At 28.8% G+C, this 57,671-nt stretch carries 60 protein-coding genes, 1 tRNA gene, 1 pseudogene and 1 riboswitch (1 of these 63 running past the window's edge); of the genes and pseudogenes, 46 read left to right on the forward strand and 16 right to left on the reverse strand.

Going from position 1 to position 57,671, the window contains the following annotated elements; genetic code table 11:
* The first annotated feature begins 33 nt into the window (after positions 1-33).
* The 3 genes from COL3_RS03285 (at position 34) to COL3_RS29205 (ending at position 2,237) form a co-directional block, all read left to right on the forward strand.
* The gene (locus COL3_RS03285; protein WP_008419394.1) at positions 34-243 is read left to right on the forward strand and encodes an alpha/beta-type small acid-soluble spore protein; all 210 of its coding nucleotides are present in this window, start codon (positions 34-36) and stop codon (positions 241-243) included.
* 285 nt (positions 244-528) lie between these two features.
* Complete coding sequence (locus tag COL3_RS29195; RefSeq protein ID WP_008419391.1) at positions 529-1,209, forward strand: MCP four helix bundle domain-containing protein; 681 nt, start codon at positions 529-531, stop codon at positions 1,207-1,209.
* 53 nt (positions 1,210-1,262) lie between these two features.
* A complete protein-coding gene (locus tag COL3_RS29205; protein WP_008419389.1) occupies positions 1,263-2,237 on the forward strand; it encodes a methyl-accepting chemotaxis protein in 975 nt (324 codons plus the stop codon).
* A gap of 248 nt (positions 2,238-2,485) precedes the next feature.
* On the opposite strand, the gene COL3_RS03295 is transcribed toward COL3_RS29205, so the two are convergent.
* From COL3_RS03295 to COL3_RS03310, 4 genes are all read right to left on the reverse strand, one after another.
* Positions 2,486-3,757: a cation:dicarboxylase symporter family transporter gene (locus COL3_RS03295; RefSeq protein ID WP_008419388.1), complete on the reverse strand. Its 1,272-nt coding sequence runs from the start codon at positions 3,755-3,757 to the stop codon at positions 2,486-2,488.
* A 363-nt stretch (positions 3,758-4,120) separates the two neighbouring features.
* Positions 4,121-5,728 (reverse strand): sulfite reductase subunit beta, encoded by a 1,608-nt coding sequence (locus COL3_RS03300; protein ID WP_008419386.1) that lies wholly within the window; start codon positions 5,726-5,728, stop codon positions 4,121-4,123.
* 17 nt (positions 5,729-5,745) lie between these two features.
* Entirely contained in the window at positions 5,746-6,291 is a 546-nt protein-coding gene (locus COL3_RS03305; protein ID WP_008419384.1) for a flavin reductase family protein, read from the reverse strand.
* Between the two features lie 95 nt (positions 6,292-6,386).
* Positions 6,387-7,586: an aminotransferase class I/II-fold pyridoxal phosphate-dependent enzyme gene (locus COL3_RS03310; protein ID WP_008419382.1), complete on the reverse strand. Its 1,200-nt coding sequence runs from the start codon at positions 7,584-7,586 to the stop codon at positions 6,387-6,389.
* Positions 7,587-7,816: 230 nt separating this feature from the next.
* On the opposite strand from COL3_RS03310, the gene COL3_RS03315 reads away from it, so the two are divergent.
* From COL3_RS03315 to COL3_RS29105, 5 genes are all read left to right on the forward strand, one after another.
* Positions 7,817-8,713 (forward strand): LysR family transcriptional regulator, encoded by an 897-nt coding sequence (locus tag COL3_RS03315; RefSeq protein WP_008419380.1) that lies wholly within the window; start codon positions 7,817-7,819, stop codon positions 8,711-8,713.
* 236 nt (positions 8,714-8,949) lie between these two features.
* Positions 8,950-9,690: an MBL fold metallo-hydrolase gene (locus tag COL3_RS03320; protein ID WP_008419377.1), complete on the forward strand. Its 741-nt coding sequence runs from the start codon at positions 8,950-8,952 to the stop codon at positions 9,688-9,690.
* 165 nt (positions 9,691-9,855) lie between these two features.
* The gene (locus COL3_RS29100) at positions 9,856-10,749 is read left to right on the forward strand and encodes an RICIN domain-containing protein (protein WP_008419374.1); all 894 of its coding nucleotides are present in this window, start codon (positions 9,856-9,858) and stop codon (positions 10,747-10,749) included.
* Positions 10,750-10,959: 210 nt separating this feature from the next.
* Positions 10,960-11,355 (forward strand): BlaI/MecI/CopY family transcriptional regulator, encoded by a 396-nt coding sequence (locus COL3_RS03330; RefSeq protein WP_008419372.1) that lies wholly within the window; start codon positions 10,960-10,962, stop codon positions 11,353-11,355.
* Positions 11,356-11,405: 50 nt separating this feature from the next.
* On the forward strand, positions 11,406-13,025 hold the full coding sequence (locus COL3_RS29105; protein ID WP_008419370.1) for a M56 family metallopeptidase: 1,620 nt from the start codon (positions 11,406-11,408) through the stop codon (positions 13,023-13,025).
* A gap of 426 nt (positions 13,026-13,451) precedes the next feature.
* On the opposite strand, the gene COL3_RS03340 is transcribed toward COL3_RS29105, so the two are convergent.
* Positions 13,452-14,528 carry a galactose ABC transporter substrate-binding protein gene (locus tag COL3_RS03340; RefSeq protein ID WP_008419368.1) on the reverse strand — a complete coding sequence of 359 codons (1,077 nt, stop codon included), beginning with the start codon at positions 14,526-14,528 and terminating at the stop codon, positions 13,452-13,454.
* A gap of 225 nt (positions 14,529-14,753) precedes the next feature.
* Here COL3_RS03340 and COL3_RS03345 point away from each other — a divergent pair, with 225 nt between their 5' ends.
* A complete protein-coding gene (locus COL3_RS03345) occupies positions 14,754-14,963 on the forward strand; it encodes a hypothetical protein (RefSeq protein WP_008419366.1) in 210 nt (69 codons plus the stop codon).
* Positions 14,964-15,081: 118 nt separating this feature from the next.
* Here COL3_RS03345 and COL3_RS03350 read toward each other — a convergent pair whose 3' ends face one another.
* Entirely contained in the window at positions 15,082-16,158 is a 1,077-nt protein-coding gene (locus tag COL3_RS03350; RefSeq protein WP_008419363.1) for a galactose ABC transporter substrate-binding protein, read from the reverse strand.
* A gap of 325 nt (positions 16,159-16,483) precedes the next feature.
* Between COL3_RS03350 and COL3_RS03355 the strand changes: the two genes are divergently transcribed.
* Positions 16,484-18,463 (forward strand): PAS domain-containing sensor histidine kinase, encoded by a 1,980-nt coding sequence (locus COL3_RS03355; RefSeq protein ID WP_008419361.1) that lies wholly within the window; start codon positions 16,484-16,486, stop codon positions 18,461-18,463.
* A gap of 359 nt (positions 18,464-18,822) precedes the next feature.
* Entirely contained in the window at positions 18,823-19,371 is a 549-nt protein-coding gene (locus COL3_RS03360) for an RNA 2'-phosphotransferase (RefSeq protein WP_008419360.1), read from the forward strand.
* A gap of 138 nt (positions 19,372-19,509) precedes the next feature.
* Here the strand turns inward: COL3_RS03360 and COL3_RS03365 are convergent, their stop codons facing one another.
* The 3 genes from COL3_RS03365 to COL3_RS28545 all read right to left on the reverse strand — a co-directional run bounded on the left by COL3_RS03365 (position 19,510) and on the right by COL3_RS28545 (position 21,751).
* The gene (locus COL3_RS03365) at positions 19,510-20,544 is read right to left on the reverse strand and encodes a ketopantoate reductase family protein (protein WP_008419358.1); all 1,035 of its coding nucleotides are present in this window, start codon (positions 20,542-20,544) and stop codon (positions 19,510-19,512) included.
* A 15-nt stretch (positions 20,545-20,559) separates the two neighbouring features.
* Positions 20,560-21,309: an acetoacetate decarboxylase gene (locus tag COL3_RS03370; protein WP_207655434.1), complete on the reverse strand. Its 750-nt coding sequence runs from the start codon at positions 21,307-21,309 to the stop codon at positions 20,560-20,562.
* A gap of 292 nt (positions 21,310-21,601) precedes the next feature.
* On the reverse strand, positions 21,602-21,751 hold the full coding sequence (locus tag COL3_RS28545; RefSeq protein ID WP_008419354.1) for a hypothetical protein: 150 nt from the start codon (positions 21,749-21,751) through the stop codon (positions 21,602-21,604).
* 260 nt (positions 21,752-22,011) lie between these two features.
* Between COL3_RS28545 and COL3_RS03375 the strand changes: the two genes are divergently transcribed.
* Positions 22,012-22,830, forward strand: coding sequence for a sporulation protein (locus COL3_RS03375; protein ID WP_008419353.1), 819 nt, complete (start codon positions 22,012-22,014; stop codon positions 22,828-22,830).
* Positions 22,831-22,935: 105 nt separating this feature from the next.
* Here COL3_RS03375 and COL3_RS03380 read toward each other — a convergent pair whose 3' ends face one another.
* Positions 22,936-23,097: an IS3 family transposase gene (locus tag COL3_RS03380; protein ID WP_347474366.1), complete on the reverse strand. Its 162-nt coding sequence runs from the start codon at positions 23,095-23,097 to the stop codon at positions 22,936-22,938.
* A 77-nt stretch (positions 23,098-23,174) separates the two neighbouring features.
* Positions 23,175-23,417, reverse strand: a complete 243-nt coding sequence (locus COL3_RS03385; protein WP_008419352.1) for a hypothetical protein — start codon at positions 23,415-23,417, stop codon at positions 23,175-23,177.
* A gap of 989 nt (positions 23,418-24,406) precedes the next feature.
* Between COL3_RS03385 and COL3_RS03390 the strand changes: the two genes are divergently transcribed.
* The 6 genes from COL3_RS03390 to COL3_RS03420 all read left to right on the forward strand — a co-directional run bounded on the left by COL3_RS03390 (position 24,407) and on the right by COL3_RS03420 (position 29,498).
* Entirely contained in the window at positions 24,407-25,243 is an 837-nt protein-coding gene (locus COL3_RS03390; protein ID WP_008419351.1) for a hypothetical protein, read from the forward strand.
* 13 nt (positions 25,244-25,256) lie between these two features.
* Positions 25,257-25,436 (forward strand): hypothetical protein, encoded by a 180-nt coding sequence (locus COL3_RS03395; RefSeq protein ID WP_008419350.1) that lies wholly within the window; start codon positions 25,257-25,259, stop codon positions 25,434-25,436.
* A 1,374-nt stretch (positions 25,437-26,810) separates the two neighbouring features.
* Positions 26,811-26,996, forward strand: a complete 186-nt coding sequence (locus tag COL3_RS03405) for a hypothetical protein (RefSeq protein WP_035282381.1) — start codon at positions 26,811-26,813, stop codon at positions 26,994-26,996.
* Between the two features lie 19 nt (positions 26,997-27,015).
* A complete protein-coding gene (locus tag COL3_RS03410; RefSeq protein WP_008419349.1) occupies positions 27,016-27,714 on the forward strand; it encodes a hypothetical protein in 699 nt (232 codons plus the stop codon).
* A 292-nt stretch (positions 27,715-28,006) separates the two neighbouring features.
* The gene (locus COL3_RS03415; RefSeq protein WP_008419347.1) at positions 28,007-28,687 is read left to right on the forward strand and encodes a hypothetical protein; all 681 of its coding nucleotides are present in this window, start codon (positions 28,007-28,009) and stop codon (positions 28,685-28,687) included.
* 316 nt (positions 28,688-29,003) lie between these two features.
* Positions 29,004-29,498: a hypothetical protein gene (locus COL3_RS03420; RefSeq protein WP_008419344.1), complete on the forward strand. Its 495-nt coding sequence runs from the start codon at positions 29,004-29,006 to the stop codon at positions 29,496-29,498.
* 656 nt (positions 29,499-30,154) lie between these two features.
* Here the strand turns inward: COL3_RS03420 and COL3_RS03425 are convergent.
* Positions 30,155-30,478 (reverse strand): transposase, encoded by a 324-nt coding sequence (locus COL3_RS03425; RefSeq protein ID WP_347474367.1) that lies wholly within the window; start codon positions 30,476-30,478, stop codon positions 30,155-30,157.
* Between the two features lie 345 nt (positions 30,479-30,823).
* Here COL3_RS03425 and COL3_RS03430 point away from each other — a divergent pair, with 345 nt between their 5' ends.
* From COL3_RS03430 to COL3_RS03490, 12 genes and pseudogenes are all read left to right on the forward strand, one after another.
* On the forward strand, positions 30,824-31,294 hold the full coding sequence (locus tag COL3_RS03430) for a hypothetical protein (protein ID WP_008419340.1): 471 nt from the start codon (positions 30,824-30,826) through the stop codon (positions 31,292-31,294).
* 149 nt (positions 31,295-31,443) lie between these two features.
* Entirely contained in the window at positions 31,444-32,406 is a 963-nt protein-coding gene (locus COL3_RS03435; RefSeq protein WP_008419338.1) for a hypothetical protein, read from the forward strand.
* Between the two features lie 160 nt (positions 32,407-32,566).
* Complete coding sequence (locus tag COL3_RS03440) at positions 32,567-33,013, forward strand: DUF3916 domain-containing protein (protein WP_008419336.1); 447 nt, start codon at positions 32,567-32,569, stop codon at positions 33,011-33,013.
* Between the two features lie 113 nt (positions 33,014-33,126).
* Positions 33,127-33,807, forward strand: a complete 681-nt coding sequence (locus COL3_RS29690; RefSeq protein WP_008419334.1) for an inorganic pyrophosphatase — start codon at positions 33,127-33,129, stop codon at positions 33,805-33,807.
* Positions 33,808-33,861: 54 nt separating this feature from the next.
* On the forward strand, positions 33,862-35,217 hold the full coding sequence (locus COL3_RS03455; protein WP_008419332.1) for an SMI1/KNR4 family protein: 1,356 nt from the start codon (positions 33,862-33,864) through the stop codon (positions 35,215-35,217).
* A 90-nt stretch (positions 35,218-35,307) separates the two neighbouring features.
* Entirely contained in the window at positions 35,308-35,979 is a 672-nt protein-coding gene (locus COL3_RS03460) for a hypothetical protein (protein ID WP_008419331.1), read from the forward strand.
* Between the two features lie 64 nt (positions 35,980-36,043).
* Complete coding sequence (locus COL3_RS03465; protein WP_008419329.1) at positions 36,044-36,514, forward strand: hypothetical protein; 471 nt, start codon at positions 36,044-36,046, stop codon at positions 36,512-36,514.
* Between the two features lie 77 nt (positions 36,515-36,591).
* Positions 36,592-36,786: a hypothetical protein gene (locus COL3_RS29210; RefSeq protein ID WP_008419328.1), complete on the forward strand. Its 195-nt coding sequence runs from the start codon at positions 36,592-36,594 to the stop codon at positions 36,784-36,786.
* A gap of 508 nt (positions 36,787-37,294) precedes the next feature.
* Positions 37,295-37,759, forward strand: a complete 465-nt coding sequence (locus tag COL3_RS03475; RefSeq protein ID WP_008419327.1) for a hypothetical protein — start codon at positions 37,295-37,297, stop codon at positions 37,757-37,759.
* 98 nt (positions 37,760-37,857) lie between these two features.
* Positions 37,858-38,355 (forward strand): annotated as a pseudogene (locus tag COL3_RS03480) (CbrC family protein); the annotation flags it as partial.
* 70 nt (positions 38,356-38,425) lie between these two features.
* The gene (locus COL3_RS03485) at positions 38,426-38,758 is read left to right on the forward strand and encodes a hypothetical protein (protein WP_008419325.1); all 333 of its coding nucleotides are present in this window, start codon (positions 38,426-38,428) and stop codon (positions 38,756-38,758) included.
* A 142-nt stretch (positions 38,759-38,900) separates the two neighbouring features.
* Positions 38,901-39,440 (forward strand): hypothetical protein, encoded by a 540-nt coding sequence (locus tag COL3_RS03490; RefSeq protein WP_008419324.1) that lies wholly within the window; start codon positions 38,901-38,903, stop codon positions 39,438-39,440.
* Between the two features lie 787 nt (positions 39,441-40,227).
* Here the strand turns inward: COL3_RS03490 and COL3_RS03495 are convergent.
* From COL3_RS03495 to COL3_RS03505, 3 genes are all read right to left on the reverse strand, one after another.
* Positions 40,228-40,302 (reverse strand) — tRNA-Glu (locus COL3_RS03495).
* Positions 40,303-40,763: 461 nt separating this feature from the next.
* A complete protein-coding gene (locus tag COL3_RS03500) occupies positions 40,764-41,117 on the reverse strand; it encodes a hypothetical protein (protein WP_008419322.1) in 354 nt (117 codons plus the stop codon).
* Positions 41,118-41,249: 132 nt separating this feature from the next.
* Positions 41,250-41,582, reverse strand: a complete 333-nt coding sequence (locus COL3_RS03505; protein ID WP_008419320.1) for a hypothetical protein — start codon at positions 41,580-41,582, stop codon at positions 41,250-41,252.
* A gap of 250 nt (positions 41,583-41,832) precedes the next feature.
* Between COL3_RS03505 and COL3_RS03510 the strand changes: the two genes are divergently transcribed.
* The 15 genes from COL3_RS03510 to COL3_RS03580 all read left to right on the forward strand — a co-directional run bounded on the left by COL3_RS03510 (position 41,833) and on the right by COL3_RS03580 (position 55,616).
* Positions 41,833-43,227 (forward strand): FAD-dependent protein, encoded by a 1,395-nt coding sequence (locus tag COL3_RS03510; RefSeq protein ID WP_008419317.1) that lies wholly within the window; start codon positions 41,833-41,835, stop codon positions 43,225-43,227.
* A gap of 454 nt (positions 43,228-43,681) precedes the next feature.
* Positions 43,682-43,933 carry a phage holin family protein gene (locus tag COL3_RS03515; protein ID WP_008419314.1) on the forward strand — a complete coding sequence of 84 codons (252 nt, stop codon included), beginning with the start codon at positions 43,682-43,684 and terminating at the stop codon, positions 43,931-43,933.
* Between the two features lie 59 nt (positions 43,934-43,992).
* A riboswitch (cobalamin riboswitch) is annotated at positions 43,993-44,247 on the forward strand.
* A gap of 140 nt (positions 44,248-44,387) precedes the next feature.
* Positions 44,388-45,212: a sirohydrochlorin cobaltochelatase gene (locus COL3_RS03520; protein WP_008419311.1), complete on the forward strand. Its 825-nt coding sequence runs from the start codon at positions 44,388-44,390 to the stop codon at positions 45,210-45,212.
* Positions 45,213-45,300: 88 nt separating this feature from the next.
* Positions 45,301-46,629 carry a cobyrinate a,c-diamide synthase gene (locus COL3_RS03525; protein ID WP_008419309.1) on the forward strand — a complete coding sequence of 443 codons (1,329 nt, stop codon included), beginning with the start codon at positions 45,301-45,303 and terminating at the stop codon, positions 46,627-46,629.
* Between the two features lie 27 nt (positions 46,630-46,656).
* Positions 46,657-47,280 carry a precorrin-8X methylmutase gene (locus COL3_RS03530; protein ID WP_008419307.1) on the forward strand — a complete coding sequence of 208 codons (624 nt, stop codon included), beginning with the start codon at positions 46,657-46,659 and terminating at the stop codon, positions 47,278-47,280.
* Positions 47,281-47,294: 14 nt separating this feature from the next.
* Positions 47,295-47,702 carry a YkvA family protein gene (locus COL3_RS03535; protein WP_008419306.1) on the forward strand — a complete coding sequence of 136 codons (408 nt, stop codon included), beginning with the start codon at positions 47,295-47,297 and terminating at the stop codon, positions 47,700-47,702.
* Between the two features lie 131 nt (positions 47,703-47,833).
* Positions 47,834-48,952, forward strand: a complete 1,119-nt coding sequence (gene cbiD / locus COL3_RS03540; RefSeq protein ID WP_035282389.1) for a cobalt-precorrin-5B (C(1))-methyltransferase CbiD — start codon at positions 47,834-47,836, stop codon at positions 48,950-48,952.
* Positions 48,953-49,564 carry a precorrin-6y C5,15-methyltransferase (decarboxylating) subunit CbiE gene (cbiE, locus tag COL3_RS03545; RefSeq protein WP_008419304.1) on the forward strand — a complete coding sequence of 204 codons (612 nt, stop codon included), beginning with the start codon at positions 48,953-48,955 and terminating at the stop codon, positions 49,562-49,564.
* Between the two features lie 20 nt (positions 49,565-49,584).
* Entirely contained in the window at positions 49,585-50,157 is a 573-nt protein-coding gene (gene cbiT / locus COL3_RS03550; RefSeq protein ID WP_008419303.1) for a precorrin-6Y C5,15-methyltransferase (decarboxylating) subunit CbiT, read from the forward strand.
* Between the two features lie 116 nt (positions 50,158-50,273).
* Complete coding sequence (locus tag COL3_RS03555) at positions 50,274-50,939, forward strand: cobalt-factor II C(20)-methyltransferase (RefSeq protein WP_008419302.1); 666 nt, start codon at positions 50,274-50,276, stop codon at positions 50,937-50,939.
* Between the two features lie 113 nt (positions 50,940-51,052).
* Positions 51,053-51,787 carry a hypothetical protein gene (locus tag COL3_RS03560; RefSeq protein WP_008419301.1) on the forward strand — a complete coding sequence of 245 codons (735 nt, stop codon included), beginning with the start codon at positions 51,053-51,055 and terminating at the stop codon, positions 51,785-51,787.
* A 35-nt stretch (positions 51,788-51,822) separates the two neighbouring features.
* Positions 51,823-52,581 (forward strand): precorrin-4 C(11)-methyltransferase, encoded by a 759-nt coding sequence (gene cobM, locus COL3_RS03565; protein ID WP_008419300.1) that lies wholly within the window; start codon positions 51,823-51,825, stop codon positions 52,579-52,581.
* Complete coding sequence (gene cbiG, locus COL3_RS03570) at positions 52,581-53,633, forward strand: cobalt-precorrin 5A hydrolase (protein ID WP_008419298.1); 1,053 nt, start codon at positions 52,581-52,583, stop codon at positions 53,631-53,633. The genes cobM and cbiG overlap by 1 nt, the downstream gene beginning before the upstream one ends.
* 118 nt (positions 53,634-53,751) lie before the next feature.
* Positions 53,752-54,384 (forward strand): hypothetical protein, encoded by a 633-nt coding sequence (locus tag COL3_RS03575; protein WP_008419296.1) that lies wholly within the window; start codon positions 53,752-53,754, stop codon positions 54,382-54,384.
* A 227-nt stretch (positions 54,385-54,611) separates the two neighbouring features.
* Positions 54,612-55,616, forward strand: a complete 1,005-nt coding sequence (locus COL3_RS03580; protein WP_008419294.1) for a LacI family DNA-binding transcriptional regulator — start codon at positions 54,612-54,614, stop codon at positions 55,614-55,616.
* Positions 55,617-56,110: 494 nt separating this feature from the next.
* Here the strand turns inward: COL3_RS03580 and treR are convergent, their stop codons facing one another.
* Complete coding sequence (treR, locus tag COL3_RS03585) at positions 56,111-56,836, reverse strand: trehalose operon repressor (protein WP_008419293.1); 726 nt, start codon at positions 56,834-56,836, stop codon at positions 56,111-56,113.
* Positions 56,837-57,367: 531 nt separating this feature from the next.
* On the opposite strand from treR, the gene treP reads away from it, so the two are divergent.
* On the forward strand, positions 57,368-57,671 hold the 5' portion of the coding sequence (gene treP, locus COL3_RS03590; RefSeq protein WP_008419292.1) for a PTS system trehalose-specific EIIBC component. The gene runs 1,112 nt beyond the window's last position; 304 of the gene's 1,416 nt are visible here — the first part of the coding sequence; the start codon lies at positions 57,368-57,370; its stop codon lies beyond the right edge, outside the window.

A 57,671-nucleotide genomic window follows, 5' to 3' on the forward strand; every position in this document is an offset into this window, starting at 1 on the left:
CAAAATTAAATTAATTAAGGGAGGTAGATATATATGTCATCAAACAATAGTGGAAGTAACAGAACATTAATACCAGAAGCAAAACAAGGATTAAATAGATTAAAAACTGAAGTTGCTTCAGAAATAGGATTACAAAACTATGAAACTCAAGATAAAGGAAACCTTTCTTCAAGACAAAATGGAAGCGTTGGCGGCTTTATGGTAAAGCATATGATAGAAAGCTATGAACAAGGCTTGAAATAATTTTTGAGTTTTTAAGATAGCAAATTAGTTCTCCGAAATGCCATGAATGATCCCTTTACGGTTAAAAAGCTAACAGAACAAGTATAAATTATTATATTTGTTCTGTTAGTTTTTAATTTTAAAATTTATTTTTTGTTAAATTATTATTTCAATATTTCTTATTAGAAAAATAATATTTAAAAACTATGATATTTTAACATTTTTTTGATAAAATATTACTTGAAAGAATATAAATTATTATAAGTGTCGTTAAAAAATATAAATTTGTAAAGGGGATTTTGACAAATGATGAGAAATTTATCTATAAAAACAAAATTGTTAACTGGTTTTATAAGTATTGTTTTATTAATTGGAGTAACTGGATTTTTTGGAAAATTTGGTCTCTCTAATACTGAAAATAGTGTAGAACAGCTATATTCTGATAATTTTAAAAGTATTGATGAAATACATTCAATCAAAGAAAATTTTTTGAGTGAAATTAAAATTGTTAATGATACTGTTTTGGGACAAGATAGTTCTAAAACGGAAACATCGTTTCAAAAAATTGATACAATTAGAACTAAAAATTCTGCAATCATTGAGGCTTTTAGTAGCAGCAATATGTCTGATGATGAAAAGAAGGCGTATGATGATTTTAATTCTCTTTTAAAAGATAAATACTCTAGCGAAAAAGATAATCTTTTTGAGTTGATTAAAGAAGGGAATTATGTAGAAGCAAAAAGAAAATTATCCGAGATCAATCAAACTACAGATAATATGTCCAAAGACCTTGATGATCTGATTGAAATAAACCAAAAACAAGCAGAAGAGGCTTATAATAGTGCTGTAGGAAATTACAAAATAACAATTAATATAATGCATACTATTTTAATACTAGGTATTATTTTATCAATTATTATTGGAACTGCGTTATCAACATATATAATAAGAACTATAAAAAAGGATTATTATTTGCTGAAGCTTTAGGAAATGGCGATTTAACATATTCAATAAAAAGCAAAAATAATGATGAATTAGGAATGCTTATTAAAGCATTAGATAGTGCGAAAGAAAGAATGAAATTATTGATTGAAAATATTGTAATTGAGACTAAAGTTGTAACAACATCTAGTGAAGAACTATCTGCCACATTAGAAGAATTGTCAAGTAATTTTCAAAACATAGATAGAAATACAAATGGAATAGTCCAAAATATACAAGGTGTTAATTCGTTTACTGAAGAATTAGCTTCAACTATGGAGGAAGTTAACTCAGGAATAACTCAATTAGCTTCGAATTCAACTGAAAGCAGTCAACAGTCCATTGAGATAAAAGAAAGGGCTACTGATGTAAAAGAAAATGGTTTAAATTCAAAGCAAATCGCAGACAAGTTGTATGAAGAAAAGCAAAATAACATACTTAATGCTATAGAACAAGGAAAGGTAGTTAGCGAAATCGGTATGATTGCTCAATCTATCGCATCAATAGCGGAGCAGACAAATTTACTTGCCCTAAATGCCAATATTGAAGCTGCAAGAGCACGAGAACAAGGAAAAGGTTTTGCTGTTGTTGCAAATGAAGTAAGAATACTAGCTGAACAATCAGCAGGTTACGTGGCTAATATCCAAAATGTAATTTCGAGTGTTCAAGCTGCTTTTGACAATTTATCAGGCAATTCAAAGGATATATTATATTTTATTAATAATAATGTTAAAAAAGATTATGACTTGTTAATTGAAACAGGAAAGAAATACGAAAGTGATGCAGTTTATATTAGTGATTTATCACAAAATATTGCATCAATGTCTCAAGAATTAAATGCGTCAACAGAGGAGATTTCTGCAGTTGTACAAACCATTGCAGAAAATATGAGAGAGACTAAGAATAATTCTGAAGAAATTCAGATAGGAATAGAGGAAACAAATAAGGCAATAGAACAGGTAGCTAGAGTAGCACAAGATCAAGCAACAACTGCAGAAAAGTTGACTCAATTAGTTTTGAATTTTAAAGTATAGATTGATTTCTTATAAAAAAGGCAGTGATCGAAGTTATCACAAGTTAATTTTGTAAATTATTTTTGTTCATATATCGTCAATAATTGGAGGGGGAAAATAAAATATTAGAGATAGTATTATGGTGGGGGCAATAAAATACTATCTCTTTTTTTGTTTTATAATTATGTCATTATTGTAATTCTATATATTCAACAAATAAAATATACAATTAAATTGAGAAATTTAAAGACCGATTTTTGCTTAAAATATTATGCGGCTTTTTTTATTGATTCTAAATATTCTTTACCTTTTAATGAATTATATTTTCCTTCCCACTTTGATACAACAACAACTGCTAATGAATTACCTAATACATTTACAGCAGTTCTAGCCATGTCAAGAATACGGTCTATTCCTGCTATAAAAGCTAAGCCCTCAGCTGGGATTCCAACTGATCCAAGAGTAGCTAGGAGAACTACAAAAGATACTCCAGGCACACCAGCTATACCTTTTGAAGTAAGCATTAGTACAAGCATTAAATTGATTTGAGCTGGTATTGATAAATTAATGCCATATAATTGTGCTATAAATATAGCAGCAATAGCTTGGTAAAGGGTAGAACCATCTAAATTAAATGAATAACCTGTTGGTACTACAAAAGTTGCAATAGCTTTGGGACATCCGAATTTCTCCATCTTCTCCATGATTTTAGGTAGAACTGTCTCAGAACTTGCAGTACTATAAGCAAGTATAAGTTCATCCTTTAAAATTTTAATGATTGAAAAAATGCTTGTTCCGACGAATTTTGCAATTAATCCAAATACTAATAGTATAAATAAAATCATTGAACCGTAAGTTGTAATTATTAATTTACCTAACGGAATTAAAGATGAAAGTCCGAATTTAGAAACTGTTACACCAATCAAAGCAAAGACCCCGAAAGGAGCTGTCTTCATTATTTGATTTGTTACCCAGAACATTGCATCAGCTGTGCCTTGAGCAAACTGTAGGACAATTCTTCCTTTTTCTCCGATTGCAGAAACTCCTAAACCAAACATAACTGAAAAGAAAATAACTGCAAGCATATCTCCATTTGCAAGGGCAGTAAAAATATTAGTAGGGACAATATTTACAAATGTATCTGCAAAGCTATGATGAGACACATTTTCTGCTGTGCTTACATAATTATCAATGCTAGATTTAGCAAGCTCATGCATATTTATTCCCGTACCTGGATGCACAACGTTAGCTATAAAAAGTCCTATTACAATAGCTATAGTAGTTACTATCTCAAAATAAAGGAGAGTTTTTCCTCCAAGTTTTCCGACCTGCTTAATATCTCCTGCGCCAGCAATACCAACTACAAGAGATGAAAAAACAATTGGAACCACAATCATTTTAATTAATCGGATAAAAATGTCTCCAATAGGCTTTAAATATGCCTCAACAGCTGGATTACCATAAAACAATCCACCTACTATAATTCCAAGTATAAGCCCAACAAGAATTTGCAATGCCAGGCCAAATTTAATTTTCTTCATATTTGTCCTCCTTTTAAATTTTAAAATTTTAATGAAATAAATAAAAAACTAAGATTGAAAATGACGCGATATTTACATCAAATTGCAAAATTAGACAAAACCATAACAACATTTTGAATTATAACATAATTAATGAATTTTGTCTCTACAAAAAATTCATTTTCAAAATTTACAAGGAATATTTCGCTAAAGTTAAGTTAATTAAAAACCTTGAAGTTCAATTAATTAAAAAAAGGAAGGTGATTATTGAAATTGGATGGAATTGAAGAATTTTTAATATGCCATGTGGCTGTTTAAAAACCGCAATTTGATTGGAATAAAAGCAAAAAGAGTTGTCTTATTAAAAAGGCAACTCTTTGAAGTTTATAGTGTTTGTTTTGTTAAGATATTTTTAGATATTATATCGGTTCCTACTCGATTAATAAATTTATTGAAAGTTTCATTTTCTAGTCTATTTGCCTTAAAGAAGAGTATTATTTTTTCAAGGATTATATGAATATCGGCAGCTTTAATACGGCAGTTAAGATTTTTAGCGAATTCTCCGTTATTGTTTAATGTGCCGCCAAGCCAAATAGTAAAGGCTTCATCACAGCTATTTTTAGTTTTTATAAGTGCGCCTTGAAGGCTAATATCAGCTATATGCTTTTGACCACAAGAGTTAGGGCAGCCAGTAAAATGAATACGAAGTGGAGTATCTAGTTGTATTTTTGAATCTAGATATTCAATTACTTTCTTAGCACGTTCTTTTGTTTCAACAATAGCTAAATTACAAAATTCCTTACCTGTGCAAGAAACAGTATAACCTAAAAATGTACTTGGGTTTGGCGATAAATGCTTAAATACATCTTTTTTTAATAGGGAAGGCAGATCTTCTTCATTTATACCTGTAATAATTAAATTCTGTGATAAGGTAGTTCTAATTTTACTATCCCCATACTTTTCTGAAATATCAGCAAGTTCAAAAAGTTCATCAGCATATATTTCACCTAGTGGTAAATTAATTCCAATATAACTTTTCCCAGTTTGCTTTTGAGAATGTACCCCAAAGTAATAAGAAGCATTCCAAGAAGTTAGTTTATTTTCACCTTTATCGGGCATATCTCCAATTAACTCTAATAATTTATTTTTAAATTTTTCTATACCCCAATCTGCCACTAAGAATTTTAGTCGAGCATGAGTACGTTTTTCTCTGTAGCCGTAATCTCTAAAAATGGTGCATACACCTACTGCAACTTTAAGGACTTCTTGTGGTTTTACGAAAAGATCAAGTTCTTGTGCCAAATGAGGATTGGCTGAAAGTCCTCCTCCAACCCATACATGAAATCCAACTACCTCTTTTCCGTCAATATTTTTTATTGCTGGTGTAAAGGCAAGATCATTAATTTGTGCATGAGCTGCATTGTGTACGCTGGCAGATATTGATATTTTAAATTTTCTAGGCAAATTAGAAAAATCTTTATTTAGCAAGAAGAAATTATTAACTTGTTCTATTATTTCACTTGTATCAATAAGTTCATCTTTATCAATTCCAGCAAGAGGATTCCCAACTATTGTCCTAGGGCAATCTCCGCAAGCTTCAAAGGAACATAAACCACAAGCTTTTAATTTTTCAAAAATTACTGGTAAATCTTTAACTTGAACCCAGTGGAATTGCACTGCACCCCTTGTAGTTACATTCGCAACTCCGCGGCCATAATCTTTAGCAATGTTTGATAAAACTTTTGCTTGTTCAGAGCTCATAATTCCTGAATTAATACGTACCCTCATCATAAAATATCCTTCTTTTGGCTTTTGCTCATAAACCCCAGCCCATTTAAATCTATTCATATCTTCAGAAGTTATTGAATCATAACCTTCTTTAGAATAATTGTCTATTATAGTTTGTATAACATCTAAACCATCTTTTTGCAGCTTAATATGTTCTACATCATTTAATTTTTGATCCTTAGACCAAATTGCTTCATAAGACATTTAATGACCTCCTTATCTTATAGTTCATTTTTCATATATCTGTAGCCTTTGTTTATGCCATCTCCGAAATATAGGAGATTATCAAATTTTGAAAAGTTTAATCTATCATCAATATCTAAATATTCCCTTGAAATAAGTCTGCCTTTTATAGTGCCTAGAATATTAGTGATGCCTTTGTAATTATCTCTTTCAATAATATCAGTTAAAGTACATTCTATGGCAATAGGACATTCTTCAATAATAGGTGCATTTATAATTTCAGATTTAATTGGCGTTAAGTTAGTATCATTGAATTTCTTGGTTTCGAAACCTGATTTAGTGCCACAAAAATTAATTTCTTTCCTAAGTGAACTATCAGGAATATTAATAACAAAATCTTTAACTTCTTTAATTTGATTAATTGCATATCCCTTGCTGCTAAAGCCAAGTACCACCATATCCTTAAGGGTATAAGAAGAGGAAAGAGTAGTAACATTTGGAACTCCATTTTTATCATAAAAACTTATAAGAATTACAGGAAATCCGTAATACATTTTTTCGTAGTTAACACTTATTTTATCCATTTTATTATCCTCCTGAAAAATATATTTTCTAAGTAAATTATTATACTCAACTATTTAACTTTATAATATAAAAGCTTTTAATGCCGTGATATAAATCACTTAGCTATTAAATCAAGAGCTTGTCTTAAATCATCAATTATATCTATAACATCTTCAAGACCAACTGCTAATCTTACAAGACCATCACTAATTCCTGCAGATAATCTTTCCTCCTTTGAACATACAGAATGACTCATAGAAGCTGGATGTTGTATTAAGGTTTCTGCATCGCCTAAGCTTACGGCTAATTTGCAAAGTTTTAAACTATTCATTAAGGTTCTTCCGCCTTCTATTCCACTTGTCAGTTCGAAAGCAATAATAGCTCCAGGTAAACTCATTTGTTTTTGAGCTAGGTCATATTGCTTAAAGCTTTTAAGTCCCGGATAATATACTTTTTCTACCGCTTCATGTTCTTCTAAAAATTGTGCAACAGTCATAGCATTTTCGCAATGTTTTTCCATTCTAAGTGGAAGAGTTTTTAAACCTCTTATTACTAAATAGGAATCAAAAGGGCTTAAAATAGCCCCCGTTAATTTCTGAACACCAAGCTTAGCTTCTTTTATAAAGTCTCCTGAACCAAGTATAAAGCCAGCGACTACATCACCATGACCATTAAGAAATTTTGTACCAGAATGTAAAACAACATCTGCGCCAAGTTCTAGCGGTCTTTGAATATAAGGTGTGCAAAAGGTATTATCCACCATAACAATGCAGTTTTTATTTGTATGAGCAATTTTAGCTATAGCTGTTATATCATTAAGCTTCAGGGTTGGGTTAGCTGGCGTTTCAATATAAACAACTTTTGTATTTGGTTTCATAGCTTTAAGTACGTTTACCGGATCAGACATATCTACAAAATCAGTTTCAACACCATATTTTTTTAGTCCGTTATTTAAAAATGCAGAGGTATCGCCATAAATTGTAGAAGATGATATTACATGATCCCCACTTTTTAAGGCTGTCCATAATGCAGTAGATATTGCTCCAATGCCAGAAGCAGTTGAAATGCAACTTTCTGCCACCTCAAGAATAGCAAGCTTTTCTTCTAGAACTTCATTTGTTGGATTCCCAAATCGAGTGTATCTATAGCCAGCTTCATCACCAGAAAATATTCGTCCACCTTGCTCTGCACAGTCAAAAATGAAGGTGGATGATTGATAAATTGGTGTAGCAGCAGACCCTACGTCATTCTTCCTGTTTCCGCCATGTATTGCTTTTGTTGAAAAGCCTAAATCTTTAAAATTACTTTTATCCAATTTCGATTCACTCCTTATTTTAATTCTGCTGTATATTAAAAATTCAAAGACATGGATTCATGCCTTACCTATCAGTACTAGGGTTAGATAAATGAAATGATTATAATCAAAATATAAGTTATTACTTGAATTTTTATTGAGTTTATATTAGCATAAGATAATATATTAGTAAAATTGAATTAATTGAAAAACAAGTTCAATTATTTTGAAGTTAAAAAGTGAGGTAAAATATGGAGTTTAGACAGCTAATAACATTTTCGAAAATCACACAATTAAAAAGCTTCTTAAAGGCGGCAGAAGAGCTTGGCTATGCACAATCTACAATTACTACTCAAATCCAACTTTTGGAAAAAGAACTTGGAGTAAAATTATTCGAGCGAATTGGGCGAAATATGGAACTAACATCTAAAGGAATAATTTTTCTTGAATATGTAGAAAAAATAATAAATCTTGCTAGTGAAGCTAAGGAAGCAGTTGTTGATAGAGATGTCCCTAAAGGAATACTGAAAATTGGTGTTGTTGAATCACTTTGTACAATTAAGCTTCCAGAATTGCTTAGATATTATCATATGAAGTATCCAGAGGTGGAAGTAATAATCAAAGTTGGTACATGCTCTGACTTACATAATATGCTGAAGAATAACACAGTTGATTTAATATTCATATTAGGTGAATTAGTTAATGATCCAGATTTAATTTCATGCAGCTGTTACAAAGAAGAAATGGCACTTTTAGCATCTCCATTAAATAAACTTAAAGATGAAAGAAAGCTTGAATTAAAGGATATTGTTAATGAAGCTTTAATTCTTACAGAGAAAGGATGCAGTTATAGAGGCGTTTTTGAAGAAATGTTCCGCAAAGAAAATTTACAGTTCCACTTAGCTTTGGAAATAGGAAGTATAGAAACTATTAAAACTTTTGTTTTAAATAATCTTGGGATTACGTTACTACCTATTATGACTGTAGAGAAGGAATTAAATGAGGGGAAATTAGTGAAATTAGATTTAATTGATTATAATTTTAATATGTCGACACAGGTTTTATATCATAGGAATAAGTGGTTAACATCTGCGATGAATGCATTTATAGAAGAAATTAATTTCTTAGATATATTATCTAAAAATTAGATTAGATTGAGACAAATAATATCAAAAAAGCGTAGATCAGTTTAAATAGATCTACGCTTAAATTAACATTTATATTGATTATTGTATAAGTATGCTTTATAATAAATTGATTGATAATACAGTATTATAACATAAAATAAAATTGATGTCAATATATATTGCGAAAAACTGATGAAATTATTTTGCAATATATAGACTACAATTTACTATTCTAATTTTAAGGGGGAAAATAATAAATGAGAATTGAAAATGGAATTTATATGCTAGAAGTGCCGGCTAATATAATGGAAATGGAGATGGTTATTAATCTAACATTGATTTTGGATGAGGATTCACTAGTTTTAATTGATACTGGATTTCCTGGTCAATTACATCAAATTCGTGAAGTATGCGAGAAAGAAGGAATACCCTTTAGCAAATTGAACACAGTAATTTTAACTCATCAGGATATTGATCACATTGGAGGTATTTCAGATATATTGAAAGAGATGCCTGGCAGGGTTAAGGTTCTTGCTCATGAGGAAGAAAAAGCATATATTAATGGTGAGAAGAAGCCTGTTAAACTTTCTAGACTAGAAGATGAATTAGATCATTTGCCTGCCAATATGAAAATAATATACGAAAAACTAAAAGCAGGCTTTGAGAAAAGCAGAGTAAATGTAAATAAAACTTTGATTGATTTGGAGGAACTACCGTATTGCGGAGGAATTACTGTTGTTCACACACCCGGTCATACTCCAGGACATATTTCTTTGTACCTTGAGAAGTGGAAGATACTAATTGCTGGAGATATTCTTTGTGTCAAAGAAGGTTTGCTTGTAAAAGCAGATCAAAATATTAATTTTGATAATGAATTAAATAAAGAGTCTTTGAAGAAGTTAATGAATTATGATATTGAAACAGTAATTTGTTATCATGGAGGTGTCTATAAGGGGAAAGTAAATGAGCGTATAGCAGAATTGGCAATGGATATATGAAAAGTACAGTATGTTACATTTTCAATATAAATTCATTATAATCTAAATTTAAAAAAATTAACAATTAAATCCAAGTTATATATTGACATTTTAAATCTACAGATGTAAACTTAAACCATGGTTTACAACTGTAGATTTACTTTTATAATGAAAGGGAGAATTAAAATGAAAACTATGTTTATTAAAAAGGTGATAGCGGCAGCATTAACAACTATAACATTATTAGGAGTTTTACCAATGGCAGCTAGTGCTGCAACTAAAACAGGCTGGATACTAAAGAATCAAGACTGGTATTATGTTATAGCAAATGGTTCATATCAAACAGGATGGATGAAAGATAGTAATGGAGTATGGTATTATTTTGATAGTGATGGTGTGATGCAAAAAGATACAACTATAACTACAAATGGTCATAAGTATAAGTTAGGGTCAGACGGTGCCTGGGATGGTACAACTGAAACAAATGATACTAAAGGAGTTTGGCAAAAAAGTTCTGATGGGAGATGGTATTTTTATCAATCAGGAGTTATGTTAAAAAATACTACTGTAATTACAAATGGTATAGAATATAGATTAGGTTCAGATGGTGCGTGGATTCAAAATTATACAAATTCGGCTAAGGGAATAGAGTCAGGAGCGACTTACAAGTTAATAAATGTTGGTAGTGGAAAAGCTCTTGATGTATATTCAGCTGGAGAAAACAATTACGATAATGTTGATATTTATGATGATAATAATTCAGCAGCTCAAAAATGGACTATTTATCAATATCCTGATGGAACTTTCAAATTAATCAATCCTAATAGTATGAAAGCTTTAGATGTATATGCAGCTGAAAAAGATGACTATTCGAATGTTGATATTTATACTGACAATGGAACCAGTGCACAAAAATGGTATATCATTGCTAATTATGATGGTACTTATAAGTTAATTAATGTAGGCAGCGGAAAGGCTTTAGATGTATATGCAGCTGGAAGTGCTAATTATACTAATGTTGATGTTTATACTGATAATGGAACGAATGCACAAAAGTGGAGCTTAATTCGTATAGGTTAAGAAATAATAACTGCAGTTTGCTCGAATGAGTCAACTAACAGCTTATTATAATTATAAGAAATAGTAGCTACTTAATTCACAATATCATTGTGAAATAGTTACTATTTTTTCCGTATTCTAACTAGGCTGAGGATTGACAAGAAAAGATTAGTGGAATAAACTTGAAATGATATTTACAAATGTAAACAACAATCGAGAGGAGAGGATGTCATGAAGGAACTTCCTAAGATTTCTGAGGCAGAATGGGAGGTAATGAAACTTCTATGGAAGACAAATTCGTTAACTTCGGAAAAAATAATAGCTTCATTATCAGAATATAACGATTGGTCAGATCAGACTATAAAAACTTTTATTACAAGGCTTATAAAAAAAGGAGCTATAGGTTATGAAAAGACAGGAAGAATTTATAATTATTATCCGCTAGTCTCAGAAGATGAATGCGTTAAATCAGAAAATGAATTTTTTCTTAAAAAAGTATATAATGGTGCTTTAAACATACTTTTTACTAAATTTTTAGAAGAAGAAAATTTATCAATAGGTGAAATTGAGGAATTGGAGAATATACTTAAAGATAAGAAGGAAAAGAAATTACCTGATTACAAATAAATATTGTTTTTTAGTTTAGAAAATTTTATGCCATTAGGAGAATATGGGTTATGGAACTTATAGAGAGAATTTTTTTGGGCTTTTTTCAGTCTTCTTTAACAGCAAGCGCTATCATACTGATAGTGATTTTGATTTTAAAAATATTAAATAAGCGTCTTAGCATGAGAGTTAAAAATGCAATATGGATTTTGGTATTAATAAAACTCCTAATACCTGTTATTCCTGAAACAAATATAAGCTTATTTAATATGTTATACGAAAAGTATGGAAGTGTCGTGCAAGAACAGAATGAGGCAACTGATTTGACTAAAACAACTAAAGAATCTCAAGTAAATGAACAAAAGTCTAGTACCATTACCAATAAGAGTGATAATTATAACGAAAATGAGATGAGTTTAAGTAATAAGCTGGCAGACAATAATAACAAGGAAATAATTTCAGTTGTTTTCAAATTTATTTCTTATATATGGGTAACGGGATTGGTGTTTTTAAGTTTCATATTACTTAGGTTTTGTCTTAAGGTAAATAGAAAAACTAAAGATATAAATGAATATATACATCCTGGAATATTAACTTTACTTAATGAGTGTAAAAATAAGCTTAAGATAAAATCAAGAATTCCATTATATGTGCATGATGAATTTAAAAGTCCGTGCATCATGGGGATTGTAAAACCTAAGATTTATATACCCAAGTATGTATTAAGTATAGAAGATAATAGGAAGCTTTCTCATGTATTTTTACATGAATTAGTGCATTATAAAAGGAAACATTTAATTTATAATTATCTTGGTATAATTGCATTGTTAATACATTGGTTTAATCCATTTGTATGGATTGCAATTAGACAAATGAGATTATACAGGGAATATGATTGTGATGCTTATGTCCTTGAAATTCTTAAGGAAGATGAAAATACAGATTATGGTATGACACTACTCACTCTTTCAAGAATGCTTTTGAATAAGGGGAGTTATTCTCAAGTGCCAGTCTTTTTTGAAACTAATAATCAAATAAAAAATAGAATTTGGATGATCAAAGCATTTAAAAAAGGTTCTTATAAAATGACAGGAAAAACAATAATAGGATTCATAATAGCTGCAATTATAATACTTACTAATAATATTGCAGTGAAAGCTTTAAATCCAGAAAATATAATTAAAACTACGGCTAATAGCGCAGAAAAATTGAGTGCTATTAATCCTAGTGAAGCCCAAAATACTAATGGATTATCATCAGGAGAAACTTATAAGCTAATTAATGTTGGTAGTGGAAAAGCTCTAGATGTATATTCTGCTGAAACAAAGGATTATGCTAATGTAGATATTTATGAAGACAATGGAACAGGAGCTCAAGAGTGGAATATTTATCAAAATTCTGATGGGACATATAAGTTAATTAATACTAATAGTATGAAGGCTCTGGATGTATACGCAGCCAAAACAGATGATTATACTAATGTTGATATCTTTAGTGATAATGGAACCGATGCGCAGAAGTGGAATATTATTGGAGAAGGTGATGGCGTATATAAATTAATTAATATTGGTAGTCAAAAAGCCCTTGATGTATATTCAGCTGGAACAGATAATTTTTCTAATGTTGATATTTTTAGTGATAATGAAACAAATGCTCAAAAATGGGAATTGATTCGTGTTGAAAAAAACTAAATATGTAAATCTAAAATAATAATATTAATATAACTAACAAAAATAAGAGATAGTATTTAAAGAATAGTGATAAAATACTATCTCTTATTCATTGAAATATTATGTCATCATTGTAATTCTATACATACTATTGGTAAAATGTACAATGAAATTATAAAAAATATCATTATTATAATTAATAAATTATTTTTAATAAAATTAGGTTTCAAATTAACACCTCAGACCTTTTATTTAGTATATTTGACATAAATATGAAATAATATACTAAATTTATATCCTAATTTCGGAGAGAAGTTATGAATTTTTTATTACTTTTGTAATACGAGAAATGGCTAAAGGGTAAAGCGAAAAAACTGCTACTTAGGTGGCAAATAAAGCATATTATAAAATTTCGTAATAAACTGAACAAAAACATGTATATGCTGATTAATAAATATCTGCTACTGCAGTAAAACCGGTGTTTGAAAGTGTCCCACGATAAGGAATTCTAACTATAAATCCTGTTTTATCAAATTTATAAGGTGTGTCCTCTAGAGGAGGTTTATTGTTAACTAGATTCAGGCCTATGGTATAAAGTGCTATAGCTGTGTCGTTAGGGTCTTCAACAACAGTACCAGCCATAATCCCTTTTTTTATTAAATCTTGTGCAACTTGTATCCCGTCTATTCCAAAAACGGGAATATAGTTTGAAGTATCTCCTTTGTTATAACCAAATTTCTGCAATGCTTCAATAGCACCTATTGCCATTGCATCATTATTTGCAATTATTACTTCTATTCCATTATCATATTTATAAAACATTGTTTCAATAGCATTCTTAGCTAACTCTTGATTCCAGTTAGAAATTTGTAATGCAAGTTGTTGAGTCTTTATCCCTGCGTTCTCAATTGTTGAAATAGAAGAGTGTGTTCGCTCAATTGCACCTATATTATCAAGCTCACCTTGTAGCATTATATACTGCATTATGTTATCTCTATTTTTATCTATAGTTGTTTTGTGTTTATTCCATTCTTCGGCAATAAGCTTTCCTTGTAAAGTGCCAGCTTCCCTAGGGTAGGTTGTTATAATGGCAAATTTCTGATATTCCTTCATTTTATTAGTTATAATTGGTGGCTCGGAATTTAATAAAAGTAAAGGGAGATTTTTTGGCTTAACCTTTTCAATATAGTCATTCATTACATTAGCGTTTGTATCAACTAAGTTTACTAAAAAAAGATCTATATTATTGCTAAGTAACGAATCTAAAGTTTCATTTTGTATAGATTGATTACTTTTTGCATCAAAAAAAGTGAACTTAACTGTATTTGGATTGTTAATTTGAATATTCTCTAAATCGTGTTTCATTTGAGCTATGTATGGATCAGCGATATTGGATACTAGTACAGCTACGTTTACTAGCCTTTTAGTAGAAGCATTTGATCTGATATATAAATTATTCTGAATACTGCCTAGTGTAGGAGTAATGAAAAATATAATAAGTATTATTTTATTTAATAGTTTCATTTTACTATCCTCCATATAAGTATTCTTACTCCGATATTCAACTTTATATTATGTTTTAATAAAAAATTTATACTAGTAGTTTCTTAGGCAAAAGAGCGAGATCATAGTTTAAACGTAATTGTAAGCATTGTCTTGCGTTTTTGTATAATACTTTATTTCTGGTTAATTGTAAGAATTATGATACAATATAAGAATTAAGAGATTTTAAGTGGGAAAGGATTACTTATGGACAAAAAGGAATTATTAAATTTTATTTATGATCACATTGAAGGTTTAAAGGATTTATTAAAACCAAATACAGTAATGCATTTAAAGAATGCTTTAAAATCACAGCTTGGAAAGTATGTTAAGGAAAAGGATCCAAAGCCAGTTGATTATTTTATTGAGTTTTTCAAAGCTGCATATCCTGAAAATAATAATGGTAAAAGTATATGAAAAATGAATCTAGGAAAATTCCTAGATTTTTTTTCATTGGTGCTCCATACTAGAATCTACCTCATATTTACATTAATGTAAAAACTAATTGGATTATATAAGATATAAATTTGTTTTTCTATGTGTATGTAGCTGCTGCAGTAAAACCGTTATTTGAAAGTGTTCCTCGATAAGGAATTCTAATTATAAAACCTGATTTATCAAATTTATAAGGCGTGTCTTCTAGAGGTGGTTTATTGTTAACTAGATTTAGGCCTATGGTATAAAGTGCTACAGCTGTGTCATTAATCTCTTCGACAACAGTACCGGCCATAATCCCTTTTTTTATTAAATCTTGTGCAGCTGGTATTCCGTCTATCCCAAAAACAGGAATGTAGTTTCCAGTACCTCCTTTGTTATAGCCAAACTTCTGCAATGCTTGAATAGCGCCTATTGCCATTGCATCATTATTTGAAATTATTACTTCTATCCTATTGGCATATTTATAAAACAGTGTTTCAATAGCATTTTTAGCTAATTCTTCATTCCAGTTAGAAGTCTGTAATGCAAGTTGTTGAGTTTTAATCCCTGCATTCTCAATTGCTGAAATAGAAGAATGTGTTCGCTCGATTGCACCTATATTATTAAGTTCGCCTTGTAACATTATATATTGCATTATGTTATCTCCATTTTTATCTAGAGTTGATTTATTCTTAGTCCATTCATCGGCAATAAGTTTTCCTTGCAAAGTGCCTGATTCCCTAGGATCGGTTGTTATAATGGCAAACTTTTGATATTCCTTCATTTTAGTAGTTATGGCTGGTGGTTCGGAATTAAATAAAAGTAATGGGAGATTTTTAGATCTAACTTTATCAATATAGTAATCTATTACATTGGGACTTGTATCTACCAAATTTACTAATAAAAGATCGATATCATTGTTAAGTAAGGAATCTAAAGTTTCATTTTGTATAGATTGATTGCTTTTTGCATTAAAAAAAGTGAATTTAACTTTATCTTCATTGTTCTTTTGAATATTCTCTAAATCCTGTTTTATTTGAATTATGAATGGATCAGCAATATTAGATACTAGTACTCCTACGTTTACTAGCCTTTTAGTAGAAGCGTTTGATCTAATATATAAATTATGCTGAATGCTGCCTAGTGTAAGAGTAATGATAAGAACAATAAATACTACTTTATTTAATAGTTTCATATTACTATCCTCCGTTGTAATATATAATTACCATATTCGATTTTATATTATGTTTTAATGATGAATTTATACTAATAGTTTCTGAGATAAAAACGGAAGTTTAAAGCTATATATGTATAATATTATTAATTGATATTGTAAGAGAAGTATTATTATAGAAAGGCTGTTAATTATCTATAAATGTAAAAGATAGATTAAAGTTATGTTAATGTGAGCTTTGTGTTCATTATATTTTGTTATAATTACAATGAAATCCTAATTTTGGATTGTACTACAATCTAAAAAGTATATAGTCATTAATATTGAAATTTACGGAGATATAGGTATGAAAATAATAAATAATTTTGATGATAAGATTAGATTTATTGATAATACAAACATATATCATGCACTTATTAATTCAATTGCACAGGCAATATGGGAAACTGACGCAAATGGATTAGTTATTAATGATTCCCCATCCTGGAGAGCTTATACAGGACAAACTTATGAAGAGTGGGTTGATCAGGGGTGGCTTAATGCTGTACATCCTAATGATAGAGGATACGCTGAAATACAATGGCGAGAAGCTATTATGACATCAAAAAATCTAAACATTGAGTCTCGTATAAGAAGCTTTAATGGTGAATGGAAATGGAATAATATAATTGCTTCGCCTATACTTAATTCTGATGGCAATATTCAAAAGTGGGTTGGGATAAATATGGATATTTCTCAGCATAAGAAAAAGAAAGATGATTTGAATGGATTTTATGGGTTATATCAAAAAATTGTTGAGGCAACTGATGAAGGTATTGTAATGATTGACGAACATGGGAGAATTAATTTTGTTAATGAGGCTTTAATTAAAATCCTTGGATATAAGGCAGAGGAAATTTTGTCTAGGGATGCTGTAGATTTCATATTTGAAGATGATATAAAAAAAGTTATGTCCTATCTTAAAAATGCCCAAAATGTTATTGATGAACGCTATGATTTAAAGATTAGAAAAAAGGATGGAAGTCATATATGGGCATTAATTGGAGCTATTACTATTAAAAATGAAAGTGATAATTACAGGGGCAGCTTAGTAATGCTTATAGATATAACAAATAAGAAGAATTATGAACAGGAGCTTAAGGTAAATGTGGAAGAATATTTTCAAATTATAGATAGCTCTTCTGAAGGCTCGTTTATTCATGATCTTGAGAGGAATGAAAGCTATTTCTCCAATCAGTGGAAAAAAAGACTTGGAATTGAGCATTTGTCACCTCGGGAAGCTGCCACTGCAATCATAGAGAAGTCGCATCCAAATGATAGATCGGCTATACATAAAGCATATTCCAAAGCTTTGAAACAAAAGTTACCGAAAGTAAGTATGGAGTTTAGAGCAAAAACAGTAGATTCAGGATATATATGGGTATTAGAGCAGGCTAAAATTATTTATAATGAAGAAGGTAAACCTGTTAAGTATTTGGGTACACATATGGATATTAATAATCGAAAAAAAGTGGAAAAGAATTTAAAGGAAACCTTGGAGGTTCAGGATCAGGTGTTCGCTAACATTTCACATGAACTTAGGACACCTTTAAATGTAATTTTCAGTACAAATCAATTATTAGAAATGTACTTGAAAAATGATACTTTTTTGGATAATAAGGATAAAATTATCAAAGGTTTGAGTACCATCAAGCAAAACTGTTATAGATTTACCAAAATTATAAATAATATAGTTGATTTATCTAAAATAGAATCCGGTTTTTTTAAGCTAAATATGTCTAACGAAAATATAGTATTGATAATTGAAGACATTGTTGAGTCAGTGGCAAGTTACATTGAGCAAAGCAGCTTATCCATTATTTTTGATACCAATGTTGAAGAAAAGATTATAGCCTGTGATGCTTATAAAATTGAAAGAGTTATGCTTAACTTGATTTCTAATGCAATTAAGTTTACCAACCCAGGGGGCAAAATATTCGTTAATTTAACTGATAAAGGTAATCATGTAGAAATATCAGTAAAAGATACTGGAATAGGAATGGAAAAGAAATATCTTAAAAGTATTTTTAAAAGATATCATCAAATAGATAAGACTCTTTCCAGAAATGCTGAAGGAAGTGGTATTGGATTAAACCTAGTAAAATCAATTGTTAAGCTTCATGGGGGGAAAATAAGTGCTGATAGCAAAGTTGATGAGGGCACTTCATTTAATATAAGTCTTCCTGCAAGGCTTATGAAAAAAACAAACTCAAATGGCTTTGTTAAACCTACGAATAATAAAATAGAAATGATGAATATAGAATTCTCAGACATATATTCAATTTAGTCAAAATATTCAAGTTTTATGTCAGGATTTTCTTGTTAGGTGCAGTCATTAATTTGGCTGCATCTTTTTGCTCAAAAAATATAACGATGGAACATATAATAGTAAATTGTGTTTGCTTGTTCATTAAAATTAATCTTCCTAAATTATACAGCTTATTTTTATTTGAAAATATAAAAGAAAATTATGCATTCTAGTTAGATTAAATTATGTATGGTAAAATATAGTTATATTCAAAGGAGTATTTGTTAAAGATGCAGAATAAAAATGAGAATGGAAAGAATGTTTTAGTTTTGAATATATAAAAAATGATATGAGTTATATGTTGGATAAGACTAGAAATATTAAGAGGTATTAAAATAATGATAAACAAAGAAGATATGAGAATCAGCAAATTTATTAGCCTTATATTAAGGCATAAACCAGAAGAAATTGGATTAAAATTAGATGATTATGGATATATAAAGACTTTAGATTTAATCAATGGATTAAAGCGAAAAGGATATAAAGTAACATTCTCGGATATAGAAAGAATTGTGGATGAAGATAATAAACAAAGATATTCATTTAATGGTGATAAAAGCAAAATTAAAGCTAATCAAGGGCATTCTATCGCTGTAAATCTTGAATTGAAGTCTGTAGAGCCGCCCAAAGTATTATATCATGGAACAGCAACAAGGTTTGAAGAAATCATATGTAAAGAAGGAATTAAGAAGCAAAGCAGACAATATGTTCATCTATCAGCAGATATAGAGACCGCAGCAAAAGTAGGTAGGAGGCATGGTGAGTTAGTTATTTTTGAAATTGATAGTTCACAAATGTATAAAGATGGTTATAAATTCTTTTTATCTGAAAACAAAGTATGGTTAACTGATTATGTGCCAATAAAATATTTAAGTAAAGAATTATAGTTAATATTTGAATTTTTAGGAGAATAACATGAATCTAATTGAACAAATTGAGTTTTGTAGACTGGCAACTATATGTGGACTATATTCAAAAAAGGGATTGCGTCCGATCCCTTTATTCTTTATACTTCACTATGGCACTTACTCATTGGAGTATACCATATCCTCAAAATATTTAATATCAGTATCAAAGTTAGGAACAGCTTGAGACGCTTCAGCTGACTTTAATAACTTTACAACCATATCGTTATATGGTGTTAGAATGCCTTTACTTTTTGCAAGTCTTGGAACGACTCCATTAATAAAATCTATTTCAGTTTTATTTTTCTTTTCTAAATCTTGTAACATACTCGCTTTTAAAAGTCGGAATGGTTCCAGTATCCTTTTTAGTGTTTGAATACGTTCTGGAATATCATGTTTACTATTCAATTCCAAAGATGCAATATTAAATCCATTTAGTTTAGCAAATTTTACACCATTTGCGTGTCCAACCTTTATTGTTTCATCTATAATATGGACTGCACTGCCAATTGCAATTTCATTATCAAGAATATCGCCATATTTACAATTTAACGCTGCTGATAATCCACTAAACGCATTGTTAATTAGTAATTTTGACCACTTTGTTCCAATTAAGTTATCGGAAATATGTGTTCCTCCAACAAGATCTAAGATAGATTTGATAACCTGTATTCTCTCTGTGATTTCTCCACTCAATTCCCCAATTTGAAAAGCATACTTTTTAAACTGATTAAATTCTGTTGTAAGGCTTGATACCCCTGGCTCAATAAACGTAGCTCCAAATTCAACAGAACCAGCAACTACACGATTTTGTCCAACAATGGAAGTCACTTTCTCTTCTGGTATTCCGTTTTGTAAAGAGAGAACTACGCTGTCTTCTCCTAAAAATGGCAGCAAACTTTGAAGAACAGAATCATTATATAACTGTTTCGTTAAAAGTAAGACTAAATCATATTTACCTGACATGTTATCAGGGGTAATGGCTTTCACTGATGTCTCAAAATTAGTAGTGCCAGTAATATTTGCTCCCGCTTTATTTAAAGCATCAACATGTTCCTGGTAGACATCAATTAATTCAACATCTTTTCCACCGGCTGAAATATAAGCGCCAGCGATTGTACCTAAAGAACCTGTACCTAAAACTGCAATCCTCATTCAAAGCTCCTCCTTTTATTTTTTCTCCAAATAGTTATAAACTGGTTGTGCAGCATTTAAAGTTAAATCAGTTAAGATGTGGGATGCTGAAACTATCTCTAATACTGGCAAATCTGCAAGAGGTGCTAAAGCATGTTCAAACAATTGAAGCCGAGCAGGTCCTGTCCATGCCCACTTAACTTCTACATTTGTAATTTGTGTCCGCACTAAATCACAAAAACGGAATTGACCATCATAGCCAAGTTCCATCTTTACCATGAAATTTGGACGGCGTATTTCTTCCAATGCTTCTTCTTTCGACATCTCGACGTGTTTGTATCCCATTGTTGCAGTTGCCACACGAAGTGTCCCATAATCAAGAAGTCCAACCAATGTTTCATTATCCTGATAAAGTTTTGGATTTCCCCACTTCTTTGGATAAGCACTTAACTCTCGTCCGCTTGCGATTGCAGGGAAGTTATCAACATACATCGAATGGATGTAATCGCCGTTTTCTCCATTAAAACTTACTGGTATCACCTGACCAGCTTCTGTGTATCCGCCAAGCCCTGTGACGTCATGCATCCGCATAAGTTCAAAACGTACAATTGGGTTATTTTCATCAATTTTTAGTGGTTCTGGAACAGCATTGCGTAACATCTTTGGGTTAGTTCGATAATAAATATTTAAATATTCTCGATCAGTAAATTTATAAAATGGTGGCGATGGATAAGCCGGTGCAGTCAGAGGGGTATTAAGATTCTTGAGTACATCATGTACATCTATTTTCATGTTTTTACGCATCCTTTCTTGCTTTCATTTCATTCAATTTTTCTCTAGCAATTCTTGTTCTATAATCACTTTGGAACTTTTTTGTGTTAAATAGTTCTTGGTTTTACAAATTTATTATATTAAAGAAATTACTAACATATATATCATACCATGTATTTATGACAAAATAAAATTAATCTATTTAAAAAATATTAATGTGATTAGAAATGAATACAATAAAACTTCAATATCTAGTTGATGTAAGTGCGCTCAGCTTCTTTTGCAGGAGTAGCAAGAAATTTTAGAGTTAGATTATTGCATGATTTATTGAAAAGTGATGTAGGAGTGTAAAAACTGGGCACATTAAGCTTGTTATAGCTAATATAGACATAAGCTTATGATGTTCTTTGGAAGCTAAATCATTTTTTGATAGTTCGGATTTTTTCTTTTTTGCCATAAATATTCTCCTTTAATAATGTTCTTATTTAGGATAGATGAATAAACAGTGCATATTCTAATATTCTGCACCATATTTATTCTTCAGAATATTACTTTAGAAGAATATATATTCTAAACAATATTACCATAATATTTTTTGAATAATATGCGTCAAAATTAGTGTTAAATTTCAAATTTAATTTTAAAATACTGATAAATGTGGTATAATTATGATGTAAATATATATTATGGAAAGTATTACTTTAGGAGGATTTTTATATGTCTTTTTTTAAACGTGCCATGGCTACCATGGGAATTGGATCAGCGAAAATAGATACTGTACTTGAAGGAAATAGCTTTAGAGTAGGTGAGGAATTTAATGGGAAGATTTATGTTAAGGGAGGTAATGTTGATCAATATATTAATAAAATAACAGTTAAGTTGATGACATATTATTTGACAGAAGAAATTAAGAGGTCTGTTGATGATGATAATAACGAAAAAGAAGAAATTATTACAGAAAGACACAATATTATAATAGATCAAATTGAATTTGTAGAATCATTTACTATAGAGGCTAAGCAAACAGTGGATTTTGATTTTTCATTTAAGATTCCTGAAATTACTCCAATTACTTTGGAGAGACAAGCAGTTTGGATAGAAACAGATTTAGATATTTCAGCGGGAATAGATTCATCAGATAGAGATTATATAGAAATATTGCCACATCCATATGTTCAACATATTTTTGATATACTTTCAGATTTAGGTTTTCAAGTAATTGAATGTGAGCAGAAATATACTGCCTTTGATGGAAGAGCCCTTCCAATAGTTCAAGAATTTAAGTTTAGACCTACAAGTTTTTTACATGGAGAAGTGGATGACCTTGAAATAATATTTAATTTATGTAATCATGGCTTAGAAATGTATGTTGAAATAGATAGAAAGCTAAGGGGAATTAAAGGATTTTTCCTAGAGTGTTTAGATCTTGATGAGAGCGTAATTCGTATAAGGTTTGATGGAGAAAGTTTTGAAAATGATAACGGAGAAATTCAAGAAGAAATTTGCAATAGGTTGATACAAAAGGTTCAGGTTTAGCATATATGTTGGGTGTTTAATATTTAATTAATCTAAAAAAATACCTATGTAATAGAGGATAAACTGAACCGCCCTCTGTCAAGTAGGCAGGGTAAATAATAAAAATTATGTTACTAAGGTATGATTTCGATATTCTATTGGAGTCATACCTTTTAGCTTACTCTGTAATCTTCTTGTATTATATAATTCTATGTATTCATCAATAGCTTTTTTAAGTTCATCAAATGTATCAAATTGTCTTAGATAATACATTTGAGATTTTATAATGCTCGAAAAGCCTTAAATTGGACCATTATATATGCAACATGCTACTCTAGACATACCTTGGGTTGCATTAATGCTATCTAATTTATTTTTGAAAATTTTACTTGTATATTGGAATCCTCATTTAATGTTATACGTCTATATCCATAAATTCCTTTAACTTCTGAATAAATTTTAATGATTTCATTTAATATCATAGAATTTTCTTTGATTCTTGAACTTTCTTTACGGTTAGTCCATTTATAATAAGAAGCACGAGAAATCTTTACATATTTGCACAATTCAGAAATTGAATATTCAATAGTATGTAATTCTTTTATCATTTGTTCTAGAAGTATTTAATCTATCTACCTCATTTCTATTTCCTTAAATTTTTTTAAGAAATCATTCTCCATTCTTAAACGTCTATTTTCAGATTCTAAAAGCTTTAATTGTGTAGAAATCTTCTGTTATATAAACAGTTTTATTATTTCAACTGTCTACTATAAAGGGAGTATATCAAAAATATATGTCTTAATTTAGTGTAATAAAATGTTTAATAGGTAATTTATGAAAAAATATGTTAGCAAATTAAAAAAAATATAATCTGTTAAAAAATTTAATAGTAATCTAAATAAAGAATTGTATAGAATACTACTAAATTCTGAGAAGATAGTATTTTTAATATCTAGCCCAAACTAGTGAGGGAAAAGTGTGGGAAAATTTTATAGTATGAATCGTTGATTATTCAAGGCATCCTACATATATAACTTGAAAATTTTAATCTAGTAATGAAAATCGCCATATAAATATAATATCAGTTCTTATCAAGGATTTAGAATGAGGAGCCAACATAGTGAGTTGTGCTCCTCATTTGGTTTTTGTATGTTTATATATAAAGAGCAAACATTACTAAATAACAGACGATAGTAATTTATTAGAGGGTCATAATTAAAGCTTGAAGTAAAACTTTAATTCATATAGCTAGCTATAATTTAAAAATAACTATCTGAGTAAGCATAATTAGTTAGCCGGGCATAAAGTATCTAGATAAACAAATTATAAAAATATATAGAATTGATTAATGTTAAAGATATGAATTATTTTGAGGTTATGCAGTAACGGTAGACTTTTATATAAGACGTATATTGGCTATAATGTTAATAAAAGATTGTATCTAAGCATAACAAAGTACTGTTATGATATTTAGAAATATAATTATATATGTTAAAATACTATTAACTTAATAAATTTATATTATAGAAGTAAAGCCTTATTAAGAAAGATAAATTACAATATTAATACAAAACTATTTAGTTGAGGGGGTGCATTGGTGAAGCAAATAAATTATGAAGATATGATAATGAAAAGAGCAATGGATATATTTGCAGAAGAAGGTTTGAAATTCTTTGGTATAAATAAAAAAGTAAAAGGTACTGGATCTACTGAAATTGTTGTTCTTGAGATAAAGAATATGCTAATGGATTATACATTTTTAATGGAAGATGACAGTTATATACATTTTGAGTTTCAAACCACCGACAAGGGCATTTCAGACTTAAGAAGATTTAGAACTTATGAGGCACTTCTTAATTTTCAAACTGGTAAAGATGTTGAAACATATGTTGTTTATTCAGGAGACATTAAAGATCCTATAAGTGAATATACATGTGGAATTAATTCTTATCAAGTCAAGACAATATCAATGGCTGATAAAGATGGAGATGAAATATTTAATAATATAATAAACAAAATAAAAAATAAAGAAGAACTAAGCAATCACGATATTATATCATTAACATTTACACCAATAATGGGTGGTAAGCTTAGTAAAAGTGATAAGATAATAAATGCAATTAGAGTAGTTAAAGATATAGATAAAGATTATAGATATGACGTAGAGTCAATCCTATATGCTTTTGCAAGTAAATTTTTAGAAGGTAAAGATTTAGAGAAAGTAAGGGAGGAGATAAAGATGACTGAACTTGGTAGAAGCTTAATTGAAGAAGGCATGGAAAAGGGAATAGTTGAAGGAGAAAATAAAAAGACTATTGAGATTGTAAAAAATGCTATTAAAAAAGGAATGGACAATAGCATAATAAGTGATTTGACTGGGTTATCAAATGAAGAAATTGAGGGAATAAGAAAAGCTCTAAAATATAGCAATTAAGGACATAGAGATTATGACTGAATTAGGTAAGAGTTTATTTGAAGAAGGTTTCCAAGAAGGTAAGCTAGAAAATGCAATAGAAACAGCTAGAAGAGCTATAAATCAAGGTATGAGTGACGAATTAATTAGTGATTTGGTTGGGCTATCTATAAGAGAAATACAGATAATAAGAATAGTCGCTAAAACAAATTAAATAAATTATAAATAAGTAAGATGTTAATTATAATTCAAGCAATAGATAATGTACAGGGTATAGAACCTTTAAATGGAGTTTTTCAGGTTCACATGTACTTTATTCAGCTTAAAGTAATTAATATCTTTTTCTTTTAATTCTCCAAGGCCTAGATAAGGGAAATACAAGCTGGTATATATATTAGAATAAAATAAATTATAAATATCTATTAAGACATTTGGAAATAATGTATTTCTTTGTTATAGCTTGTGGCAGCAAGGAATAAATTCTATATAAAATAACTGACTTAGATAAAAGGTTGTCCGAATTTTTCTTTACTTGAGCATAAGCAAGTTAGAATTTTGGTAATATCCAGCTGAATAAAGAATACAACAGGGCTTTAAAATACCAGGATAATATACTTTAAATAAAATATATTGAATTATAAATATGGACTGAATAAAGCTAATGTAAGACTTTAAATTGCGGAAGAAAACTATAAAAAGCTTTATTTTGTCAATATTAACTCATTCTATTAAGAAAAACATTATGATTTAGTTAATTGATAATGAATTAAAATTAAATATAATTTAAGCTGCTAATGCCATAGAAAACTCATTATTAACTAAACCTATTATTCCCGGAGAAAATTCATTTTCTCATAATAATTATACAGATAGCAGTAAAAAAATTAATATCTTATAATTTGTTTACAATCATAAAATATACTTAATTAGTATAATGCTGAACGTCTTATCTTAAGTTCTTTTTTCTAGGAATAACCATACTCCTCTCTTGGTTTCAGCTTCTGATTTACTTTTACCATAAAATTCTTTTCTAATAAGTTTTCCGTTACTGTCCATACCAACAGTAGCAGTAGCTCTAAAATAAGAAGATCCGTTTTTTTGTACAATTAGTTTTTACATCCATTAAACCACGCCTATATCATTAAATTATGAGAAAAAATTTATATTCTTTTAAAATTTAAAGTATTCTAAAACTTAAAAGAATATATATAAATTATTAATTATATGAATATCAATTACATCTTTCAAATTCTATGCCTAATATTGGATTTACAGCACGTTTACCAATCAAGTCGAGGGAATTGTACTTATATAGTAAAAACTGTTCCTCTTCTGTTAATCTATTACGGCCTAGATTAGAATAATACTTATTTGTAAATGATTCTGGAATAAATGTATTAATATCAAAATGTTTTTCAAGTAATTCAAGAAATTTAACAATAAGTAAATTACTAAATATACATATGTAGCTAATAATAAATATAATTTGTATTTATGAAGGAGAGATTATAATAAAAATTAATAGGATAAATAAATATATGTTCTAAAACAAGAGAAAGAAATTAATATCAATATTAAAAAGAAGTGATTGGACAAGCATTATGAGAGTCTTAATGCGCAGGAACTTAAAAATATATATGAAGAATTAAACAATATGGATAATAGAATTGATTATAAAAAAGATTTATATAAATTGGCGGAAATAGGATGCAAGGCAGAGCTGATAGAAAATATTTTTGATACTCATGGAGTTACAATTCCTGAATGGAAGTAATTTTAATGGAGGAATAGATTTGGATAGAAATTTTAGTAAAGATTCTAAAAGAAATGGATTGATTTTTGATGTAATGATTCCTATGCTTATTTCATTGCCAATAACATTTATTTTGGATTCAGAATATTATAAGTTACAAGTGTTAAAATTTAAAGCTTCTGATACATTATTGTTTATTCATGATAATGTATCAGAAAAAATAATATTTTTTTCACCATACATTGTAGTGTTACTGATAATTCTAAGTTTTAGAAATAGGTTTCAGTATAAAATTATAAAAATAAATATCTGTTTATTGATTGGAATTATTGTATTTTTAAGTTCAACCATCTTACTTTATTTACAATTTTTCAAATATACTGCTATAGAAAGAGAGCGTATATACATTAGTAATGGAATCTTTTCAAAAAGTGAAGAGTATAAATGGATAGATGTTACACAAGTAGAGGCATCATATAAACGTGGTAATAGAAACAAAATAATAATTATTTATGATATATATTTAAATGATGGAAAAATAATAGATACATGTAATTCAGATGATTTTTTTGAAAAAATAATAGATATTGATAATATTATGAAAGATAATAATATTACAATTAATAGAAAAAAGATACTTAGCAGCGATTATGATGATTTTGTAATTCAATATAAAGATAAAGAAAAAGATTTAGATGTTGATAGATTAGACGTTATACTAAAAATACTTGATAAATAAATTATATCAAATTAGTTTGAAATAATAGTTAATGTTTTCTGCTGCTAGTTAACTTTAAATTTATTTCTAAATTCAAGAATTATAATGTTTACATAACACACGAAAAATTAATAGATGAAATGTTAACGGATTATTGTGGTTTTGTCTTGTTTGGAATATTTGAAGAGAATAAGAATATTTCTGATATAATTCAAGGGGTATTACCGGTATTAAATAAATTAAGTGTTAATACTTTACTAAAATGAATGGATTTTAAAAATATTGCTGTTTAATTACTTTTGGGAGGTAGATTTTGAAAAAAGATTCGCAATATAAAGATGATAAGCTTTTAAACATATTTTGCTATTTGATTGTTCCAGTAGTTCTATCATTTCCAATTACTTATTTTTTGGATTGGTGGTATTTTAAAAATCAAAAATCATTTTTTATGTCAAGCAATACATTATTATTTTTACATTCAGAAATAACAAAATGGATTATACTTTATTCGCCATTTCTAATAATGTTTTTAATAGTGATAGGTTTAAGAAATAGTAGTTCTATTAGAATTATTAAAATTAGAGCTCTATTATTAATTCCTGTTATAATATCAGCAGTTTCAATATTTATATTAATATATGAATTTTTTGAATATACAGATATAAATCAAGATGGGATCCGCATTAGAAATGGAATATTTTCTACAAACAAGAATTATCAATGGAATGATATTGATAATGTCCAAGTATCATACAAACGAGGATATAGAAACAAAATAGATCCTATTTATGATATACATTTAAAAGATGGAACAGTATTAAATACATGTGACGCTGAAGATTTTTATAGCAATATAATAACTTTAGATAATTTCATAAAAGATAACAAAATTAAAATTATAAGAAGTAAAATCCAACCAAATGATTATAATGATTTAAGAAATTCGTTTAGCGAAGATAGGCTGGAAGTAGTATTAGAGATATTAAATGGATAACTTATTAAATTAATATTAATAAACTAGATTAATAATCTTATAGTATCTAAGTCTAAGTAAGGTGAAATGGATTTTGAATTGGAATGAATAAGGAAGAAATATTTATTAGAAATAGTATATTTTCGGCAAATAAGAATTATACTTGATAGAAGTAAAATACGACCAAACGATTACATGAGTTTCTAAAATGCATATAAAAGATGGTGTATTAAGTACTGTATTGAGATGTTAATTAATATATTAAATTGAACGATTCCAATAATTATTTTATTTAAGAAAGATATTGATTTTAAACAAGTAGGGGTTGTGGCATCTATTGAATAAAAGAATACTTATTTTTTCAGAATATAATATAAAAAGAAAATTAATACTAATAATTTTTTTTGTAACTCTTTGTATACTTCCAATTTTTATTCTAGTTAGTCAACATGATATACTAGTTATTTGGGTTGTATTTCTATTAGAATTAATATTAGTACGATTTACAATTATACTGATAACAGATCATATTAGCTTATATTCAGATAGAATAGAAACGGGTAATGTCTTTTCAAAATCAATAATTTTATTTAATGAGATAAAAAAACTAGACCTAAAGTTAATTGAACAATCGTATAGATGGAAAAAGTGGAAGGTTATTTCGATTGTCTTTTTAAATAGTCAGAATTATATCTTATTGACTCTTCCAGTAAAATCTACAAAGAGGCTACACGATATTATTTCTGCCTTAGAAAGCAACAATAATATAAAGCTAAGTCAAAATCTTATAGAATATTTGAATGAAAATGCCAATCATATAGAGGGAATATAAAATATAATTTGCAAAGAGTTATTAAGAGGAGTCCGCCTTGAAGAAAAAGTTCTGGCGGTAAAAGAGGAAGCGGTAAAACTTCATTTAACAAAGGCGCTACAGATATGGCCATATTGATAATAAAATAAATATAAAACTCTATATGGAGTATAATACTTACTTCAAAGATCAAGGATGGAATAGACAATCTAAAATTATAGATTAGGTATTTTTAAGGTTAAATGTGTTAATTTAGTCTTTTAAAAATTACAAGGTATATATTTATTTTGATTGCCTATTCCTTTAATTTTAACTCGCTACGCTCATACAAAAGAAGATAAGTACAAGCTATCTTATATTAAACATTAATTTTAAGTAGAGATCTGTTAAGAGTGTATTTATTGGACATACATGGAAATCTTATTCTATTATAATTTTCTTTTTACCTGAGATATTTTCTATACATAATTTATTTTTTATAACATCATAACTAGTTTCAATACTCCATCGTTTAAAGTATAATAATCCAATTTCGCTTGTGGCCATTTCATCATAAGGAATATTGGTTACTAAATACCATCTTCACCAGTTGATAATGTTATACTTATCATTCTTACATTAATATTTCCAATTTGTTTAGCCTTAGCTTTTATATCCTTATCATTAATTTTTTTTAATCAGCTTTTATTAATTTCTATATTAACTATTTCATCATCATTATTCATTAAGTTTTTTTCATCTTCATACGTTCCGCTTTGTAACCTAAATATATAAAAAATTGGCAACTCCATTAAAAAAATTAACATTTCTATTGATATATATCCTCTATCAAATATTACTATTACCTTTTTATTATCTCCTATTAATTTAAATAGAGTTTCTATATTTTTCTTAGCTAGAGGTCTTTCGGGTGTAGTATATTTATCGATAACAGAATCAATCATTATATTATTTTCTAAGTCATAAATCCCAGAAACTTTTGCCTTAGCGCTTTTTCTAATATTCTCACCTTATGACTTGAAGGCAAAGCCTTGAAGTCACTAGCTGCAACTTTAAAATAATATGGGAAGAAAGTAGCAATGCAATAGATTAAAGCAGAGCTTTAAGGTGTTGCGTATTGTTTCTTTCTGGTCCTTGAATTTAGGAGTGAATTTTGAGTAAAGTTGTAGCAAGAAACATTAAAGTTCGAGCAAAGCGAGTATTAATATCTTCCTTTTAACACAGCATTGTTGCCAAGAATATTGATATATGAAAATATTGTAATTATAGTTATAATATATGTATAATGTGCGCAGAAAAGTATTTAACTGTAAAATAAAGAGTATTTTGAAAGGATGAATAAAGCAATGGCGGTTTTCGATAGTTATGATAATTATTATGATATAGCAGTAAAGGCTTATTGTTCTAATAAGAAAATAGAACTTAAAGATATTAATGATGAACAGAACAAGATAATTACTGAAAGATCATGTGTTCATATTGGCTTTTACCTTACATGGATTATTAATAATAATTTGGAAGGAGACATACATAAGGAATATGATTCAGAAAATCTTGAAAAGGTAAGAAAGGAAGAAATCACAGGAGTGGATTTTTTTCTAACCTGTTGTGATGGCAAGCTATGGAGTGATGATTTTAATGATGAAGGATTAGCATTTACTGAATATTATTATGCTAGTGGACAGTTTGTTAATGATTACATAGATTTTGTTTTGAATGAACTGCATGATATTCCTTGTGAATTCGATTTTAGTTGGAAGAATTATAAAAAGTTTGAAGTTATATTAGATAGAAGATGTGAGGCTTTTTGCAAATAGGGAAAATAGTTTTTATATGTTTGTCATGCCTTTTATAATGCTCGATTAGTCAATGGTTTCTAAAATTTTCAATGTGAAAATGTTTTAATTAAAGTAAAAGTAAGTGCGATTTAACAATCGTTTGTAATATAACATTGGAGGATGTAATTATGTTAAAAATAGCAAATAAATATATAAAACTATACGAAACAACAGTACAGGAAACAAAGGCTTTTGTAGAAATCTGGAAGTCCAGAGAAGAATATATAGAAAAGCAAAGAAATACATATGAAAAGTATTTAAAAAACGAAGGGGTTGAAACTCATGTTAAAATCAAGTTATATTTGTCATTAATAAGCAATCCTTATTTATTAGGGGTATATGAAAGTCTAAAAAAAGAAGATTGGAAATTGCTAAATGATACATTATATCAGTATGGGAGACATAGGGTGTTAACTAAAAGTGGAAATGGATATGATCAGTCAGGTGAATTTTGGGAAGTGATGGATTGTATGGCATGCAATGATATAGAAGCTTTGGAAAAATCATATCCAGAAGAATTAGGATTAAGCAGCAATGGATATCCAGCTTTTGTAATAGCAAGTAATCTGTTATATGTCCTTTGGTATCATAAAGATGAATACGAAAAAGAAGTAATTTCTAAAGCAAAAAAAATGCTAAAACAGAAAAAATCACTATGGGAAAAAGCTATTGTTTCATTTCTTATAGCATTATGTGAAGAGAATATGGAGGAAGCCAGCATACAGTTAAACCAAGTGTGTGTAGCTTCAAGAAGAAATGATAGACATAAACTTTATAAATGCTTTTGCTCAGAAGCACATGGTTTATATAATATTGCTAGAAGTGTTTTGCCTAAAGGGTTGTTTGAGCAACTAAAGATTCCTGAAGATGAAGCATTTATAAAAGAGTTTGCTATTTGGCAAAAAAAAGAATCTTATCTTAAAGGTGAATTATTTATTAATTATCCGGATGAATTAGATTTTATGAATAAAATATTAAAGTTGCCATTACCTGAATGCTGTTTATGCACTCCGTATTCAAATAGTAAGAAAAAATATAGAGACCATGAACAAATGAATAAAGATTTGGCAAATTCATTTATATATAAATAGGACTAGATTTTTCGAAGATTGATTCTATGAGATAAAATATAATGAATAAAATTTAATATTAAGGAGCATAGATGAGCATGCTCTAATGGAATATGTAATCTTTAAATTATAATTTGTCGAAGGAGAAGAATCAGAAAATTGATGTTAGGAGAAGCAAAACATGTCTATGGAACGCAAGAAGCAAAGATGGTATAAAAGAGAAGTAAAACGTATAGTAAGAACAATTGATAATTTTTATTCAGTATTTAATCCTTTGGTCAATGAACCATTTAGTGATGAATATTTTAAAATTTATGCAAATTTATTTTTTAAACCAAAAGGAAAAGATAGAACAGAAATCTTTCAACATCTGATAGGAAAAACAGAGGAAATGTTAATGAGCAAACCTGAAGATATAGGATTTTGTAAAATAATATTAGCAGTTTATGAAGAAAATTTTTCACATTCACAAATTTTAATTTTTTATGAAAGCAGCTATTATAATACATTTTGGGATAGAAAAGATATTCGATATCAAAAATGGTCAAAAGTTAACAAAGGTTCTCTAATTGAAAGGCTTAATATGATTACAAATTTAGCTGAAGTTGGCTATTTAGAAGAGGTGTAAGATGAATTAGGGTATAGAAAACAGAAAATTTGGTTCTATGGAGATATAATATAGGATATTGATAACTAGTACAATTTTTCATAATAAATGTTAGTATTTAAAGAGGTTATAAAATGGATAAAGATAAGTATAGGATTATTAAAATTGGTAAAGAGGCATTATATGAATTTATATATGAAAAATTCATTGAAAATCAAGAGGAGTATTTAGGTGTTAATGCCTTAGAGGTAATGAATAGTTTTGAAATAGATTTTCAAAATGGAAATTTTATTTTTATTGCACATAAAAGTGAAGATGAGAATGAAAATATAATACCATTACCTAAAGAGATAGATTTAGTAAAGCTTATGGATAAAATGGGAGATACAACTTCTACAATGTTTGGTAAGGATAGGTATATTGAATTATCATTAAAAGAAATTATTGATATACAGGAAAGAAAAATTGCGACTTATAGAGGAGATGTAATGAACAGAATTGTAAAAGTTGTAATTGATAGACCATTAGGTTCATATCATCCGAAGCATAAAGATATATATTATTCTGTTAACTATGGATATGTACCTGGTATTATAGCACCAGATGGCGAGGAACAAGATGCATATGTTCTTGGAATAAATGAACCTATAAAAGAGTTAATAGGTAAAGTAGTAGCGATAATTCATAGGAATGATGATGTTGAAGAAAAATGGGTAGTTGTTCCGCAAGGAATGAAAATAACAAAAGCAGAAATACAAGAACAAGTCAATTTTCAAGAGAAATATTTTGATAGTTTAATAGAGATGTTGATTTAAAATTGATTAATTATATTATGAGAAGGTTTTATAAAATGCATTTGGGAGGATTATATGTTCAATGTATTTAGAAAATTACATAGAAACAAAATGGAGAATTTAGAAGAGTTTACTGGTGAAAGAATGTCATTAGCACATGGGCAATATATTAAAGCCCTTGTAAAAAGAGCCGGAGAGATAGATAAAGATAGAAAGATATTTGGCGTAAGCAAACACCAATATGAGTTAAATCCTGTATTATCAATAGATAAGATACATAAATTCGAAAGTGAGTACAATATAAAATTACCAGAAGAATATGTATTTTTTCTAACAATAGTTGGTAATGGGGGTGCTGGTCCTTATTATGGGCTGTATATGCTTGAAAACACTGTTAAATATAATGAATATAAGGATTTTATAAGCACCTCAGCGTTTATAAATAATGAACTTACAAAAGAAACATGGAAGAGTACCATGGATAAACTGGAAGAAGCTAATGATGCAGAGTACGATGAAATCATGAGACAGGTATATGGAGGACTAATGATAATTGGTACTCAAGGGTGTACCTATGATAATTTATTAATGGTCAATGGTTCTGAAAAAGGTAAAATTGTTTATATTGACTGGAATTTAGAGCCGGAAAATGGTCCATATCTTACACAGATGACATTTTTAGAATGGTATGAGAACTATTTTAAAGAAATTATTTATGGAAATAGTGTAAAATCATATGGTTATATTAAACTTGGAAAAGAAGAAGAGTTAATAAATGAATATGAGAATGCACAGATGGAAAATAAGAGGGATATATTGATAAGTTTTTTTAGATTTTCTAAGCTAAAGAGTGATACAGTAGAATTTCTGAAATACAGAGATGAGAAATTTTTGGATCATTTAAGGGTTGAATTATTATTTAAACATAATAAGAAGGCAGGAATGGAAATGTTTGATTCTCTAGTTAAAGGAGAGAATTTAGAAGGTGCAGTTTTATGTGCAAGGAGAATGCCTGATGAGCTAAAAGATAACTATTATATGGAAATGGTCAAGCTGTTATATAATAAAGAACTCAAGGAAAAGGAACGGATAATTTTCTTTTTGACAGACTGTAAATCTATTTCCGGAAAAGATTTAATTTCTTTTGCAACAGATGAAACCATTGAGGAAGAAGAGCGAAGAACAGCTATTTGGGCAATCAGCAAAGCTAATGACAAAATGGATTATATAGAGCAATTTATTTCATGGATGCACTGTGATTCATACTGGATAGCACACGCTGCACTGCAAGGGATGGCTAAAGAGAAAAATGAGAAATTGCTGGAAGCATATAAATGGATGTGGGAAAAGTATAAAAATGATTCGACAATGCGTTCAAATTTAGAGATTGCATTTAAAAATAATTGGATTGATATTAAGAAAAAAATATGAGCATAATGACTGGGAGAAATGTTCGGTACATATAATGTGGTTATATCAGTTTATTGAAAAGATATAAATAATAATTTGTGGGGGTAAAATATGTTTAAGTTAGGGAAATTAACGTTTTATGTGGAGAATGCGACATTTGGTGGGAGTTTTATGGATTCAGCCATGAGTAGAAGAATGCAAAGTACTGGAAAGGAAGAATTCCATTGGTTTATAGAAATAGATATGAAAGCAGGAGATTTTGTAACAGAATTGGATGAGGAAGAATTGATAGACTTAGAAGACGATGAAGAAATTTTTTATGAATCGGTTTCACCTCGTTTATATCATAACAACGGTTTTATCCTAAATATAAAATCATGGAAAGATATAGAAGGACTTTCTCTAACATGGGATTCTCAATATAATGCAAACGGTGAAGAGGCAGGAACATTGTATGTTTTTGAACATGAGGATGTAACTAGTGGAACAATAAAATTTTTAAAAAGAAATGCAAATAAATTCCTAGTTCAATGGACAGGAAATGCAAATGTGTATTGGAATGATGAATACGGGGAAGATGTTCCATTTTCTTTTGAAGGAGAAGTAGAATTTAGTGGAGTTAGTGCTTATTGTGATGATATATCAACTTTAGATGAATTAAAAATAGTAATGAGAAACTTTGTGAACTTAGATGAATATAAATGTATTTTCAATGATACACATAATATTAATACAGGTATTTCTTACACATGGAGATTTCTCCCTAAAAGTATAGATGAATGATACATAGTTGAGTAATATAAATCCCGATTTGTAAAAAAATTTAAATTTGACGGTGGTAGTTTTAATGGATGAAATTTTGAAAAAGCGTCTTGAATATTTAAAAGAAAAACAGAAGCAGGAGCAAAATAAAAGATTAATGATGGAAGAAAAGACAAGATTAATTTCTAACATTGATGATTTTGAGCAAAATTATAGATTTGCAAACGGCAAAGAAACATATGAAATTAATTTATTTATTAGCGCACTACCAGCTATTTCACCTACTAGATTGGACTTTGAAAAATTGGTTGTTAAGGAACAAGTTGAAAATATATATTTATTACGCCAATATGCAGGACAAAATGTATGGATTTGCTGTATTTGTGGATCAAAGGAACTTATAAATATATATACTTATGGAAAGTTAGATGATTTTATAAACGAATTCTCAGATTGGATTAACGTTAGTGCGTATTTACTAATTATTTTTAGTAATATGCGAGAATTTATTTTTATTGATGATGATGAAAATATTATTAAATCATCAATATTATAAAATGAGTAGAATTTTGTATTGTTAAATTTCAATTTGGAGATTGCCATAATAAATAGTAAATTGTAGGGAAGGTAAATATGAATAGAAAAGAATTGATTGAACAGAAAAAGAAACAATTGTATTTTAAAAAGTTAATGGAATCCATGAATGCTATAACTACTATAAAAATTTATGAATCTGGAGTTGAGAGAGATTTTTATAAAAGCATTATTTCTTCCTACCGTGAATTGTGGAGAAAAAGTAAGTGGGAGGCATGCAGTAAATTAACATGAAAGGCCAATGATAATCAATGTTGTAAATGGATTATAGATGAAGCAGAATTAACAAGGGAAAAAGAATATATCTTTAGTAATGATGGATATTATGAAGGTTATGCTAAGATCATTCTTAATGATTTATGTGAATCAGTACTTCAATTATGGAATCATAGCTGGAAAATTAATGATTTAAAGGGTTCTCTCCAATGTGGCTTCTGTAAAGGATTTTGTTTAATTGACTTAGTAGATAAAAAAGTAATTGATGTTACTTTAGTGAGTGATGACGAATATAATTACCAGCTTTGGCAGTGGCATTATTGATAATTATTCCTTTGAAATTAAATAAAGTAATATTTATATAGTGTAGTGTGATAAGTAAGGTTTGAATATAAAGATATTACTGATGAAAAGCACACATTAGTTAAGTTATTTTATGAATTACGAAAAGAATGTTTTAAATCACATTTAAGCAGTAATTTAATGCACAATAGTCTTTTGTTACATGAAAAAGAGGTATATTAAAATGAGCGTAGATAGAAATATAAGTATAAGGTTATTAACAAATTTAGATAACTTTTCAGATATTATTATGATTCTTATTAAAGAAGGGTTTAGTTTTAGCGAGAATGGAAAGATAGTATCCTTATCTGAAGATGATACAGATGATTTTAATTATATGGAATTCGATTCCTTTAGCGATGTGACAGAAATTTTTTATAATAGAGAGAAAAAAGGATATATCAACTATATTGTTATTTGGGACAATAATCTTAATGAGAGTTTCCTTGTCAGTTGTACAACGTTAGAAAAAATATATGGTAGGTATAAAAATCATTATGAGGTTAATTTTAATATTGGACATGGGATAAGAATAAAAGGTGCTGATAGATTTACTGATTTTGGAATTTATCTAAATAAGTTAATACCGATATTCGTTAAAAACACCATATGTATTTGTGAGATTAATTGCAGTGACTGTGATTGTTGATATTTTTTAATAAGAAAAACTATCCAAATTAAAATTGAAGATTATTTATATTTTTGGAGGTAAATATGGAAAAAGTATTTTTTTAATACAATCCAAATGTATGGGATATGAATGTATTTTCTAAAAGTGTTAATGGACAAACATTAACTTGCCAATGTTGCAAGAAAAAAAACGGGTGTTATTTAGAAATGATGTATTGCGAAGAAGATATTGTATGTATTTGTCCAGAATGTGTTTCCTCTGGTAAGGCAGCAGAAAAATTTAATGGTACATTTATTCAAGATGCAGAATTCGATAAGGTAGATAGTTTAGAGAAAATAGATGAATTAATGAAGCGAACACCAGGTTACATTAGTTGGCAAGGAGAGCATTGGCTGGCATGTTGTAATGATTTTTGTCAATACATTGGAGAAGTTGGCGTTGATGATTTGAAAAAGATGGGGATTGCGGAACAAGTGATTTCTGATTATGAGAGGGATAATCCAGATAGTTACTATGAAGATTGTATGGAATACCTAGGTAATGGAATAATGCAAGGTTATCTATTTAAGTGCTTAGAATGTGGCAAGTATCGTCTATGGGTAGACTCTGATTAGGAAATGTTCTATTTAGTGATTATAGTGAAGTATTCTGGCATACTGATTTAGATAAAGGAACGTGAAAATAATGAGCAGAGGATTAGAAGTGGTATATAAATTATTAAAAATCGAAAATAGTAAGGCTATTTATGCTTATTCAGGTGATAATTTTAGTTATCCATTTGATAAAGAATTAGCACGTTCATATGATGGGCGGATAGAAGTATCACTATCAGCATTTGAAAATATACACGATTATGATCTATTTGAAAAAGGCAAAGTAAAAATTATAGAAGAATGTTTTTATGCTGAAAAAAATACATTTGGAATTGATATTTTAGCAATTAGGACTATTAGCCATATATTAAGAAAGTATAGAGAAACTTCTGAAATACCTAAAGAAGGACATTGGATTATATGACTATATTTGAAATGGCAATAACTGTTTTAGCGTTGCTTTATCACGATAAAAAGAAATGAAACTATTTACAATTTTATCTTTTATTAAGTATAAGGTTATTAATAGTTTGTGAGGTGATAAAATACTTAAGGAGTAATGTACTATGAAAATTAGAAAATATTTTATAAATAATTACATAATTGCTATACTGAGTTTAGTTATTATGTATGGATTTTTGGGCTATATGTTCCTTATTACTAAGCAATATTTAGGCTTATTTGTATTATTCATAATAGCAGTAATAGTATTAAATAGAAGAATAGTCCTTTATGAAGATAAAATAAAAATAATTCAAGGTTATAAAAAAATAGAAATAGAATTTGATTTCATAAAGAGTTTAAGAATTGGTGATTATAAACCGAAATTTTCAAAAGTTAGTATATCTGCTATATATGTCAAAATGAAAGACAATAAGATAAAGATATTTTATTATGCATCTTATTCAAGAGAATCTATGAATGAAATAATTGGATATGCTTTGAAAAAGAATAATATGATTAAATTTGATTCCAACATTAATGAATTAATTAGAAATAAAGAAAGTGAATATGATATTAAAAACCAAAAAAAAGAAAAACAGACATTTATTCTAATGATAGTTGCTATAATGATAGCCATAATATATTTTAAATTAGGTAAGTGACAAGTTTTTATCTAAAATCAAAGAGTGTTTAATATGTAATTTTCATATTGTCAAGTAGAGAAAATTTATTGGTAATATGTATTATTTTATAGCAAAATGATAAATATTTATATAAACTTAATAAACATAGGAGCCACGTATTCATGCAGTTATTAAATAGCTGCATATTTTTTTCCCTAAAATAAAAAGGCAGTAACCAAAGTTACCAGCAGTCCATTTTGCAATTTAATTTTAACTTATTCATTATTTGATTATGACAAGGATGTTGCCAGAAATAATTGTGTAATAGAAAAATGCCAATCTGGTGCAACTCAACTATACTTAAACTTAAAGCCAACCCAGCAGATATTACGCTTCGTACTAATATTGAGCTCCAAGTTATTAATTAATTAGGTAATGAATATTTCTGGAATGAAAATGATAATAGGTTAAACCCAAAAATTGAATATAAATTAATTGAATTAATACATGAGGTTTATGATCCAATAGAAATACAAATATGAAGGCATGATTTTATGACTGAAATTATGCCTGTCGATAGAATAAAAGAAAAATAGAATTATAAAATTTAATGTTTTTATGTAGAATTAAGCTTCATATAATTGGAGTTAAAACATCTATAGAAATATGGGTGTTTTTTTCGTTTTAGCAGAAAAAAATTGTGCAACAGGACTTAAAGTACAAATTAAAAATGTGAATTTATTAATAAAAAACTATGTGTAAAAATGGTGTAAAATAATAAAAAACACCAACAATTTAGCTCTCTAAATGCTGATGTTTACTATAATGGTGACCCCTAGGGGAATCGAACCCCTGATTCCACCGTGAGAGGGTGGCGTCTTGACCGCTTGACCAAGGGGCCTTGCAACAAATATGATTTTACTCTTATTTTTTTATTATGTCAATAACTATTTGGATTTATACGTAATTAAGGAAAAAGTTAGATTACCGGTGTTGAATTATGTAAAATTTTTTTAGTGATTTATTGTACAAATCATAATTTTCTAAATATTTAAAAAACACTCTTGTATTTCGGCGAAAATCTGGTAAACTATAAGATAGTTAGTAATTTAAACAGAGGTGTATATTATTTAACGGTATACTCATCGCTCCTCTAGTGTGACTAAGTCATGCAAAATTACGACTCCTTTTTAATATTTTGTGGGATATCCATTGAGATTTTAACTGTTAATAACAGTTAAATTTTGATGGGTATTATTTTTTATAAATAAAAAAGAGATATATCAAAATAAAATCTGATATATCCCTTTTAAAAGTAATGATAATTAAAAATTTATTATACCGGTATTTAAAATAAAAATTTTAACGGAATGATGAGAATATAGCTGCAAGCATTGTTCCTAAGAAAAGTACATCTAAAACAACTAATATTACTGTAACTATAAATGCAACAAATCCAGCTCTGCTCCAAGTACTTTGAACTAATAAAAATTCTTGTGCACTTGAATAATTTCCGTTTTTCCACGCCCATTCATTACCTTTTGCACCACAAACAAATACCCATATTATGTTAAAAAGTGGTATAAGGCATAGAAGTGGTAGGTAGCTTTTATTTCCTATTCCCCAAAAAATGTTGAACATGAATGCTCCCCAGTTCCATTTTCTTATTTCTTGTGGTACTACTTGTGGAGAAACATTAGTTACTGTATTTTCCATATTATTTACCTCCTTAAAATAGAAATCATTAATATTTTAACCTATTGTGGAAAAAATAGCAATAAATTTTAAAATGGAAAAATCTAATATGGAAATATACATGTAAATATTATTTTATTAGCTATATTTATGTTATACCTCTGAAATCCAATCTAGTACAGCAGGATTTGCACATGCTGAAGTTTTTGCATCAACTTTTGTTACAAAAATAATATCGCCTCCATTAGCAACAGAGTTTACTTCATCAAAAATTTCTTCTGCAGATAAGGAATCCGTTTTTACAAAAAATCCTTCGGGCATAAATTGAGCCCAAGCACCTAAAGATTTAATTTTACTAATTAGATTATTTTCTCCATTTACATGTTCGTGTGCGTGATTCACACCGCATGAACAATTTTCTTTATCATCCTCATGATGATGACCGTGGGTATCGCTTAAAAAATAAGTAATCATATAGACTGTCATATAATATCGTTCCTTTCAATTTTAATATATCTTAAGTTTATATTTTTATATTTAAATTATACATTAATATTGTTTATTGTAAATTATGTTTATGTTAATAAAATTTAGCAAGGGAATTCAAATAATAAGTAGAATAGTATAAATATAGACTAAAAATATAAACTAAGAATAATTAGAAAACTAAAAATGTTATTTAGTTTTGAATAAGATTCTAACTTTAGTATCTAAAAAATGGGAGGCGATTTTTATTATGAATTATGATGTAATAATAGTAGGAGCAGGACCAGCAGGAATATTTACTGCATATGAACTAAATAAACATAAGCCACAAGCTAAAATTCTCTTAATCGAAGAGGGGAGAAGGATAGAAAATAGAAAGTGCCCCAAGGAAAAGACAAAGGAATGTGTGTCTTGCAAACCATACTGTAATATAACTACAGGTTTTTCAGGAGCAGGAGCCTTTTCAGATGGTAAATTATCTTTAAGCCACGAAGTAGGAGGCGATTTGCCGGATATGATTGGCAGCGACAAGGTTCAAGAATTCATAGATTACACAGATTCAATTTATTTGAGCTTTGGAGCTGATACAAGAGTTGAGGGTTTAGGAAATAGTGAAGGTGTTAAAGAAATAAGAAGAAAGGCAATACAAGCAGGATTAAAGTTAGTTGATTGTCCTATAAGACATTTAGGTACTGAAAAGGCACAAGAAATATATCTTAAGATTCAAAGACATTTATTAGATAATAGAATTGAGATTAAATTTGAAACAACAGTTAAAGATTTTTTGATTAAAGATAACGAAGTTTATGGTGTAATAATTTCAGATTCTTCAAAACTTGAAAAGTGTGAAGAAGTTTATGGGGCTAAGGTAGTTGTAGCCACAGGTAGAAAAGGTGCTGATTGGCTTAAAGAAATGTGCGTAGAACATAATATTGAACATACAGCAGGACCAGTAGATATAGGAGTTAGGGTCGAGCTTAGAAATGAGGTAATGGAAAGCGTAAATAATGTGCTTTATGAATCTAAACTTATAGGATATCCAGCACCCTTTAAGAATAAGGTTAGAACCTTTTGTCAAAATCCAGGTGGTTTTGTGAGTCAGGAGAATTATGATAATAATTTAGCAATAGTTAATGGACATTCTTATAAAAATAAGAAGTCGGATAATACTAATTTAGCTATATTGAGCTCCCATAATTTTTCTAAACCATTCAATGAGCCTATTGAGTATGGAAGGAAAGTAGCTGAGCTTGTAAATATGCTAGGTAATGGTAGAATATTAGTGCAAAGATACGGTGATATTTTAGATGGTAAGAGGACTTGGGAAAAGGAACTTTATCAATCAAATGTTAGGCATACTCTTGTAGATGCAGAGGCAGGGGATTTAACATCTGCAATTCCCTATAGAACAATGACTAATATACTTAAATTTATTGAAGCTTTAGATATAGTAGTTCCAGGCTTTGCAAGTCCAGAAACTTTATTATATGGTCCGGAAATTAAATTTTATAGTAATAGAATCATCTTAGATAAAAACTTTGAAACTAATATTAAAGGGCTTCATTGTTTAGGTGATTCAAGCGGTTGGACAAGAGGATTAATGATGGCATCAGCTATGGGGGCTATTATGGGAAGAATGCTATAGAAGCCATAGGATATAGGACTTTGAACATTAAATAATATATATGATAAGCATGTTTATATAGAATGGGTTGATAATAAAAGTAAAACAGCTAACTAATTTTGATATTAATGATATAACTCCATTTGATTATAAAGAACTACCAGAGGAAATTGTTGAAGGATACACCTCTTTATAAGAACATATATGAAATTCCAATGCGCATATAATAATAAAAGAGTGGCTTACATAGATCGTAGGTCACTCTTTTTATATATTATAAGCTAGAAAATATAAATTATTCGATTTTAAATTTTAGGTAACATGACTTGATATAGAGCATATACATAATATGAAAAAATAATTTATTAAAGGTGATATATAAATACTATAGGTACAGTAGAGCTGCATATGCAAAGTTCACCATGTGATAGTTATGTACTTAGGCTGGAGAAGTTATTGTTAGGAGGAAAAGATATTGGATTTTACGCAATATATAACTCAAAATGCTTTGATTTTAGTTCCAACTTTATATGTTTTAGGAATGCTCCTTAAGAGTACAGATGAAATTAAAGATAAATATATACCAATCATATTATTAGCAGCTGGTATTATAGGAGCTATTTGTCTTCTAGGTTTTAGTGTGCAGTCAGTTATTCAAGGAATACTGGTAACTGGTGCAGCAGTTTATACAAACCAATTGATTAAGCAGACCACAAAAGATGAATAAAATCAATTATTATCTTTTTAGTTGAATAAAATATAATAGTCCGATATAATTTAAAAGACAATAGGTAATGATTTTTAGGTTCTTAAAAGTTTGACCTTTTAAGATTAAAAGGGAAAGTAGTGAAAGTCTACTACAGCCCCCGCTACTGTAATGGAAGACTAACCTCTAAGGTATATAGAAATAAAAAGTGCTGCTAAGCAAATAGACAAACTTTTTATTATATACTAAAAATCCACTGAGAAATTATTCTTGGGAAGGAAGAGCGTTAGGGTGACGCCAGAGTCAGGAGACCTGCCTAAAGATTTTGACTGAGCTGTCCTTCGGAGGGAAGGTGAATAGCAAATAATAGGATGCATGTTTAATTAGGCATTTGTATTTCGTTATGCGATTCCTCCTTATCTTAAATTAGATAATGAGGATTTTATTTTTAGCTGCAATTTTAGGAGGAGAATACATGAAAAAGGCTATTTTAGTAGTTAGTTTTGGAACAAGTCATTTAGAAGCACTTAAAAACTCAATTGAGAAAATTGAAAATAAAATAAAAGATGAATTTAAGGAGTATGAAGTATTTAGAGCTTTTACTGCTCATTTTATCATAAGAAAATTAAATAAGCAGTATAACTTAAATATACTTACTCCGGAAGAGGCTTTAGAGGATTTAAAAATTAAAGGCTTTGAGGAAGTTATAATTCAACCTCTTCACCTTATTCCGGGAGAAGAATTTGACTATATTAAAGGGATTGCTCTGCAGAGGGAGGGTGATTTCAGGACTATAAAACTTGGAAGGCCAATATTTTTCTATCAAGGGATGAATGGACTTCCAGAAGATTATTCTTTATTTATTGAAAGTATTAAAGATTTATTAGTAAATGAGGAAAGTATAATATTATTTGGACATGGTACAGAACATCCATCTAATGCGGTTTATGGAATGCTTCAAACTGTTTTAATAGATGAAGGATATGAAAATGTGTTTGTAGCGACAGCAGAAGGATATCCAACAGTTGAAAATGTAGTGAAAAAGTTAAAGAATAAAGGAATAAATAAAACTAAATTAGCTCCTTTATTACTAGTAGCAGGCGATCATGCTCAAAATGATATGGCATCAGATGATGAGGATTCCTTAAAAAGTATTCTTCAAAGGGAAGGGATAGAAGTAAAGTTACATATGCATGGTCTTGGTGAACTTGATAGCTTTGATAAACTTTATATTAACAGAATCTATGATTTAATCGAAAATAGATATATAAATGCAGGAAGGACAAAAAAACTAAGATAATTACGCATTTTTTATTTATGATCCAATTATAGAAATTGTAGATTAAAAAAGTTATTATTAATTTTATGTACATAGAGAGGAAAGTTATATGAAATCTATAATTATATCTTCAAATTGCAGTGGCGGCGGTAAAACCACCTTTACTCTTGGACTTATGAAAGTCTTGAAAGATAGGAAACTAGATGTTCAAGGTTATAAGGTTGGACCAGATTATATTGATACGGCATTTCACAAAGAAGTAACAAAAAAAGCTTCAAGAAATCTTGATCCATTTTTGATGGGAGAAGATGGTATGAAAAAAAGTTTTCTTAAAGGCAGCGGAGATATAGGTATAATTGAAGGTGTTATGGGGCTGTATGATGGGATTGGAGCAAGTGAAAAAGCATCAACCTATGAAATTTCAAAAATATTAGGTAATATGCCTATTATATTAGTGTTGTCTCCTAAAGGTCAAAGTGTAAGTATATGTGCTGAAATTAATGGTTTTAAAAATTATAGAAATGCAAATATTGTAGGAGTTGTATTAAATGCAGTTAGTGAAAAATACTATAATTTATTAAAATATGCAATTGAGAAAAACTGCAATATAAAAGTATTTGGATATATTCCTAAAAATTCTGAGATAGTATTAAGCAGCAGGCATTTGGGACTTGTACAAAGCATGGAGATACTTAATCTTGAGGAAAAAATAGAGATATGCAAAAAGCTAATTGAAGAATATATAGATGTAGATTCCATTATAAATGAAATGCAGAAATTTAAGGAAGAAAGCAATGGCTATGAAGGTAGATTAGTTAAGAAGTCTTTGAGAATTGGAGTTGCTTTGGATAAGGCATTTAGCTTTTATTATAAAGATAATTTAGAGCTATTAGAAAAGTTTGGGGAAATAATTTATTTTAGTCCGATAAATGATAAGTTATTGCCAGATAATTTAGATTTTCTATATATTGGCGGAGGATATCCAGAGATTTTTAAAAACGAGTTAGAAGATAATTATTCTATGAGAAACAGCATAAGAGAGGCTTTAGATAAGGGATTAAAATGCTATGCCGAATGCGGTGGATTAATGTATTTGACAAAGTCAATTGATACTGCTCAAATGGTTGGTTTTTTTGATGGTGAAACAGTCATGACTAATAAGCTTCAAAACTTTGGCTATTGCACAGTTAAAATAAATAACAAGTGTTTTTATGATAAGCTTAATAAAAGAGAAGATATTGAAATAAATGCCCATGAGTTTCATAAATCATTAGCTAACATAAACGAAGAAAAAGTGTACGAAGTTGAAAAAACTTTATATAATGGGGAAGTAATAAGCTGGAAGTGCGGATATTATAAGAAAAACACATTAGGCGCATATGCTCACGTAAATTTTCAGGGAAATGAAAAATTTTTAGAATTACTAATTAATTTATAGATTAAAGAAAAAAGGGATGATGGAAAGATGGATTATTTAAAAAATCCTATGGGAATTGAAGAAAAGAGTTTTGAGATTATTGGAAATGAGATGGGTCCACATTCATTTACAGATGAAGAGCTCCTTATAGTGAAAAGAACTATTCATACAACTGCTGATTTTGAATACAAAGATTTGGTGGAAATAAGTGAGACTGCTATTGAAACTGCAAAAAATCTTTTTATGAAAGGTACTAAGATCTACACTGATACTAATATGGCTTTAAATGGTATCAATAAGATGGCTTTGGCTAAAACTAAAAGTAAAGTGATTTGTTATGTTAATGAAGAAATTGTACATAAGGAAGCTAAGGAAAAAAGTATAACTAGAAGCATGGCTGCTGTTGAAAAAGCATGTAGTGATAAGGTAGATATTTTTGTTTTTGGTAATGCGCCGACTGCACTTTTTAGGTTAAAAGAATTAATCAAAGAAGGTAAAGCGAATCCGAAATTAATCATTGCAGTACCTGTAGGTTTTGTCGGAGCAGCGGAAAGCAAAGAAAATATGGATAAACTTAATATACCTTATATAAGAGTTAAGGGCAGAAAAGGCGGAAGTACTGTAGCTGCGGCTATAATAAACGCTTTAATGTATATGGTAGTTGAAAGATAAGTTAGAGGTGTTTTATGGAGAATAACTCAAATAATCAATTTAAAATTTGGTATTTTAAGATTAAGGCGCTAGCAAAAAAGATGAAAAAGGAAGTTGGAGCTTTATATTTAGCATCTAAGCGCAAAGATGTGCCGTTTACTGCTAAAATAATTTCGATTTTAGCAGTAGGTTATGCATTAAGTCCAATAGATTTAATACCGGATTTCATTCCTATTTTAGGTTATATTGATGATTTGATTTTAGTTCCAATTGGTATCTATTTTGCAATAAAATTAATTCCTAATAGCATTATGGAAGAATGCAGGCAGCAAGCAGAAAGTACTTTCAGTAAAGATAAATTTAAAAACTGGATAGCTGGAGGAATTATTATATGTATTTGGATTATAGCAATAGCTTATATAATAATGAAAATTATTTATTAAAAAAGTAACAAATGAAAGGTTGAATAGAAGGAATTTCAAGATTCTAATACATACATTCAATTGTGATTCCAGCCTTAACTTTTCACTTGACACTTATAACTTATAATTAGATAAATTTGGAGGTGATTTTTATATTTGAGATGTATATTGAAACTAATGGACAAAAATTGAGATGTGGATATACAACTGGTTCTTGTAGTGCAGGAGCTGCAAAAGCTGCAACCATGCTTTTATTTAATAAAGATGATACATTAAAAGAAATAGAAATATCAACTCCCAAGGGGATTAACATAACAATGCCTATAAAATCTATAGATAAATTTGATGATTATGTAGAATGTACTATTATAAAAGATGGCGGAGATGATCCTGATGCTACTCATGGGGCAGAAATAAAGGCAAGGGTCAGAAAGATTGCCGGAAACTTTAATCAAGAAATAGATGAAGATATGGTAATCCTAAAAGGGGGAATTGGAGTAGGCATAGTTACTAAAGACGGACTTTTTGTTCCAAAAGGGCAGCCAGCAATTAACCCAGTTCCAAGAAAAATGATTAAGGATGAGGTCATGAAGATTTTGCCTAGTGGCGAGAAGGTTGAGGTAACAATTTCAGTACCTAAAGGAGAAGAAATCGCAAAAAAAACCTTTAATCCTAGACTTGGAATAGAAGGTGGAATATCTATACTTGGAACTACAGGAATAGTTTATCCAATGTCGGAAGATTCTCTTAAAGCCTCAGTGAAATTAGAAATTACCCAAAAAGCATTAAATAATGAAAGATTAGTTTTAACTTTTGGGAATTTAGGCGATAATTACTGTAAGGAGTTTGGATTTAAGGAAGAGGAAATTGTAATATGTTCAAATTATATTGGATTAGCTTTAGAAACCTGTGTAAGCTGTAAAGTTAAGTCAATTATAATGGCAGGGCATATAGGTAAAATGAGTAAAATTGCATATGGTTGTTTCAATACTCATAGCAGAGTAAATGGAGTAAGGCTTGAAGTTATTGCTCTAGAGCTGGCACTGCTTGGATATGATATTTCCCTTGTTCAGGAAGTTCTTAAGGAAAAAACCTGTGAAGGTGCAGTTAAAATGCTTGGATGTGGTTATAATGAATTGTATGAGAATATTGGAACGAAAATTATTCAAAAAATAAGTGAGTACGTTTATGGTGAATTAAATGTTGATGTAATCATGTATTATGGGGCATCAAAGCCTATTCTACTTTGGAAATCAGAAGGGGTAATATAGATGATTTATATTGTAGGACTTGGACCTGGCCATAGAGATTATATTATGCCAAAGGCTGTAGAAATGCTAAGAAAATCGGACATAGTTTTAGGATTTAAAAGAGCATTGGATTCTTTAGATTTTGTAGATAATAAAAAAATGTACATAAATAAATTAAGTGACATTGATGAATTCTTAAATGATGAAAAAAATAAGGATATAAATGTTTCTGTTGTTGCGTCTGGAGATCCAACTTTTTATGGAATAACTAATTATATTAACAATAAAACAAATTTAAACATTAAAGTAATTCCTGGAATTAGTTCTTTTCAGTACTTAACCTGTAAACTTAACCTGTCTTGGAGTAATGCATATTTAAGCAGCCTTCATGGAAGAAAAGAAGAATTTTTAGATGCAATTAATATACATAAATTGAGTATTTGGCTTACTGACAAAGAAAATAACCCAGCAATATTATGCAAAATACTCCATGAAAATAATATAAACTGCAAAGTGATAGTTGGTGAAAATTTATCTTATGAAGATGAAATAATAACTGAAGGAAGCCCAATAGAATTTTTGAATCAAAATTTTAGTCCACTAAGTGTTTTTATAGTTGAAAAGATAATTTAAAATAGAAGGAGGTTAATTTCATGGTTTTTATAAAAGATGAAGAATTCATTAGAGGACAATGCCCAATGACAAAAGAAGAAATAAGAATCCTCTCAATAGCTAAAATGAACATAAAAGAAAATTCTTTAGTTTTAGATGTAGGAAGCGGAACAGGTAGTATTACTGTTCAAGCTGCTAAAATTGCAGAAAAAGGAAAAGTATTATCTATTGAGAAGGATCTAGAGGCTTACGAAGTTACTAAAAGTAATTTAGATAAGTTTCAATGTGAGAATGTAAAAATAATAAACAGTGAAGCAGGGCAAGTTCTTGATAAATTAATTTCAGATGATGTGAAATTTAATTCAATCTTCATTGGTGGAAGCGGGGGGCATTTAGAAGAACTATTACTTAAGGCAAATGCAGTTCTCCACAAGAATGGGACTATGGTCATGAATTTCATTACTTTAGATAATGCATTTAGGGCAATTGAAGTTGTTAAAAATTTAAATTATAAATATGAAATTTCATTAGTAAATATAAGTAAAAACCGTGAAAATACCTTAATGATGATAGCAAATAATCCGATTTACATAATTCAATGTACACGTAAATAACTTAAAAGAATTGAATTAATATAAAATAATAAAATATATTTTTAAGTAACTAAAATTTGAATAGTATTGTAGATTAAATTTTTGATTAGTTACTTTGGAGGAGAGGAATTAAATAAATGGCAACATTATACGGCATAGGGGTAGGACCTGGAGAAGCAGAACTACTAACAGTTAAGGCAGTTAAGACAATAGAAAAATGTCAGGTTATAGTTGCACCATGTGCAACTGAAGGCGGGGAGAGCATTGCCCTCGAAACTGCAAAAGAGTACATAAAACAGGGGACTGAAGTTATTGTAAAGCATTTTCCAATGGGAAAGAAAGATCGAGTAGCAAAGGCATTAGAGGCTTATGAATTTATAGAAGCAAGACTTAGAGAAGGAAAAGATGTCGCATTCTTAACTATAGGAGATCCTTATATTTATAGCACATACAGCCACATGTTAAAGCATGTCAGAGAATGTGGATTTGAAGTACAAACAATTCCGGGAATAACTTCTTTTTGTGCGGCTGCAAGCTTAGTTAACAAAACTTTAGTTGTTGGAGATGAAAAGTTAGTAGTTATGCCAGCAATTAAAGTAAAAGAAATTACTGATGAAAAATATGTTGTAATTATGAAAGTATACAAGCATGAAGAGGAAGTGCTTAATACTTTAGAAGAAAAAGGCTTCGATTATGTTTATGCAAGCAGAGTTGGAAGAGAAGGAGAAACAGTCTTGACTGAAAGAGAAGAAATATTGAAACTTAGAGATTATATGTCTTTAATCATTGCAAGCAGAGAATGAAAAGATTTCTAAAAGGATCAAAAAATAGAATTAAGTATTAGAAAACGGTAAATACTATATTGACTTACAAAAGATATAAAGTTTTTGAGTAAATAAAAGGAGCGTATTTAGAAATGAAAGTCTCTATTGAAAAAGTATTTACCAAGTTAGAAAAATTAGAACTTTTCGCATTAGTGTTTATTGGTCAAATAATAGTATTTTTTGTTATTAATCAGCCAAATTTAAGACGTATGAATTTAATGCAATTTTTGAATAACTATAATTTTTGTAATTTTGTTATTATGACTATAATATTTATTATTACCATTTCTAAAATAGTAGATCTTAAACAAGAAAAAGGTAAATCCATATTTGGATTTAAATTTAGTAATTATAAAGAATCAATTTATTTATACAAATTTCTTTATGTATTGAAATTAACGTTTTTTTCTTCTTGTGTTACATTTTTGGAATTATTAATTTTAGTTCGTGAAATTGGTTTTGTAAATTATTCAAATATACTTTTGTTAAAACAAAGTTTTTATCCATTAGTTGGTTATTTACCATTTTTAGTTTTGCAATTTTCAATTTCTATGCTTATTAACAAAAAAACTGTTTCTTTTGCAAGTGGTATTACAGGATATTTCTTAGGAGTTTTGGGTTCGGTTGGTATTTCTTTTAAATTTGGCATTTTTAATTTGTGGGCTTATCCTTTCTACACATCACCTGTAATAACAGATAGTATTTATGGTTTTTCTGTTGAAAATAGCAGAAGTGCAGCATTAATATTTTTGAGTATAATTCTTGCAGCTATTATGATTTTTATATCGCTGCACTTTTGCAAAAAAGTAGAAATTACTGTAAGTTAAAACAAATTGATTTAATTTTAAAGGAGTGTTGAAATATGATATATTTTATAGGGGCAGGTCCAGGAGCTGCTGATTTAATCACAGTTAGGGGACGCGATTTATTAGAAAGGGCAGATGTTGTAATATATGCTGGTTCGTTAGTTTCAAAAGAACATTTAGAATATTGCAGGCCTGATGTTCAAATATATAATTCTGCTAATATGACATTGGAAGACGTTATGGAGATTATGACAATGGAAGAGCGAATGGGAAAACTTGTTGTAAGACTTCATACTGGTGATCCATCTATTTATGGAGCTATAAGAGAACAAATGATTGAACTTGATAGAGTAAGTATACCTTACGAAGTTGTACCAGGGGTTAGCTCATTTACTGGAGCAGCTGCTGCAATAAATAGAGAATTTACTTTGCCAGGTGTATCTCAGACTGTTATTTTAACAAGAATAGAAGGAAGAACGCCAGTTCCAGCAAATGAAGATTTAGAAGTTTTAGCATCTATTGGAGCATCAATGGCTATATTTTTATCTATATCTATGATTGATAAAGTTGTTGAAAAGCTGAAAAAAGGTTACAAAAAGAATGTGCCAATAGCTGTAGTTGAAAGAGCAACCTGGCCTGATGAAAGAATAATACTGGGCCATTTGGATGATATTGCTGAAAAAGTTAAAGAAAATAATATAACTAAATGTGCTCAAATATTAGTTGGAGATTTTATCGATAGTGATTTTGAAAAGAGTTTGCTATATGATAAGAGTTTTTCACATATGTTTAGGGATGCTGAGGATTTAAAATAATGAATTTAGATAACTCTTTCAGAGAAGAATTCAATAAAGATTCTAATATAAGTATAATTTGCCCATCTCCTAAAGGCAGAGAAATAGCATATAAACTTCAAAAATACTTTAATGCAAAACTTTATATAAAAAATAGTGAAAGCTATTCGTTTAATAATGAGTTTAAATTAAATGAAATTACAAAAGAAGCTATGAGTAACTCAAAAGGAATAATATTTATATCTTCAACAGGAATAGCTGTAAGAGCAATAGCTCCTTTTTTGCAGGGAAAAGATAAAGATCCAGGAGTAGTTGCTGTTGATTTATCATGTAAATATTCAATTAATATTTTAAGCGGGCACTTAGGTAGAGGAAATGAACTTACACTTAAGGCAGCAGAAATTTTGAACGCTACACCTATTATAACTACGGCAAGTGATAACTTAGGTATAACTGCACCAGATATTTTAGCCCAAAAAAATAATCTAATAATTGAAGATTTGAAGAAGGCAAAATATATAGCATCTTTATTAATTAACAATAAATTAGTTGGACTGAAGGATGATTATAATTTAATCAAGGTTAGTAGAGGCTATGAGAAAGCTCTAGAATTAAGAGAAGATTGCATTTGGATAACTCATAATTTAAAATTTAAAAATAATAATAAATTAGATTATTCAAAGATATTAAGGCTTATTAAAAAAGATTTGATTTTAGGCATAGGATGCAGGAAAGGTACAACCTTTGAAAAATTAAATGATTTTATAAGTAATAGTTTGAAAAAATATAATCTGGATGTAAATGCTGTAAATACTATAGTTTCAGTAGATGTTAAAGCAAATGAGGAAGGAATTATTAGATTAGCAGAACATCTAGAATGTTCTTTTAAAACCTTCAGCAGGGAAGAAATAAAAACTGTTCAGGATAAATACGAAAAAAGTGAATTTGTCGAAAAAACTCTTGGAATAACTGGAGTTTGTGAACCTTGTATAGATCTTGCAGGAGCAAAGGTTATTGTAAATAAAATAAAGTATGAAGGAATAACTTTGGCAATAGGAGTTTTAAGTAAGTAACATAAATTCACAATTGTAGTATCATATACTAGGGGGAATATGTTATAATATGGGTGTACTTATGTAAAATAATTCACTATAATTTTAGTTGCATAATATGAGGGGAGCGTGAGTATTAATGACAATTTTAGAAATGCTAAACAGGATTAATAAAAGCAATAATTGTATGGCTAAAGCGTTAGAAATTGTTAGAGACAATTTCATAAGTTTAGTTAATGATAATTATGAATTAGCAATTAATGAGGACGGAGAGCTGAATGTTAAAACTCCTAGCTTGGAAAAAAGAGATGAGTTTATATATAAAAGTATAGGAGAATATGAATATCCTTTAGTTATGTGTATGAGGATACCAGATACAAAGAATGTTGATAAGTATAACTTTATTTTAACAAAGTTTATGGAGATGTATAAGGACAAGCTTGATTTGTTTTTTAAAGATGTAAATACAATAGAAAAATTAAAGGAGAACATAGTAAAAACAAAGGCTCGAATTGATTATTTAACATATGCTTCGATTTTTTCAGGAGTTCTTGGTGCAATATTATTATGCATAATTGATTTTTCTCAAACAGCAAAATCAGTGCTGATTTTAGGAATTATATTATTTTTTATTTTTTCTTTGGTAACTCAAATGACTAAGGAAAATCAAGTCAAGAAAGTAGTTGATGCGTATCTTAGTGTGATAAAGACAGAGTGGTACAGAAAAGAATTGTCAAAAGAATACGCATTCCTATGTAACTTTATAGGATAGACTATCATTTGGTATAAAGCCAAAAGGAATTCCTAAAGGACCTATCTTTGATTTAGAGGGTCCTTTTATCATGTTTAAGTTTAGTTAAAATTTGACGATAACTTGTTTGTGATATAAACTTTATATATGAATTTCTATGAGGAAAGCTTATCAAAATAAAAAAGTTATAAAGGATATATAGATTTAATATGTCTGATTCCTAAATTTAAGGAGGAATTTAATTTCAAATGGCGACAATAAAAGAAATTGCTTCAATAGCAGAAGTTTCTATTTCAACAGTTTCTAGAGTACTGAATTTTGATGAAACACTAAACGTAAGTGATGCAACAAGAGAAAAAATACTTAGAATTGCAGATGAACTTGACTACGTATCTTCTAAGACGAAAAAAGCAAAAAATAAAAAGAGCAAAGATATTGGGATTATATATTGGTATAATTATGAAGAAGAATTAGGAGATCCATATTATCTATCAATAAGGTTAGCGGCTGAAAAGAAGTGCAATGACAATAACTTTAATCTAATAAAGCTAAATGAGAATAGTGATATAGATGATATTAAGAGTGTTAGTGGAATTATTGCAATTGGAAGATTTTCTGCTAGTACTGTAGAAAAATTGTCTAGTGCCAATGAAAATATAGTGTTTGTAGATTTTTCCCCTAATGAAAATCGATTTGATTCTGTAAAGGCAGATTTAGGAAAAGCTACAATTGAAATTTTAGATTATTTATACGAATTAGGTCATAGAAAAATAGGTTTTATAGGTGGAAAGAAATTAGAGACAATAGATTATAAAGATAAAAACCTCGATGAAAGAAACATTAAATATAAAGAATTCATGGAAAGTAAAGGTATTTATAATTCCAAATACATATTCGAGACAGAAAAGTTTAGTTTTAAGGCTGGATATAATCTTATGAAAGAAGCTCTAAGATCTAAAAATAAGATAACTGCATTTTTTATTGGTAATGATACTATGGCTGTAGGTGCATATAAGGCAGTTTCAGAAGAAGGATTATCTATACCGGAAGATATAAGCATAATTGGTTTTAATGATCAGCCTAGTGCTAAATACATGATACCAGCATTGACAACGATTAGAATACCAAGTGAATACTTAGGAAAGGCAGCTGTTGATTTATTACTTGAAAATTTAAATGGAACTAGAGAATATAACAAAAAAGTAATAATACCAACAGAATTCAAAATACGCGAAAGCTGCAGAAAAATATAAATATACACATTTACCATGGCTTAAGTATATATCAACCAAAATGAGATACATGTTTACATGTTTGTTTCGCAGGACTATGAAAATATCGCTGAAAGCACTAAACAAGAGGTTGCACCCACTTATTAAGTGCTTTTAACAGCTCATTTTCAAATGTCTATTTCACAAACATTTATCTGAGTTCTGTGTTTGGATAAGCATCTAAGTTTAGCATATGTTGTATATTTATTGTATGCTGAAAATATTAGTGATAAATTTATTTGTTAATAGGTTAATATATACCCATACTTAAAGAGAAGGTACTCTTTTACGTAGCGTTGCATTGAAAAAATAGCTGCAGATATTTCTTAAGTAAAAGTTGTTCCATATATGCTTGTCATTAGCTTGCCTAAGGAACAAGCATATATGGTACAACTTTTACTTTTAGAAATTCGCAGCTATTTTTTCTAGCAACCGAGTAACAGAGTACCTTCTCTTTCGGTTGAGTATTTATAACCTTAATCAATTTTTCGCACAGATGATGATTCTACGAATACGAATTTATCTGGTCTGTGACGGGATTCGGTGTATTCGAATAGTTTCCCTGAGTCTGTATAGGCATATGTTTTCACAACAGCAACACAATCGTATGTACCTAAGTCTAAAAATCTTTTATCAAGTTCTGTTGCATGTTCAACGACAATTACTTTTTTTGAAGCTAGTATTTTTGTATGTAGTTCTTTTTCTATATATTCATAAATGGATTTTTGTGCAATTTCTATATTTAAATCTTTTACTACATCTGCACTGAAATAATTAATATCGAGAATTATTGGTTCATTATCAAAAAATCTTATCCTATGAAGATGATAGACCTCAGTATCTTGCTTTAGAGCAGTTTTTTTAGTCAAAGATTCATCTATGGCGATTTTTGAGAAATTAACAACACTGGTGGTAAATTTCTTTTTTAGGTGTAGTTCCTGTAAACCTAACAAATTACCAATAGGAAGCTCTATTGATTCACGGCTATCTCTATCTAGGATTATAACCCCCTTGCCTTTAACACTTTTAACATAGCCATCCTTGCTAAGTTCGTTAATAGCTCTTCTTACTGTATTTCTACTACAATCAAACTTTTCAATTAACTCCATTTCAGTAGGAAGCATCATAGAATCATCGTATTTACCATTGTCTATATTATCCTTTAATGCATGATATATATCTTTAAATTTTACGTTCGGCAAAAGTAACACTCCCTTAAATTATCCTTAATGAATATATTATACTTCATTTTCTTAGATAAGTTAACATAATATTGGTAAATGTCTTGAAAATTGTATATGTTTGAAAAAGCTAATAAGAATTCTCTAAAGAGATTTATATTTTCCGGTTAGTTAAATACTAGGATGTTTAGTCTAAGTATTAAAAATATTATCTTTTGTATGGAAAAACAAGAGGTATATGAACAAATATTGCAAATTATAAAATGTGTTTAAACATATTTTATAGTTATTGTATGCAGAAAGAATGTGAATATGACAATGATTTAAAAGAATAATAAAAATTTGTTTAAACAAATTTTAAAAAATATATTGACTAAATGTTTACATTAGATTATGATGTTATTGTAAACATTTAAATATTAAATTTAGTACAAGCATCTGGTTAATGCTAATATTAAATGTTTGTTCAATTGAACTTATATAATAAACAGATCTGTATAACAATTATGAAATTATTTATAAGAAATCAAAAAATCAATGGAGGTTTTATTAATGGGGAAATTTCAAAATGATGCAAAAGAACTACTAAAATTAGTTGGTGGTAAAGAAAATATTTCGGCTGTTACACATTGTGTTACAAGAATGAGATTTGTTTTAAATGATCCTAGCAAGGCTAGTGTGGATGCAATTGAAAAACTAAAAAGTGTTAAAGGTACATTTACACAAGCTGGACAATTTCAAGTTATTATTGGAAATGAAGTATTCGCATTTTATAACGATTTTATAGCAATTTCAGGTATTGATGGAGTAAGTAAAGATGCAGTAAAAGATGTCGCTAAAAATAATATGACTTTTC

This window comes from Clostridium sp. LS, assembly GCF_002760435.1.
Taxonomy (GTDB): domain Bacteria; phylum Bacillota; class Clostridia; order Clostridiales; family Clostridiaceae; genus Clostridium.

Coding starts and splice junctions, on each gene's coding strand:
- COL3_RS03285 (WP_008419394.1), top strand. CDS start 34: ATGTCATCAAACAATAGTGGAAGTAACAGAACATTAATACCAGAAGCA.
- COL3_RS29195 (WP_008419391.1), top strand. CDS start 529: ATGATGAGAAATTTATCTATAAAAACAAAATTGTTAACTGGTTTTATA.
- COL3_RS29205 (WP_008419389.1), top strand. CDS start 1,263: ATGCTTATTAAAGCATTAGATAGTGCGAAAGAAAGAATGAAATTATTG.
- COL3_RS03295 (WP_008419388.1), bottom strand. CDS start 3,757: ATGAAGAAAATTAAATTTGGCCTGGCATTGCAAATTCTTGTTGGGCTT.
- COL3_RS03300 (WP_008419386.1), bottom strand. CDS start 5,728: ATGTCTTATGAAGCAATTTGGTCTAAGGATCAAAAATTAAATGATGTA.
- COL3_RS03305 (WP_008419384.1), bottom strand. CDS start 6,291: ATGGATAAAATAAGTGTTAACTACGAAAAAATGTATTACGGATTTCCT.
- COL3_RS03315 (WP_008419380.1), top strand. CDS start 7,817: ATGGAGTTTAGACAGCTAATAACATTTTCGAAAATCACACAATTAAAA.
- COL3_RS03320 (WP_008419377.1), top strand. CDS start 8,950: ATGAGAATTGAAAATGGAATTTATATGCTAGAAGTGCCGGCTAATATA.
- COL3_RS29100 (WP_008419374.1), top strand. CDS start 9,856: ATGAAAACTATGTTTATTAAAAAGGTGATAGCGGCAGCATTAACAACT.
- COL3_RS03330 (WP_008419372.1), top strand. CDS start 10,960: ATGAAGGAACTTCCTAAGATTTCTGAGGCAGAATGGGAGGTAATGAAA.
- COL3_RS29105 (WP_008419370.1), top strand. CDS start 11,406: ATGGAACTTATAGAGAGAATTTTTTTGGGCTTTTTTCAGTCTTCTTTA.
- COL3_RS03340 (WP_008419368.1), bottom strand. CDS start 14,528: ATGAAACTATTAAATAAAATAATACTTATTATATTTTTCATTACTCCT.
- COL3_RS03345 (WP_008419366.1), top strand. CDS start 14,754: ATGGACAAAAAGGAATTATTAAATTTTATTTATGATCACATTGAAGGT.
- COL3_RS03350 (WP_008419363.1), bottom strand. CDS start 16,158: ATGAAACTATTAAATAAAGTAGTATTTATTGTTCTTATCATTACTCTT.
- COL3_RS03355 (WP_008419361.1), top strand. CDS start 16,484: ATGAAAATAATAAATAATTTTGATGATAAGATTAGATTTATTGATAAT.
- COL3_RS03360 (WP_008419360.1), top strand. CDS start 18,823: ATGATAAACAAAGAAGATATGAGAATCAGCAAATTTATTAGCCTTATA.
- COL3_RS03365 (WP_008419358.1), bottom strand. CDS start 20,544: ATGAGGATTGCAGTTTTAGGTACAGGTTCTTTAGGTACAATCGCTGGC.
- COL3_RS28545 (WP_008419354.1), bottom strand. CDS start 21,751: ATGGCAAAAAAGAAAAAATCCGAACTATCAAAAAATGATTTAGCTTCC.
- COL3_RS03375 (WP_008419353.1), top strand. CDS start 22,012: ATGTCTTTTTTTAAACGTGCCATGGCTACCATGGGAATTGGATCAGCG.
- COL3_RS03385 (WP_008419352.1), bottom strand. CDS start 23,417: ATGATAAAAGAATTACATACTATTGAATATTCAATTTCTGAATTGTGC.
- COL3_RS03395 (WP_008419350.1), top strand. CDS start 25,257: ATGACTGAATTAGGTAAGAGTTTATTTGAAGAAGGTTTCCAAGAAGGT.
- COL3_RS03430 (WP_008419340.1), top strand. CDS start 30,824: ATGGCGGTTTTCGATAGTTATGATAATTATTATGATATAGCAGTAAAG.
- COL3_RS03435 (WP_008419338.1), top strand. CDS start 31,444: ATGTTAAAAATAGCAAATAAATATATAAAACTATACGAAACAACAGTA.
- COL3_RS03440 (WP_008419336.1), top strand. CDS start 32,567: ATGTCTATGGAACGCAAGAAGCAAAGATGGTATAAAAGAGAAGTAAAA.
- COL3_RS29690 (WP_008419334.1), top strand. CDS start 33,127: ATGGATAAAGATAAGTATAGGATTATTAAAATTGGTAAAGAGGCATTA.
- COL3_RS03455 (WP_008419332.1), top strand. CDS start 33,862: ATGTTCAATGTATTTAGAAAATTACATAGAAACAAAATGGAGAATTTA.
- COL3_RS03460 (WP_008419331.1), top strand. CDS start 35,308: ATGTTTAAGTTAGGGAAATTAACGTTTTATGTGGAGAATGCGACATTT.
- COL3_RS03465 (WP_008419329.1), top strand. CDS start 36,044: ATGGATGAAATTTTGAAAAAGCGTCTTGAATATTTAAAAGAAAAACAG.
- COL3_RS29210 (WP_008419328.1), top strand. CDS start 36,592: ATGAATAGAAAAGAATTGATTGAACAGAAAAAGAAACAATTGTATTTT.
- COL3_RS03475 (WP_008419327.1), top strand. CDS start 37,295: ATGAGCGTAGATAGAAATATAAGTATAAGGTTATTAACAAATTTAGAT.
- COL3_RS03485 (WP_008419325.1), top strand. CDS start 38,426: ATGAGCAGAGGATTAGAAGTGGTATATAAATTATTAAAAATCGAAAAT.
- COL3_RS03490 (WP_008419324.1), top strand. CDS start 38,901: ATGAAAATTAGAAAATATTTTATAAATAATTACATAATTGCTATACTG.
- COL3_RS03500 (WP_008419322.1), bottom strand. CDS start 41,117: ATGGAAAATACAGTAACTAATGTTTCTCCACAAGTAGTACCACAAGAA.
- COL3_RS03505 (WP_008419320.1), bottom strand. CDS start 41,582: ATGACAGTCTATATGATTACTTATTTTTTAAGCGATACCCACGGTCAT.
- COL3_RS03510 (WP_008419317.1), top strand. CDS start 41,833: ATGAATTATGATGTAATAATAGTAGGAGCAGGACCAGCAGGAATATTT.
- COL3_RS03520 (WP_008419311.1), top strand. CDS start 44,388: ATGAAAAAGGCTATTTTAGTAGTTAGTTTTGGAACAAGTCATTTAGAA.
- COL3_RS03525 (WP_008419309.1), top strand. CDS start 45,301: ATGAAATCTATAATTATATCTTCAAATTGCAGTGGCGGCGGTAAAACC.
- COL3_RS03530 (WP_008419307.1), top strand. CDS start 46,657: ATGGATTATTTAAAAAATCCTATGGGAATTGAAGAAAAGAGTTTTGAG.
- COL3_RS03535 (WP_008419306.1), top strand. CDS start 47,295: ATGGAGAATAACTCAAATAATCAATTTAAAATTTGGTATTTTAAGATT.
- cbiE (WP_008419304.1), top strand. CDS start 48,953: ATGATTTATATTGTAGGACTTGGACCTGGCCATAGAGATTATATTATG.
- cbiT (WP_008419303.1), top strand. CDS start 49,585: ATGGTTTTTATAAAAGATGAAGAATTCATTAGAGGACAATGCCCAATG.
- COL3_RS03555 (WP_008419302.1), top strand. CDS start 50,274: ATGGCAACATTATACGGCATAGGGGTAGGACCTGGAGAAGCAGAACTA.
- COL3_RS03560 (WP_008419301.1), top strand. CDS start 51,053: ATGAAAGTCTCTATTGAAAAAGTATTTACCAAGTTAGAAAAATTAGAA.
- cobM (WP_008419300.1), top strand. CDS start 51,823: ATGATATATTTTATAGGGGCAGGTCCAGGAGCTGCTGATTTAATCACA.
- cbiG (WP_008419298.1), top strand. CDS start 52,581: ATGAATTTAGATAACTCTTTCAGAGAAGAATTCAATAAAGATTCTAAT.
- COL3_RS03575 (WP_008419296.1), top strand. CDS start 53,752: ATGACAATTTTAGAAATGCTAAACAGGATTAATAAAAGCAATAATTGT.
- COL3_RS03580 (WP_008419294.1), top strand. CDS start 54,612: ATGGCGACAATAAAAGAAATTGCTTCAATAGCAGAAGTTTCTATTTCA.